Here is a 57,671-nt window from a genome sequence, read left to right as displayed (position 1 = left end):
CATCATCAATTTTTCCTCCACGGAACAAATGAATCTTTTTTTCTAAATCGATAATCTCTTTCTGAACTACCGGATTTTCTATTTCTGTTCTAAAACTTTCCATTTTCTTTCTCTTGCTTTAGGCTTTAAGCTGTATGCTTTAGGCTTTTTTAACTTTGTGTTTTTAGCTTACAGCATATGGCTTAAAGCTTATAGCAGGTTTACCTTATGAATCCTACTCCTGCCGTTGTATTGGTTGCTGTATCAATTAAGATAAATGCCCCGTTTGATTTATTGTCGTTGTAGGCATCAAAATATAAAGGCTTGCTTAATTTGATGCTTACTTCTCCAATTTCGTTGATTGCTAATTGTGAAGCTTCTTTTGTTCCGGAATAATCCGTTGAGATGGTATTTTTGATACTTTCAACTTTTGCCAAAACCGAATTGGTGTTGTGCTGAACGATATATTTTGTACCCGGAACCAGTTTTTTACTGTCCATCCAGCATACTGTTGTGTTTATTTCTTTTTCAATTTTCGGAAGCTCTAACGATTTTACAATCATATCACCTCTTGTCACATTGATATCATTTTCTAGTTCGATGGTAATCGAAGAACCTGCGACAGCCTCATCAAATTGCTTATCGAAAAAATGAATTTTAGTTACTTTTGATTCTGTTAAAGAAGGCAATACGGTAACCGCATCTCCTACTTTTAAAGAGTTTCCGTACAGCTTTCCTGCATAACCTCTAAAGTCGTGGTATTCTTCTGTTTTAGGACGAATCACAGTCTGAACCGGGAAACGTGCTTTTCCTGCTTCAAAAACATCTGAAGAATGCAGTCCTTCCAAATGCTCCAGAACCGTTTGCCCATCGTACCATTTCATGTTCTCCGATTTATCCACTACGTTTCCTCCGTTGATCGCACTTAGCGGAATGTAGCTTACATTTTGTTCTTTGAAAGTACTCTTAGCATTTAAGGCCTGGAAATCGGCTTTGATTTTATTGAAAACTTCCTCCGAATAATCCACTAAGTCCATTTTATTGATCGCAACGATTACCTCTTTTACTCTCAATAAATTATTAATAAAAAAGTGACGGTACGTTTGCTCAATTACTCCTTTTCTCGCATCAATTAAGATGATCGATACTTGTGAAGTTGAAGCTCCCGTTACCATGTTTCTGGTATATTCTACGTGACCCGGGGTATCGGCAATGATGTAACTTTTCTTTGCAGTCGAAAAATAAATATGCGCTACATCAATCGTAATTCCCTGCTCTCTTTCAGCTACTAATCCATCCGTTGCCAATGAAAAATCAAGGTAATCGTATCCTTTTTGCTTGCTGCTTTTCTCAATCGCTTCAATCTTATCTGTTGTCAATGATTTTGTATCGTACAATAATCTTCCGATCAAAGTACTTTTTCCGTCATCTACACTTCCTGCTGTTGCTATTTTTAAAACTTCCATTCTGTATTTTTTGTTTCAGGTTTCAAGTTTCAGGTTTCCTCAAAACTTATAAATCTGTATGTTTTTTTGATCTTTACTTTTTAATTAATAATTTATAATTCACAATTAATAATTATTAAAAATACCCTTGTTGTTTTCTCTTTTCCATTGCAGCTTCAGAACGTTTATCATCAATTCTGGCTCCTCTTTCTGAGATAGTTGAAGTTCTGATTTCTCCAACTACTTCCTCAATGGTTGCTGCATAAGATTCAACAGCTGCCGTACAGCTCATATCTCCAACGGTTCTGAAGCGAACAATTCTTTCTTCGATTTGTTCGTCTTCTTCCTGGTACACAAAAGGAGAATGTGACCAGATCAAACCGTCTCTCAAAAAAACTTTTCTTTTATGCGAAAAATAAATAGACGGAATCTCGATGTGCTCTTTCTCGATATAACTCCATACATCTAATTCTGTCCAGTTTGAAATTGGGAAAACACGAACGTTTTGACCGTTCTCTATTTTTCCATTCAGAATATCAAATAATTCCGGACGCTGATTTTTCTCATCCCACTGACCAAAATCGTCACGAACGGAGAAAATACGCTCTTTTGCTCTTGCCTTTTCCTCATCACGACGTGCTCCACCAATACAGGCATCAAACTTAAATTCTTCAATGGCATCTAAAAGTGTTGTAGTCTGCAGGCTGTTTCTACTGGAATATTTACCCGTTTCTTCAACCACTTTTCCTTCATCAATAGCATCCTGAACATTACGTACGATTAATTCCAATCCTAATTCTTCCACCAATTTATCTCTGAAAGCGATAGTCTCAGGGAAATTATGTCCCGTATCAACGTGCAAAAGAGGAAACGGAATTTTTGCCGGGAAAAATGCTTTTTGTGCCAAACGCACTAATGTTATCGAATCTTTTCCTCCAGAAAAAAGCAAAACCGGTTTATCGAACTGTGAAATTACTTCTCTGAAAATGTATATTGCTTCGCTCTCTAAAGCGTTTGTTTTTAATACTGAACTCATTTTGTTTTTTTGTTTGATATTTTTTAGCCTCAGGTTTTAGATCTTAAATTTTGTGAGTTGCCCTAAAACCTTCCTCTATTTATTCTGTTATTATCCTCTCTTCAACGGGTTAAAATCCGTTGCTACATTATAAATCCTTTTCCCATTCCCATCGGGTTAAAACCCGACGCTATAATATGGATCGTTCCTTCGTCATCATCGGGTTGAAACCCGAAGCTACAATATGGGGCGTTCCTTCGGAACTCAAAATCTATATTCTCTAGCTTCTTTCTTCTACTTACTCTTTTTTAGCGCTATGCAAACCACATTCTTTATGACTTGATTCCCACCACCATCTTCCGGCTCTGATATCTTCACCCGGGAAAATTGCTCTGGTACAAGGCGCACAACCAATGCTTACAAAACCTTGCTTGTGTAAAGCATTTTGAGGAACATTGTTTTCTGATAAATAAACCTCAACCTCTTCTAAAGTCCATTTTAGTAATGGGTTGAACTTTATAATTTCAAAACCTCCGTCGTATTCAAACAATTGCAAATCATTTCTATTCTCCGACTGCTCTGCTCTTAAACCTGTGATCCAAATGGAATTTCCTGCCAACGCTTTTCGTAACGGAACTACTTTTCGAATGAAACAGCATTCTTTTCTGTTCTCAACTGAATCATAAAAACTGTTTGGGCCTTTATGTTTTAGTAAATTTTCTACTGCTGTTGCTTCCGGAAAATAAACCTCAATCGGTTTTTTGTATTTTTTTAATGTCTTGTGAAAAACGTCATACGTTTCCTGAAATAATCTTCCGGTATCTAGTGTGAAAATGGAAATGTCCTGATTGCTTTTTGCAATAAAATCAGTGATAACCTGATCTTCCTGTCCAAAAGATGTTGAAAAAATTACTTTCCCCGGATATTCAGCTGCTAAAAAAGCTAAGGTTTCATCAAGTGAAAAGTCTTTCGTTTTATCTAATAATGATTGTATAATAGTCGCACTCATATTCTCTTTCTTTCCTTCTAAAAAATATTACAATAATTTAGATAATGTTTTTAAACTCAATAGTATAATTAAAACTCCAACTGCAATCATCATTGGTTTTCTTTTGATTTTATTTAAAAGATAAGCTCCTAATGGTGCTGCAATTACACCTCCTAAAATCAAACCTATAATAACCTGCCAACCGTGGATTCCTCCAAAAAGCATGAAAGTTAAACCGCTTGCAAACGAAATTGCAAACTCAGCAGCATTTACAGAACCTATGGTATATCTTGGGTTTCTTCCTCTTCCTAATAAGGTTGAAGTCACTATCGGCCCCCAGCCTCCGCCTCCAACTGAATCCATAAAACCTCCAAAGACAGCCAGAAATCCTAATTTTTTAGTTTTCTTTTTGACGATCTTTTTAACTAAGGCTTTTCGAATAATTATAAGCGCCAAAACAATCATATAAACTGCAATAAAAGGCTTTATAATATCACCGTTAATAACATCCGACAATAAATAAGCTCCAATTATTGAACCTAAAACACCCGGAATCAATAAATGCTTGACCAGCTTTTTATTGATATTTCCAAATCGGTGATGAGAAAGTGCCGATGCTCCCGTAGTAAACATTTCCGACACGTGAACCGCAGTACTGCTAATCACTGGCGGAACTCCGTAGGCCAATAAAAAGGATGTGGAAGTTGCTCCATAACCCATTCCTAAAGTCCCGTCGACCAATTGTGCAAAAACTCCAATGGCAAAAAACACTAAAAACTCCTGATTGAAACCATCAATAAACGCATCCCACGAAAATTCAGCATGGTGATTGTAGATCAACGTTGTCAACAAACCGATTAGTAAAACAGCCGGTACTAAAACCCACAATCTTTCTTTTATTGCTGTATCAGACTTAACTGCTACGGTATTTATTTTTAGCTCTTTTTCCATTTTAATGGTTCGTTTTATTTTAAAAATCCATTACCCTATCGGGTTAGTAGATTGAATGGCAAAATTACTACTTATTTCTAAATATCAAAACAATATTTGATATTTTTACGTGGCTATTTGATATAAGGCTAATGGAGTGCCCCACACAAAGGTATCAACAAATCATTCTCACAAGTAAAAAAACTCATTATATTGTATTTCAACACTATAGCTCTTAAACTTTTCGTATTCTTAGAATACCTTTTTTAAAGTCTACCACATCTATAGGATAATTATAAAATTGTTGCTATTTTTACCTCAAATTTTTATTCATGGATTTTCAAATAGGTCTTGTAATTGCGGGTTTAGTTGTAGGTTTTGTCGTAGGTCTGACGGGTGTTGGAGGCGGCTCTTTGATGACTCCCATTTTATTATGGTTTGGCATCCCTCCAACGACAGCAGTTGGTACCGATTTATTGTATGCTGCTTTTACCAAAATGGGAGGCGTTTTTGTACATCATAAAAAAGGCAACATCAATTGGTCTATTACAGGCTGGCTCACTCTGGGCAGCGTTCCTGCCGCTTTGCTGACTTTATGGATCCTAAACAGTATCAAAACAGATATTACTACTATAAATGCGGTCATCAAATACAGTTTGGGATGGGCGCTACTGTTTACTTCGATTGCCATACTATTCAAGAAAAGACTATTGGTGTTTTCGCAGAAACATGCGGGTGACAAATTTCACAGTGAAAGTCACACACAAAATATGCTGACGGTTGGAATTGGAGTTTTACTGGGCGCAACCGTAACCCTTACTTCGATTGGAGCCGGAGCACTTGGCACCGTTACTTTGTTTTTCTTATATCCGCTCTTGCCTACTCCGCGTTTGGTAGGAACCGAAATCGCACACGCCGTACCTTTGACACTGGTCGCCGGAATCGGACATGCCTCAATGGGAAATTTAGACCTTATTTTATTGGGACAATTGTTACTAGGATCACTCCCTGGAATTTTTATAGGAAGTATGTTAAGTGGAAAAGTACCCGATTTATTTCTTAGAAATGCGATTGCCGTAATGCTTTTTCTGGCCGGTTATAAATTGATTTTTTAAATTAATTACAGGCTTTCAAAATAAAATCTGAACTCAAAAAGAAAAGACCATTTCATTAAGAATATTGAAATGGTCTTTTTTTATAGAAATTCTGAAGGGGAAATCGAATTAAAATGCGATATCCGCCAACGAGTTACTTTCAAGAATTTTGAGGGTATTATCCCTAACCTCCGTCATTAATCGTCGTGCAGCACAGCTTGCCTCATCATCGCAGTCGTCGCATCTTTCATAAAAATTATGACTTGCACAGGGAAGCAATGCAATAGGTCCCTCGAGAATACGATACACCTTAGCCATACTAATATCTTTGGGGTCTTTTATCAGATAATAACCGCCGCCTTTTCCTTTTTTAGCTCCCAGAAAACCTGAGTTCCTAAGCAGCAGCAAAATACTTTCTAAAAACTTAATCGAAATATGTTCACTTTTCGCAATTTCAGCAATTTGTACAGGCTCATTGTTTTCACGTCTGGCCAGATAAGTTAAAGCTTTAATTCCGTATTTTGTTTTCTTTGAGAGCACGTTCTATCTATTTTAATTGCGGATTGCCAATTTTAGGCTTTTGACCTAAAACAACAATCGTCTAGTTTTTCTGCCACAAAAATAAACTTTTTAAATGAGAATAGTAATAGAACGAAAATTTAAATTCTACTAAATTAGTATAGTTTAAATAAAGCCCAATAAAAAACGGCCTTTAACTGTTTTTTTTCAGTTAAAGGCCGTCATCTTAATAACGTTTTCAAAATATCATTGCAAACCAAGAACGCATTATTTTCCGTTCTGTATAGCTGATGATTCTCTTTTTTTATCATTTTATGGACCACATTCAAGTCCAAAAACCATTGTGAGTCTGGTCTGTTTGAATCTTCTTCTCCAAAATATAATTTTATACTGCAATTTGGGGCTTCCGTTTCGTATCTCAATCTTGTTGAAGAAACAGCAAATAGACCAACAATGTTCAATCCTTTTAAAGAAGCTTTCCAGCCGATTGTTCCTCCAATGCTAAATCCTAAAACCGTTACTTTATCATTTTCTAATTTCAATAAAGTCTCAACTGCCCTATCCATTCCTTCGCTAAGAAACTGATTATGAATATCGCTTTCCACAAGGTTATCAGCATTAATGCCGGCTAATTCAAGCACATCATAATACTGAATCTCAAATTCAGATTTTAATAAATCAGCATAGATTTTTACCCAGTCCGGGGCTTTACCTCCAAATAAATCTGATAAAATGATTAGTCTTGGTTTAGTCATATATAAAAGATACGATTTTAGATATCAGTTTTCAGAAATCTAATATCTAAAATCATCAATCTAAAATTTAACTTAGCGCCTGTTTTAAATCGGCAATTACATCTTCTACCGTTTCCAAACCTACTGAAACACGTACTAATCCCTGAGTTATTCCAACCGCCAGCTGATCTTCTTCAGACAATTTACTATGCGTGGTTGAAGCAGGATGCGTCACAATCGATCTCGTATCGCCAATATTTGCCGACAGGGAGCACAATTTTATTTTATCTAAAAATTTTCTTCCGGCTTCAATTCCGCCTTTAATTTCAAAGGCAATAATATTACCCCCCAATTTCATTTGCTTTTTGGCAATTTCGTATTGAGGATGTGATTTCAGGAATGGGTATTTGATGCTTTGTACATTTGGGTGCGCTTCTAAAAACTCCGCTACTTTTAAAGCGTTTTCACAGTGTTTTTCAACACGAATTGCCAAAGTTTCTAAGCTTTTTGACAAAACCCACGCATTAAACGGAGACAAAGCAGGACCTGTGTTTCTGGAGAACAGGTAAATTTGTCTGATCAAATCTTCACTTCCAACCGTAACTCCTCCTAAAACTCTACCCTGACCATCAATCAGTTTAGTTGCTGAATGTACGACCAAATGCGCTCCAAATTTTATAGGCTGCTGCAGATAAGGCGTCGCAAAACAGTTGTCAATAATTAAAATCAGATTGTGTTTTTTAGCAAGATCTCCCAGCAACTGCAAATCGATCACGTCAACACCCGGATTTGTAGGCGACTCTGCGTATAAAATTTTTGTATTCGGTTTAATGAATCCTTCGATTGTTTCCGGCTTCGTTATATCAAAATAAGAGGTTTCGATGTTCCATTTTGGAAAATAAGTCATAAATAGAGCGTGTGTCGAACCAAAAACACTGCTCGCCGACACGATATGATCACCTGAATTTAATAAGGCTGCAAAAGTAGAATATACGGCTGCCATTCCGGTTGCAAAAGCATAACCCGCTTCTGCTCCTTCCATTTTACAAATTTTATCAACAAATTCTGTTGTATTCGGATTGCTGAAACGGCTGTAAATATTCCTTTCTTTTTCTTCTGTGAAAGAAGCTCTCATGTCTTCAGCATCCTCAAATACAAAGCTTGACGATAAGTATAATGGCACCGAATGCTCTAAATACTGGCTTCTTTCTAATTGTGTTCTGATGGCTTGGGTTTCAAAACCAAATTCTTCTGTGTTCATTTTTTTGTTTTTGTTTAACACGAATTGCACTAATTAGCACAAATTCGCTTTTTTATAAAATTTCACAAAGATTCACAAAGCAAAACGCAATGCATCAACTAAAGTTTAATGTGAATTTTCATTGTGTGATTAAAAATCAAAAAATTATCTAATTATCAAATTGACTAATTACCTAATTACTTTAATTCTTCGTTGTTCAGGACCACTTTATATTTTACTGTAGCGGTAGGCTCAATTGTTTTAGAAACCGAGCAATATTTCTCAAAAGAAAGCTGGGCAGCCCGCTGTGCTTTTTCAGGATTAACATCTCCCTCTAAATAAAAAACCACATTGATTTCTTTAAAAGGTTTTGCTTCACCAACCTGCACACGCTCTCCCTCTACCTCAGCATTAAAAGAAGTGATCTCCTGACGTTGCTTTTTTAAGATCGAAATCATATCAATAGCACTGCATCCCGCAACTCCCATTAATACTAATTCCATTGGACTTGCACCTAAATCGCTTCCGCCAAATTCGGCTCTGCTGTCAACATCCACTACATGACCACGTTCATTTTTAAGTTTAAAATGAAACGCGTCGTTTACTCTGTTCAAAGTTACTTTCATTGTGTTGTTATTTTTTTTTATTTTTTATTCTTTGCAATCTTTGTCATTTCGACCGAAGGGAGAAATCACATTAGATTGTCGACAAAGATTAGATTTTTTCGTTGCGGAGTTCCTTGTGTGATTTCTCCCTTCGGTCGAAATGACAAACGGAGCTTACAAATCAGAAATCTAAACTCTAAAATCTGCAATCTAAAATCCTTACCCTTTATCTGATAATCTCAAAATGTCACCAAATACTCCTCTCGCCGTTACAGCAGAGCCTGCACCAGCTCCCTGAATTACGATTGGACGGTCTCCGTAAGATTCTGTATAAATTTCGAAGAAAGAATCAGATCCTTTTAATCCGCCCAAGGCAGTATCAGAAGGCACTGAAACTAATTTTACTTCCAAAATTCCTTTATCATTTTGCAAATCTCCTGACAATTCACCAATGTATCTTAATACGTGATTTGGCTTTTGATCGGCTTTTATTTTTTCATAAATTGGGTCGAACTCTTTCAATTTCGTTAAGAAGTCTCCAACGTTTCCTTCACGCAAATGCTCCGGGATTAAGTTCTGAATGGAAATTTCTTCAAACTCATTCTGCAAATCCAGCTCTCTCGCTAAAATCAATAATTTTCTTCCTACATCATTTCCGCATAAATCCTCACGAGGGTCCGGTTCTGTATATCCGTTATCAATGGCCTCCTGCAAAATTTCACTAAACGGAACATCTTTTGCCGAGAAATTATTGAACAAATAACTCAATGTTCCGGAGAATACTCCTTTTATCTTTGTGATATTTTCTCCCGAAAGATGCAATAGTTTAATGGTGTCAATCAATGGCAATCCTGCACCAACATTGGTTTCATATAAATAATTCTTCTGATTTTCGGCTAAAGCTTTTCTCAGTTCTTTATAAAATCCATAACTCAGCGTATTGGCCACTTTATTAGAAGAGATCAAATCGAAACTGCTCTCAACCAGTGGAATATAATTCTCAACAAAAGAAGCACTCGCTGTATTATCGATAGCGATTAAGTTTTCTAAATGATGTTGGTTGGCATAAGCAATAATGTCCTGAATGGTATAGGTAAGCCCTTCTTTATCAATATCTGTTTTCCAGTTTGAGCTTACTCCGTTTTTATTTAAAAGTACCTTTTTAGAATTGGCAATTGCAAAAACATTCAATCTCACGTCTTTTCGTTTTTCGATAGCGGCAGTCGATTCTAAAATCTGATTGATTAAGGTTCCTCCCACTAATCCATGACCGATAATGGCAATGTTGATTTTTTTGGAAACTCCGAAAATCTCACCGTGAATTACATTTAAAGCTTTATGCAGTTCTGTTTTTTTAACCACCAAACTCACGTTTTTACCCGTAACGGTGTTGTTAAATAAAATCGGAACAATTTTATTTTTGATTAATGCCGTGTAAGGTTTATGGAAAGTACTCAAATCCTGTCCGATAATCGAAATTACCGAAACATTATCGGTTACTGTAATCTGATTTACATCTTTGGAATAAAAATCATTTTCGAATTCTTTTTCCAGTTCGACCATGGCCAGGGTAGCTTTCTCAGTGGCCACAACAAGGCCAATGCCTCGCTCTGAAGAACCTTGTGAAATGATACTCACACTGATGTTATGATCGCCCATTACTTTAAAAATTCGGGCATCTACACCCGATTTCCCCAATAATCCACGGCCTTCAAGATTGACCAAAGAAACGTTCTCTAAAACAGAAAGTGTTTTAATTCCTTCTTTAGCAGAATCAGAAGTAATTAAAGTCCCGCGATTTTCATGATTAAAGGTATTTAAAATACGAAGCGGAATATTTTTTTCCAACAAAGGAATGATGGTTTTAGCATGTAAAATGGTAGCGCCAAAATTGGCTAATTCGTTGGCTTCATTAAACGACAGGTATTCGATCTTTTTAGCATCAGCAACCAAATCAGGATTTGCCGTGTAAATTCCGTCAACATGGGTAAAGTTTTGTAATTCTTCGGCATTTAGATAATTCGCAATTAGCGATGCGGTATAGTTACTGCCGTTTCTACCTAAAGTGGTCGTATCGTTGTTATTGTTAGATCCGATAAAACCGGTTACGATGTTAACTGTTGTACCGTTGTGTTCTTTGAAATAATTGATAACATTTTTCTTAGAAAGCTGCTCCAAAGGCTGTGCATCTCCAAATTTAGAATCGGTTTTCAACAATTCTCTTGAATCTACAAAGTTCGCAGGAACACCTTTTCCAATTAAAATGGCTGTCAGTAATTTAGCCGAAAGCAGCTCGCCTTTTGATAAAATCTGATCTTTGATTTTGTTGCTGTAATCTCCTATCAGGCTTACTCCTTCAAAAAGTTTCTCCAGTACATTAAATTCTTCCGACAAATCTACCTCAGGGTAATCTGAAACCTGATACGTTTTAAAATTCTCAAATAAGGGTTTATAGTTGCCGTTTTTAGCCGCAATTTTTAAAATGTATTCCAGCTCATCTGTAGCATCTCCACGAGCCGAAACTACTACTGCAATTTTTTCGTTTTGCTGTACTTTATCTGTAATAATTGAAACTACTTTATTAAGTCCTTCTCCGTTTGATAACGATTTACCGCCAAATTTTAATATTTTCATTTTATTTTTCTATTGTTTCTGCCTTAAAAATATCGGCAAGTAAATGATCTAATTGTTTGTACTCGATTAAAAAAGCATCATGTCCGTGAACAGAATCTATTTCACTGTAAAAAACATTGTCTTTGAACTTTTTTAATTCCTGATAAGTCTCCCGATTTTCTTTGGGTATAAAAAACAAATCCGAATTGATTCCGACAATGTGAATCGCGGCGTCTGTTTTAGATAACAAAGTCTCGAAATCTTCTCTGTTTCTGGTGATGTCTATGGTTTTTAGCAATTGGTTCATAAGTTTGTACGAAGCCAATTGGTATCTTTTTTGTAGTTTTTCGCCGTGATGTGCCAGCCAGCTTTCAATATTAAAAACCGGGCGATTGGCATTGATGGTACGTTGAAATTTCTCTTTGAATGATTCAGGAGACCTGTAACACAACATTGCATGAATTCTGGCATCCTCAATAGGTTTTGAGGAATTGTTCAAAATTTGCTCTTGTAAATAGCAATTGGCGATCATCCAGTCGGTCGACTTCCAATCTGTTGCAATGGGAATTAGGTTTTGAGTAATGTTAGGTTCTAATGCAAGTATTTCCCAGGCGATGCCTCCGCCAACCGAACCTCCAATGATGGTGTGCAATTGGTGAATATTTAAAAGTTCTAAACCTTTAATAAAAATGCGGGCAATATCTCTGGTAGTGAAATCCTGATAGTTTTCGATGATAAACGAATCATTTCCGTTTCCGGGTACATTAAAAGCCAGTACGGTAAATTTATGGGTATCGATTGTTTTGTCTTCACCAATGAGGTCATTCCACCAGCCATTTGCACCGGTGACCTCAGCATTTCCTGTCAAAGCATGATTGACCAGAACTATAGGCGCGCTAAATAATGGTAAACCGGAAAGTGTAAAACTTAAGGGTAATGATGAGTAGGACACACCACTTTCGGTGATGAATTCCTGAATTATAATGGGACTTGGTATATTTTCCAATTTCAAATCTTTTTATTTTTGATTTGTATGTGGAAATATTAGAAAGAAAGTCTAGAGTGAAACCAGAAAATTTCTTGTTGTTATCTTTCCACGTTTGGGCGTGGTAGAATGCAGCACCTTCTTCGAATTAACGAAGGGTTGCTAAGGATTCATCGGGTCTAATCCCTCGTCCTTTCTTTATAACATTTCAATACGTTTTTGAACTTAAAGGTGCAAATTAACTACTAATTTCTCAAACAAACAAATTTTATCGAAACTGATTCCTCAATTTCTTAAACATAATTCAAACAAAAACTAGTGTACGCAAAAAATTACCGAACAATTTGCCCAGTAAAATTAAGCAGGTTTCCCCCTATTTTATGATGCTTCCCGATTTAGATAAAAAGCGTTTCATTCTCTTTTGAATACATCAAAAACAATAATGAGTCCGGATTTTTTTTCTCCACTTTTTTATCTGTCTCAGTCATCCCGAATCTCGGATGTACCAATTCATTTGTTGGTGGTGGCGGGTTGTTTCTTTTAGCTCTCATGTTTTTCAATGTTGAAAAAGTCTTTGTTAAGTAGTTTAGTGTGCTCATGATATTTAAGTTTATGTTAGTTTGCGTATTATTATCTTTATTTTATGTTTATCTCTTTGTTATCGTAACCAGATGGAATAAAAAAACCCTTTTGGGTTTGAATACCAAAAGGGTTTAAGTTTTTATAACTTATATATACTTTTAGTATCAACAGACGCGTACACAAATACGTGCGACGTTAAACATCTTATTCATCTGTAGGGACTTATTCATCTGGGACGTGATTGCTATTTTAAAAAATTCTTGCATTTTTTCTATTTTAATAAACTTCCTTAAACTCTCAAAATATTTTTAATTTACTCTCTTTTTAGATCAGCCAAAAACAAAATCTATTCCACTTTTGTTTCAATCGGCATCACTTTTACTCAGTATACTAAATTTATTCTTTCTTTAGTTTTGAAGTCTTACAAATTTGCGAATATTTTCTCAATTATACAAGTGGGGATCAACAATTTAATCCCAAAAAACGTTAAAAAACGGCTTTTTTCCGTTAAAAAACATCTTGCAAAATTAACATTGCTAAAATTAAAAGATAAATCTTACAAAAAATAACACAAAAAACTTTCCTGTTTCATTATATCAAAGAACAACTTACTATTATTTTGGAACCACTTACAGCCAGACTGCTTCTTTGTTTTTGATTTTTTCAGCTACTTTCAAAATGTCTGTAATTACTCCTCTAGAAATAGCCTGTTTACATGCCGAAGCACTTTGAATTACGATTGGAACAGCTGCGTACGATTGCGTATAAATTTCAAAAATGGTGTCTGATCCTTTCAGCTGACCTATTGCTGACGAAACGGGCTCTGAAACCAGTTTAACTTCTAAGGTGTTTTTTACCACATCAAATTCACCTACATAGCGCAGAACATTATTATCAGCCTGGCTAATTTTAGCAATCTTAAACGATCTGTCGACCGCTTCTTTATTCAAAATACCGTTTTGCTCCAGATGTTCTTCTTGTATAAGCGAATTGATTTTTATATCCGAGAGCTCAAAATCTTTTCCAATTTCCCTCGTGAGAATCAGTAATTTTCTGGCGGTATCATTTCCGGACAGGTCTTCTTTAAACGTTGAACGCATCAATCCAAGCAAACTCGCATCTTTCAACAGAGAAGAAAAAGAGGTGTCTTCGTTGGCAAACCGATTGAATACATAACTCAGGTTATCTGAAAAAACACCCCGGATCTTAGTGATTTTTTCACCCGAATAATACAAATCTCTTAAGGTTTGTAAAACCGGGAAACCGGTATCCACTGATGTTTCATACAAAAACTCTTTGTCGTACTTTTTAAGGTTTGCTCTGATCTCTTTGTACAAATCAATCGGCAATGTATTGGCTTTTTTATTTACCGCTACTATATTAAATCCGTTTTCGATCAATGTATTGTAATGATGTATTAATTCATCACTAGCAGTAGCATCTACGGCGATTAAGTTCTCAAATTCATTTTCTTTGGCAAATTCAATAATATCCTGCACTTTAAAAGGCACCGCCAGTTCCAGAAAATTGGTTTCCCAGGCATATCCTACGCCTTCTTTCTCGAAAAAAGCTACTGTTGAATTTGTGATAATCGGAAAATGAAAATCGATGTTTTTACTTTCGAGAAAAAACTCCTGACTTTCGATAATTTGATTGATCAAAGTACTTCCGATATTTCCAATTCCAAAAAGGATGATATTTATTTTAAGCTTTGACATAATTTTTAATTTTTAATTTTTTAAATCCTATAAGTAATGGATGTTCCTGTAAAGCTTTGCGTTACGCACCGGTTTTCCTCAAGTTGATCTGTATTACTTACAGGATTTAAAAATTTTTATACTGATTTACTTTTTATAAAAAATCACCTCTAGCAGAACTCACGCTGCTAAAGGCAATTTTTCAAACAAAAAACAAAAAAACCTAGTTTTTATTAATGCTGTATTGTGACTGGGTCACGCTTGCAAAAACAGTTTGCAGATCAGCTATTAAATCCTTGATATCTTCCAGTCCGACAGAAAGTCGCACCAGATCTTTTGAAACTCCCGTTTCTAATTGTTCCGCATCCGACAATTGCTGGTGCGTTGTACTTGCGGGGTGAATGATTAATGATTTTGTATCACCAATGTTGGCCAAAAGCGAGAAGAGTTTTGTTTCGTCTACTACTTTTTTGGCCGCTTCAAAACCGCCTTTTAATCCAAAAGTAACTACTCCACTTTGTCCTTTTGGCAAGTACTGTTGTGACAAGTCGTAATACTTATTGGTTTTTAATCCCGGATAATTTACCCAGGCTACTTCTTCCTGTTCTTCTAACCACGAGGCCAATGCCAGCGCATTTTCACTGTGTTTCTGAATTCGGATTGGCAAGGTTTCTAAGCCCTGTATGATTTGAAAAGCATTAAACGGACTCAGAGCCGCGCCAAAATCACGTAAACCTTCAATTCTGGCTTTTGCTATGAAAGCTGCATTTCCTAAAGCTTCGTGATACACCAGACCATGGTATCCTGGGGAAGGTTCTGTAAATTCAGGAAATTTACCGTTGGCCCAGTCAAAAGTTCCGGCATCGATAATGGCGCCTCCTAATGAAGTTCCGTTTCCTGAAATATATTTGGTTAGGGAGTGAATGACAATATTAGCTCCGTATTCAATTGGATTTAACAAATAAGGTGTTGCCACTGTATTGTCAACAATAAAAGGAACTTTAAAGTTTTTAGCTTCTACCGAAATCCCTTTCAGGTCCAGTACATCTAATTTTGGGTTTCCTAAAGATTCTACAAAAAAAGCGCGTGTATTTTCTTTGGCTGCTTTGGTAAAGTTCTCAGGTTTTGAAGGGTCTACAAAGGTAGTTGTGATCCCTAAACGAGGTAAAGTTACGCTCAGTAAATTATAAGTTCCTCCATATAAACTGTTCGAAGCCACAATATGATCTCCTGCTTTTAGCAAAGTCAGTAAAGCAGTCGAAATTGCCGAGGCTCCTGAGGCTGTAACTACTGCCCCAATTCCGCCTTCAAGCGCTGCAAGACGTTGTTCCAAAACATCGTTTGTCGGATTGTTCAATCGGGTGTAAATGAATCCGGCTTCGGCAAGACCAAATAAATTGGCTGCGTGATCTGAATTGTTAAAAACATACGAGGATGTCTGATAAATTGGAACTGCTCTGGTTCCTGCATTTTTAGTAACATCGTGTCCTGCGTGTAGTGCGTTTGTGGCAATTTTTTGTGTGCTCATGATTTCTTAGTTTTAGATATTGTGAATAGCTTTTGGTTTATTATTGATTTCTTAGGTCGTTTTTTATCTCATATAAAAAGATCTTCTTCTTCGTGTAAATACATTTGAAAGAGCAGGGAGTTTGATTCACTCGAATACAACTCTCCTTTTATTTTAACTGCATTTGCTTTTTTGTTTTTAAGTATGCCTGCAAATCGTTTAAAATCTGTTTTCAATCGGTATACAATCTCTCTTAATATAATATGTAGTGTTTTCATGATCTTCGTTTTAGTTTCAGCATTAAAAAAAGCCCTTTCGGATGGCGACCAAAAGGGCTTATAGTTCTAACTATAACAAAGATTCACTCTTTCACTTTTGGCAATAGCAATTTGGGATGCACATTTGCATCATCTCACAACACATCATCATACTATTTGCTATTGTTTTCATTTTTATTTGATTTAAAATTAATGCTTTTTTTAATTCGACTAATTCTATAGAGTAAATGTAATAAGTATTTTCTGAACTACCAAATTAAATAGTAATATTTAATGTAAAATTTTTATTACCCCTTGTGAATGCTGGTCTTACGCTGAAAAAAAAGCCACAACTTATATTGATTAAGCAGATTTGTATTGATCCTATAATCATTTTAACCCTTATAAGCTGTGGCCAATATTATGTTCTTTAGAATTTAAAACTCAATCTGGCAAAACCAAATCTTCCGTTCAATCCAAATTGTGATACTGCTCTGGAATAAGCAAACTGATTGGCATTGCTTAAATCTGTACTTGGAGCCGGTGACAAGGTTGGTGTTGTATTAGTAAAAGCCGGTGTTGCAGGATTATTTCGGTCCGGATAAACATCACCTATATTATTAAACCCAACTGTGAATCTGAATTTCTCGTTAATCTGATATCCAAAAGACAAATCGGTCACCAGTTTAGCGCTGTATTCCGGATGTTCGTAAACAGAAGACGATCCGTCTAAATTTACATCTGTTGCTCCCGGATCTGTAACGGCTCCGAAATAACTGTTTCTTAAATAAATGTCCAGTTTTTTAATGCTGAAAGTCGTCATTAAATTGGCTTTTAGTTTTGGAATAGCTTCTTCTAAATAAATTCGGCTTGACTCTGGAAAAAATGAATATTTAAAAGGCTCTCCACCTGCATTGATGATCGATTGCGGAACATTTAATTCTCCTACTCTTTTGGTGGTATTGTAGCTCAATGCAAAATCGTTTCTGATGGTGAAATCCGGAATAACATTGTATTTATGTGAAATTACAACATCAATACCTTTAGTCTCCGAGTTGATTCCGTTGGTCCAGAACGAAGCTCTTTCAACACCTTTTAAGTCAAATGCCTGTTGAAATAAGGTCAAAGCATCTTTTTGTTCCGGTGATGTTGCTCCATTTATCTGTGCATCTGTTGGTCTGGCATACTGTCCTGTAAGCACCACTCTGTCATCGATTCTGGTAAAATAAGCATCTGTTGCAATGGTAATGTTTGCTTCAGGAATTTTGAATGTAAATCCGGTACTGATACTTTTTGATTTCTCCGCTTTTAAGTTTTCAACTCCAATACTTTTGGCCGCTTGCGAATCGTTTGTGAAATAACCCACCTGATAAGGCGAACCGTTTATGAACTGAGTTGAACTGCTTTCAAAATACTTTTGCTGTAAAGAAGGAGCTCTAAAACCTGTTTGTCCCGAAACTCTCCAGTTGATATTGTCTGTCAATTTTAAAAGAGAGGCCAGTTTAAAGGTAACCGTGCTTCCAAAATCAGAATAGTTCTCGTAACGCGCTGCTCCGTTTAGAAGCCAGTTTTCGGTTGCATTTAGCTCTAAATCAACATAAGCTGCACCACTTTTTCTATCTTTAACTTTAGCATCTGAAGGCTGAAATCCTGAAAATCCTTGTGCTCCTGCTCCTCGTTTGTTTCCAAAAAAGTCAGTTACTATTAAAGGTGAATTGCTTGGTAAAATTCCGGGAACCAAATTTCCGTTGCTGTCATACAGTCCGTAAGAAGCTTCTTCTCCTTGTTGAATCTTATAATTTTCATATCTGAATTCTCCACCAAAGGCAACGTTCAGTCCATTTAAAACATCGTACTTTTTACTTAAATCTAAGTTGGTTGTACTTTGCAAAAACGAAACTTTACCAGCATAAAAATTGGAAGCCGAATTGGTTCCCAAAGTAGCATTAATAGTATTGTTTACATCATATTTAAAAGAGTTTGTTCCAAGGTTTGTACTGATATCTGTATCAAAACCAAATAATTCTGTCGTAGCTCCAACCGCTGCAGAAGCGTCTAAAATCGAAGATTCTATTTCCGGTAAAAATCCATTCTGGTACACCTGCGTGAAGGTTCCCGAACCGTTTGGAAGCCTGTTAAAAGCATACGATTTACCATTTCTATAAGAAAGCCCTCCAAAAGAGTACAATGAAGTTGTTTCGGTCAATGGGTATTTGGTATTGTAATACAATTGTCCCGATGCCAATTCAGACTGCCCCACACTCATGTTATAGTCGCTTCTTTCCTGACCTCTGTACGCCAATTCATTGTTGGTTGTATCAAAATTCAAAGCAGTTTGCATTTGCGCAATAGTTCCCGCCGAAGCAATGGCACTTTGCTGTGCCGGTGTAAAATAACCAACCTTTGGCGCATACTGTTTCAATGAATTCAGAATTTGTGCCGAATTGGTTGTGTTGTTGATATTACTAAAGAAGGAATTAATATACACCCCGTCCTGAGCCGCTCTGTTCTCAACAGCATTGTAAGCATTAAAAATTGCGTTGCTTCTAATTCCCGCACGGCTTGTTGCCTGTCTGGTCACAGCACTACCGGTAACATTTAAATAACTACCTGCTTTACCCAGGGAAGTTCCGTAATTTAAATCAACTTGCAGATTTTGCCCGTCGGCTCCTCCTTTAAAGTTATTCGATCCCGAAGATAAGTTAGTACCATACTGTATATCTCCTGAAAGATAGTTGGCATTCTTTTTCAACACTATATTAATAACTCCCGCAATAGCATCTGAACCGTACTGAGCCGCTGCACCATCGCGCAAAACTTCGATTCTCTCGATAGCAAAGGAAGGTATCGCATTTAAATCCGTTCCTACCGATCCTCTTCCCGGCGAACCGTTAATGTTTACCAATGCACTGGTGTGTCTGCGTTTTCCGTTTACCAGAATTAAAACCTGATCCGGACCTAAACCTCTTAACTGTGCAGGGTCAACGTGGTCTGTAGCATCAGCCGTAGAAGTTGCATTACTGGTAAAAGAAGGTGCAACATAATTTAAAATTTGGGTCACGCTGGTTTGCGGTGCTCCTTTAGTTATTTCGGAAATATTAAAAACATCAACCGGAACCGGTACATCTGTTTTTACTCTGTTTTTACTACGTGATCCTACAATGGTCACCTCGGTCAGTTCATTATTCTTTAAACTGTCCTGCTCTTTTTTATTTTCCTGTGCATAAATACCCGAGAATGTCAAAAGACCTAAAGCTAATACTACATTTTTTTTCATTACTTTCTTCTGGTTTATATTGTTTTCTGACTTAAAAAGTGATTTACAATTTGGTTTCTTTTTGAAACAAAAAAACCCCTGCGAGCGGCAGAGGTTCTATATGTATATTTTAAAAAAAAACTACAACAGCGTCTCTGCGGAAGGCTCCGGCATCATACATGACATATTGCAAATTGTTAATTTCATTTCTTGTTTTGTTTTGATGGGGCAAATTTGCGAACTATTTTTCAATCAGCCAAACAAAAACAGAAATAATTTCTATTACCCTATCAAAATAGTATGTTATGTTAAATTTCTGCTTATAAAATCAAAAAAATCAAAAGTTTAATTTGCAAATCAAAATGGTTTTATACCTTTGCACGCGAATACAGAGGAAAAATTTGAACTGATTGCAACCTCTTCATAATGAAACGGTTCGTTATGGGTACTGAAACATTGATTTCGGTAGTAAAAAATGCTAAAGCAGAAATTCTCCTTTAGCCCTTTTTAGCAATTATTTTTTCTCGCTTAATTTTAATTTAATAAATTATTATGGCTTATTTATTTACGTCAGAATCTGTTAGTGAAGGGCATCCAGACAAAGTTGCAGATCAAATTTCGGATGCATTAATTGATAACTTTTTGGCATTTGATGCTGACTCAAAAGTAGCTTGTGAAACTCTGGTTACTACAGGTCAGGTAATTTTAGCTGGTGAAGTAAAATCGAATACTTATCTTGATGTGCAGCAAATTGCTCGCGAAGTAATCCGTAAAATTGGATATACTAAAAGCGAATATATGTTTGAGGCTAATTCTTGTGGAATTCTTTCGGCAATTCATGAGCAATCAGCAGATATTAATCAAGGAGTTGACAGAGCTAAGCCGGAAGAGCAAGGTGCTGGAGACCAGGGAATGATGTTTGGTTACGCTACAAACGAAACCGAAAACTTCATGCCATTGGCACTTGATTTGTCTCACAAATTATTACAGGAGTTAGCTATCCTGAGACGTGAAAATAAGGAAATCACTTATTTACGCCCTGATGCTAAATCACAGGTAACTTTAGAATATAGCGACGACAATAAACCAACTCGTATTGATGCGATTGTAATCTCAACGCAACACGATGATTTTGACGAAGAAGCTACCATGCTTGCTAAAATCAAAAAAGATATTATCGAAATTTTGATTCCAAGAATCATTGCTAAAAATCCAGCTCACGCGCATTTATTCAATGATAAAATCAACTACCATATCAACCCAACAGGAAAATTCGTTATTGGAGGACCTCACGGAGATACTGGTTTAACAGGAAGAAAAATTATTGTGGATACTTACGGTGGAAAAGGTGCTCACGGTGGTGGTGCATTCTCTGGAAAAGATCCAAGTAAAGTAGACAGAAGTGCTGCTTATGCAACACGTCACATCGCTAAAAACTTAGTAGCAGCAGGTGTTGCTGACGAGATTTTAGTACAGGTTTCTTACGCAATTGGTGTTGCTGAGCCAATGGGTATCTTTATTGATACTTACGGAACTTCTAAAGTAAACTTAACCAATGGTGAAATCGCTAAAAAAGTAGAAGCTATTTTTGATATGCGTCCTTACTTTATCGAGCAACGTTTGAAATTGAGAAACCCTATTTACAGCGAAACTGCGGCTTACGGACACATGGGACGTAAACCAGAAACTGTAACTAAAACTTTCTCTGCTCCGGGTGGAAACGAAAAAACAGTTACTGTTGAATTGTTTACCTGGGAAAAACTTGATTTCGTTGATCAGGTAAAAGCTGCTTTCGGATTATAAATCCTAGCTTATCAGACTAACTTAGATTTTTAGATTGTCAGACAACTATTTATCTTAAGCATAAAAAAAACCGGTTTCTATTTTTAGAAATCGGTTTTTTATTTTAACCTATATTACTCGACAAAAGCAACTTTATATTTTAACGCAGATGACGCGGATTTACTTCGTAAAAACGCTGATAAAAACTGATTTACTATTTAAAAACTATTGAATTAGCTAAAAATACGAAAGGCTTTCTTAAATTTTAGAAAGCCTTTTTTGAGTTCTTTTCTAGTTAAAAAATCAAGAAAAAATCCGTTTTTATCCGCGTTTTCGCGATAGCGAATCTGCGTCATCCGCGTCTAAAACTCAACGCAAACCACTATTTGCTATCGCTCTAATTGCACATTAGGCAAGGTCTTAGGACGACCTGCATCATTCGATAGAATCCAGCCTGTACGGTAGATCCATTCGGTCATTTTATGCAATTTCACGAAGTCAATGTTTTCAGACTCGTCCATAGGTGTATGATACTGACTGTGTAAAACACTGGTATAAAAAACAGATGGAATTCCTTTTCTGGCGTAAGGCAAATGATCGGAACGGAAATAAAAATACTCCGGATGTTCTGGTCTGTCCCAAAGTTTGTCTAAGTCAAATTTAGGTCCTTCATCGTTTGCTTTTTTGGCAATAGCCACTAAATCAGAAGAGTTTTCATGAGGAGAACTGGACCCTAAAAGAGCCGCCTGATTGACGTTGTTTCTTCCAATCATATCTCCGTTTAATACCGCTACAATGTCTTTTTCAGGAACTGTTGGATGCGAGGCATACCATCTTGACCCTAATAAACCGCGCTCTTCTGAACCGTGAAAAACAAACAGAGAGGTTCTTTTTCCAGGCTGTTTTTTATAGGCTCTTGCAATGGCCAGCATGGCAACACAGGTACTTGCATTATCATCGGCTCCATTGTAAATAGAATCCTGTCCGTACTTTTGTCTTACCCCATCGTGATCCTGATGCCCGCTAAAAAGAACATATTCATTTTTTAATTTTGGATCAGTTCCTTCAATTTTACCCACAACATTCACCGAAGGGTATTTATAGGTTTCTGAAATTACTTCTGTCGATAAAAGATCTTTGGTACTTTTCAGATATTCCAATTGATCGTTGTGCACCCAAAAAACAGGCATAGTCGCACCAATTTTATCACGAAAACCTTCAATTCCGTAGATTCCTCTTGTCATTTGCGGTTCCACTTGAGACCAGCTTTGTTCTGCCAGCTCATCAGCAACCATAATCAGAGCTGTTGCTCCTTTTTTGACTACAAGATCGTAATATTTGTTTCGAACCAGACCCGGATAACGTCTGTCAAAAAGTGAAATATCGTCGGCAATACCTTCTTTGGAAGCCAGTAATACAACTGCTTTTCCTTTGATATCGGCTTTTTCAATTTCTCCTTTAGTGGCTGCGCCTAAATAAAGCAATGGCGCTTCTACTTTAATGTTCGTGGTTTCGGCTACTAAAACATCTTTCCACAATTTGTATTCTTTTTGTCCAATTTTAAATTTTGTATTGGGCGTCACCTGATGCCTGTACAAATCAAAAAACTGAAAATAGGTTCCGTCATCACCTGCCGGAGCCATTCCTGCTTCTTTGGCTTTATTGGCCAGCCACATGGATACTTTTAATTCATCTAAAGTTCCTGCTTCACGACCGTTAAAGTGATCACCGGCCATTTGGTACATATCGGTTTTTAGGTCTTTATCTGTAATTGCTGAAACTAAAGGTTTTTTAATCGCCTGCGAAAAAACTACTCCTCCGTAAGCAATCAAAACGAGGATCATTTTATTTTTCATACGTTTTAAATTTAGTATTCCAAACTTAGTGATTTAAAGAGAATAAAAAGCGGCCTAGCCTCTTAAACATTACTGAAATGCAAAATCGGTAAAATGTCCTCCTCATTTTTTCAGCATTGCAATTTTTATTTGTTTATCTCTTACAATTTACTTTCCTTAGTACAAAATAACTGATAAAAAAATGAGTAAACTCCCATCGTTACAAAACGTTTTGAACGCAACGCTGAAAACAATTCTTCGATTTCCTTTAGAAATTTTAACCGCCATTTTAGGAACTGTCTTTGCCATAATTCTTAGCGAAGGAAATTACAACAATCCCAACAAAGAACTTTATGAAAAAATTTTAATGAGCTGTTCTTTAGGTCTGGTTTTGTTTCTTTCTGTCAGTCTGTTTTTTCTGGCGGCTAAAAAAAATAATCTCCTGCGTTTTGCCCTTAGTATTGCTCTTGGAAGCCTTGTTTTTCTATTCGTCAATACTTTTCACAAGTACACCACAGATGTCGAAATACAGCAGTTTATGGTACTGAATATTGTATTTCATTTGTTGGTTTCGTTCGCCGGTTTCCTGCCAAGAGCTTACAATCAGGATGAGTTTTGGGAATTCAACAAACAGCTTTTTCTTAGAATTCTAACCGCCGGTTTGTATAGCGTAGTACTCTATTCGGGTTTGGCATTGGCGATTTTAGCGGTTGACAAGCTCTTCAATATTGATTTTTACGATCGTATTTATATGCATGTCTTTTTTGTGATCGCCGGTATTTTTAATACCACGTTCTTTTTAAGCGGAGTTCCGGAAACCAACAACAGCGCGGCTCCTCTGGTTTTGAATTACCCTAAAGGACTTAAAAACTTCACTCAATTTGTATTGTTGCCCCTGATTAGTCTGTATCTGGTGATTTTAATTTGTTATGAAGCAAAAATTCTGCTCACCTTTTCCTTGCCTGTAGGCTGGGTTTCCTATCTTGTTTTGGTGTTTGCTATTTTCGGGATTTTATCTTTTTTATTGGTTCATCCCATTGCAACCGAAACAGCTAATCTCTGGATGCGAACTTTTAACCGATGGTTTTATTTTTTATTAATTCCGTTATTGGTATTGCTTTTTTGGGCTATTTTGTACCGAATCAATCTATATGGTTTTACACATGAACGCTATTATGTACTGTTAATGTCGGTATGGTTATCCGTTGTTGTGGGGTATTTTCTAATTCAAAAGCATCCTAAAATAAAGTTCATCCCGATAAGTTTATGCCTCGCAGGCTTGTTTTCTATAGCCGGACCACAAAGCGCCAATTCGATTTCGAAATACAGTCAGCTGGCCCGCTTTGAAAGTTATATGCAAAACAAAACCGCTAAAAAACTAAATTTCGAACAACAACAGGATCTAAGCAGTATTGTTTCTTTTTTAGAGCGCAATTATGGTGTTGAAATTATGGTTCCCTATGCCAAAACCAAGCTGGATGCCCTCCTTAAAAAAGAGAAAGACCCAAGCGATTATGAAATCATGGAAGCTTTAGGTTATGAATATCAGTCAGAATATGCCAGAGAAGAACAAATCAATGATTCGTTTTACTTTTATTACCAGCAAGATAAAGTGATCAATATTCATGAATATGACTTTTCTGTTGACCTCTCCAGTGACAACCCTTATGAATGTAATGATTGCGTAAAAATTGAGAATAAAAGCTACTCTCTTAAATCTACGGTAGAAGATTACGGATTAAACTTAGAGATTAACAAAGAAAGCATTCCGTTAAAAATTGTTGATTTTATTAATGCAACTCCTGACTTCAAACGAAATCAGGTGTATGACAAAAAAATAACGCAGGAGGTGCAAACTTCAAAATACAAAATTCTGATTACGTACCTCAGCGCCAATGGCAAAATTGAAGACAATAAGAAAACCGTAAATCGTTATATGATAAACGTACTGGTACAAATTAAAAAATAAAAAATACCCCCGACAGTTCCTGGAAACTGTCGGGGGTATTACTTTTCGAAAGACTTCGTTTTTAATACGTCCCGTTTTGCATTTTTGTTAAGGTCTCTCTAATTTCGCTTGCTGTTTCTTCTGCGACATCACTATTTAAATATTTAGTAGCTAAAAGCTGAGTCTGAACTGCTTTTTCTTTTTGCCCGTCTTTGTAATACAACTGCGCCAAAGTATCCAAATAGTACGGATTGTTTTTAGTCACTGCCAGACTGTATTCAGACCAGCCGATTGCTGATTTCATAAAACCGTTATTTCCTGGCTTTGAAACCACTGTCCATGCCGCCGAATTGCATAAGTTCGAATGGTATTCTTTAAATGAATTCCATCCGTTATAAGAATATTGAGAATTAGGATCAATCGAAGCAAACATTTCGTCTAATTTTTCAATCGCACTTCCTTTGTCTGTTGCTAAATTTGTCTTGAAATAGGTAGTAAATTCTTTCAAATAATTGGTATTGGAACCATCTGTATCTACTACCTCAGCTAAATAGGTAAAGTAATTTTGATAACACTCAAAGTTTCCTTTCCCTGCATTTATTAGCTTTTTATAGACCGCAATCGTTTTGTCATTCTTTTTTTCTGCCAATGCATCATTTTCATAAACATATTGATTTTGCTGCAATGCAAGCGCAATTTCAGTATTCAAACTGCCAATTGAATGTGTTTCTCCTTCTTTAACATTGAAAGTCAGACGTTCGGTATCAATAGCATCATAATGTTTGATTAAATAGTCTATCGAAAGAAAATCTGTATCATTTAAAACCCTATCCTCGCTAAAAAATTGCTTAGAGAATCCCTGATTTTTGATTTCTTTCAAAATAGTTTCTACCAGATACATGTTCGGTTTTGTATCTTTTTGATGGGTTTCAATTAGTTTTTTCCAGATTTGAGCCACTTCTTTTTTATCTAAAACAGTACTCACGAACTTAAATTCAGCAGGATTTTCATCAGCTGCGGATTCCACATCATAATCGTATGGTGTTTCCAGAACTGCCAATTTATTAAAAGCCTGAATAAAATCAGTATCATTTGACTTTTTATTTTTCACGGTTTTATTAAAGGCCAATAACCCTGAGGTTCTTTGCAGTTTTTTATAAAAATCATCATAATAGTTAAAGTGATATTGTTTTTCCTTTAAACTAGCTTTTGCAGAGGCTAAAATTTCACCGTTGGAATCCAAAATAACAATAACGGGTGTATCTGTAATTTTGTTTGTTTTCAGCCATTTTTTATCTTCGGCTGTAGTCAAATAATAGTTGTACAAATCATATTCCGGATGATAGGAATCATACATCGTATAGGCAAGCTGCGTTTCCTGATCTTTTACAGCCGCTTCAAAATCAGTTTTTGCTGAAGCATTTTTGCTGTCAATTACAACGACCTGAAATTTAGTTTTACTTTCTTTAGTTGCCGAAAGAGCGCTTTTAAGATTGTTCTCGACTTTAAGTTTAAAATCATATTTTTCAAGAACAAAAGAAGAATCAGCCGCTGTAGCAGCAGAATCGACTACGGCATACACTTCACTCTCTGCAATCTCTTTCCCCGGATAAGTCCAATTTACAATACTCTTAATTTCCAGCGGAACTACTTTTGACATTCTTTCAGGCAGGGCATCTTTTTCGTTAACAAAAACTAACGGATCCTTTCCGGGCCTCTCCGAAACCATAAGTTCATTGGTATTTTTATTAAAGAAACCGACAATATTCAAATCCCCAAAAAGATCGGGTTGGTAGTTGATAGTCACTTCTGAAACTTCTTTTGGCAAAGCAAATTTCGAAATTTTACTTTCTCCCTTATAATCTTCGCAAACCAGATACAGGTAATCTGCACGGTCAATTTCAAATTCAGCGTCAGGGCTGGCATTGTCTGTATTTTCCTGGCTCCAAATATCTGATAATCGTTGGTACTTAACCTCATTCGATCCGTTTTGTGAACCAATAAAAAAGGAATAAAAGGAAGGATTAATAAATTTAATTTTAACTTTTTTGGCCTTTTTATCATTTTTAAAAGCAAGATCAAAACCACTTTCGAACTTGTCAATTGGAGTAAATAATACTGAATCTCCCTTTATCTTATAATCGCCGGAGTAAAAAACCAATTCGTATTTGTTATTCTCTAATAAATTCAGTTTGATGTTCTGACCTTTATTGGCGGAAAGATAAGTTCCTTTTTCAACCGTTTTTGTTTGAGAAAAAGAAGTAAAAACGAAACAAAAAAACATTAAAAAACTCCATGTAAAATTGCGCATGTTCAAAATTTTGGTTGTTAATATCGCGCGCAAAGATACCGTATTCTAATTAAAATGAATACTGAAAGTCCATACTTTGTACTTAAAATACTATAAATTATATTTCATCGAAAAGATGATGTAACGGGGCTGTACCGTATATTGAGAAACCCTTGTAGAAAACTGTGAGAAGCTGTCGTCATTGAGATACTTTGTATTTAAAAGATTAGTCGCCGCGATTTTATACTCCCATTTGCTGTCCTTTTTTTGATAAATTAAACTGGCACTTAAAAAATCATATTCGTTATCCACCGTTTTGTTGCCATTGTAGTAGTGGTAAAACTCATATTCTGAAACAAACGAAAAGCTGTCCAGAAAGTAATAATCCAATCTTGCAAAAGGCTTATCTGTATAAAAGGTTGAGCCACTGTATTTGTTAATTAGTGCATTATATCCAAATTCGATGTTCGGAAAGTTTTTATAGTTTGTTGAAGCTCTTAAGGTATAACTTTGACTAAAACTTTCGGTAGTGGCCAGTACATTATTCTGAATGTTATTGAATTTTGACCAATTGAAGCTGGCATTAACCGAAGCTTTATAGTTTTTCAGGAAAGAGCGCCCGTAATTCCCCATTCCGGTAAAAGTTTCATCGGCCAGATTGGAATTATACGGCGACGAGGACTGATTAATTCCTTCAAAATTTGCTTTCGTTTTAATAGCATCGACTTTTTTAGTATAGGTTGCGTTGGCAAAAATGTTCTCAAAATTGAACATATTGTATTTGAAATAACGCAGCGAATGTACCTGTGATGTTGCATTCTCCAGATAACGATTCCCTCGGAACAAACTGCTGTAATCAGACAAAACATAACCTGAAGCCAATTGATTGATATCGGTAAAATCGTTCGACAAAGCAAAATTATAAGTCAGCGTTTCCGATTTTTTGATTTGATACAGGGCAAAAAAATCAGGCAATACTTTGATGAAGTTTTGCGAATAATCTGTACCGGATTGGGTGTTTTTCATGTTGTAAGTATGCACACTCACCCCCGGTGTCAGGGTAAATTTCCCAGCCAGTATCTTGTAATGAAACCCCAGAAAGGCATCATTAAAATTGTACTTTACCAGGTTATTATTCCCCGGATCGTTCAGGTCATTTTTAGTACCATTGTCTAAAATCTGAAAAATGTGAGAGTTAAAATCCTGAAACGAAAATGTATTTCCAAGGGTAATATTGATGTTGCTTTTTGGCGTTACCATATAGTAATAATCCAGTTTGGCATCTACTTTATTGGTTTTCACAAATCGATTCTGGTTCAGATCGTTTCTGGCCTGTCCTGAAGTATAACCCGCCAGGTCAAAAGGCTGCGTGCGCAGATTGGCATTGTAAAACGGGTTTTCATCCTGATACAAATGCTGCATTTCAAAAGCAAAAATATTCTTGTCGCTCTGCGTATAATACAAACTCAAATCCTGATTGATCGAGGTTGGATCCTGCTTTTTATTAGTTAATATAGTCTCCAGGGCCGAAACATTGTTTACAACCGATTCCCGCAGCAGATTGGTGTCTTCATTTTGCTTGGATAATTTTGTCAGGATATCATAGTCAAACTGAAATTTGTCGTTGGGTTTATAAGTCGAACTGAGTTTAAACAATCCCAAATTATTTTTCTGATGAGTTAGCTCATCTCTTTTTTGCTCGTTTCCTGAATCTAAAATAGTGGTTTGCGATTTGGTTTCCAGATCTGTTTTTGAAGCCGATAGTATTCCGAAACCGCTAATATTCCATTTTTTTGTAATGGAGTAGGCAAAATTTGTGGCTCCGAATTTTGTTTCAATTTCTTTAGCCCGATTGTTTCTCAGAATCGAAATTCCCAAGTCGTTGGACGATACATTAAAATTACTCCCGCCCTTTTTCATCATGTTTTTAAAGCCTCCGGTGAACTTAAAATAATCCTGTGCGGTAAGAGGCAATTCGCCAATATTGTTAAAATTGGTAATTAAGTTAATGCTGTATTGCGGGCTGTAATAAAACAATTTAGGGTTGATGATGTAGCGACTATCGACTTCCCCAACCCCTGTTCCGGCTGTTACATCGCCAAACCAAAAGTTCTTTTTCCCTTCCTTCAGTTTAATATTCATTGCTACATTGTCCTGATCGTTCTCTAAGCCTTTTAGTGCCGAAACTTCATTGTAGTTTCTAAGAACCTGAATTTTGTCAATAGCATCGGCCGGAATGTTTTTAACGCCAAGTTTGGTATCTCCGTCAAAAAAATCTTTTCCTTCGACCATTAGTTTGCTGACTTTTTTACCTTCAACTTCAATTTCTCCATCGGCATTTACCTCAACACCCGGTAGTTTTTTCAATACATCTTCCAGTTTTTTTTCGGTTCCGGATTTAAACGAATCAGCATTGTAAACGATGGTATCTCCTTTGATCGAAACGGGCATTTCACGAACGATCTCAACCCCTTCCAGCTCAATACCGGCATCATCCATCACTATATTCTGAACGATATTGGTGCTTTGCGTTGTAATCGCAATTTCTTTCGATTTCATACCGAGGTAACTGATTTTAATCGAATAAGAAGTGTTTGGCTTCAAGGTCAATTGAAACTTTCCTTTGTCGTTGGTAATTCCATAAGAGTCCATCGCTTTTGTAGCGGTGTTAACAGCCATAATATTGGCCATCTCCAACGGATTCTTTTTTTCATCCTGAATAAAACCATCAAAACGAACCGTTTGGGCAACACAAAGAGAGGTCATTAAAAAAATGACTAAGAGAAGTATATTTTTCATCGGAAAAAACTAAAGGTGATGCACTACAAATTAACGTCTTATCAATACAGGGCCACCGCCAGGACCGCCTTCACGGCCACGGTTCATTTCTCTAAATTCCTCCATTTTTTTAATGACTGTTTCGTCATAGTCCTTTTGAGAAATTACTTTCCCTTTTTTAGAAGGTTTGATTTCTGCTTTATCTTTGGCGTTCAATACTATTTTTGAACATAAAATGGTAGTTCTTCCGTCGTTTACTTCCAGAATTAATCCCGGTAGTCCCCAATAATTCTCAGGTCCTTGATTTACCGGAATCTCCGGCGAATACCAGGCAGTTATAATAATCTCTTTGGGCATTTCAAAATTGTCAGCGAAGTTCGTTTTGGTTTCTCCCGAAGTTTTTCCGGCATCGTCTTTTTTCGCCTCCGGTTTTTTATCGTCCTTATCTTTAGGTCTCAAATTCCTAAAATCGGTTTTGCTAGGCTCTTTAATTGCCGTTGCTTTGTAGCAGGTATATCCTCCTATCTGTTTCGTTTCAGCTTCCATTTTCCAGTTTAGCTTCGGCAGAGAATCTATTACGAGGAATTCTTTTCCCATAAACTCCTTATCTACAGTGTAGGTTTTGCTTTTTACATCTTTATAAAAGGTTCCGCCACCACCCATAAACGAATTTACCATCACACGCATTCCTCCTGCCTGCTGTCCCGGAGCATCAAGCTTCTCTTCTTCTTTATAAATAGAAGCCGACTTGTCAAAATTCAGAATGAATGTCTTTTCAAGCATTTTCTTCATTCGCTCTTCAATATTCTTTTGCATTTCGGGCGTAATATCACGATTGCCTCGCATTTCCCCCATTTTTGGAGCCTGTGTTTTTGATTCGTAAACTGCCATTCCCTGAAATTCTTTCTGAGCCTGCAGCTGTGTAACTACAAGCAGCATTGACATATAATAGATTACTTTTTTCATTGTGTTTTCTTTAAAAGGTGAGAGGGTCTAACAAACTTATATTCAAATGTATTGTTTATTTTAAAATACCGAAAGTTAAATATATCAACTCCCCTATGCTATAGACAAAATCGCCTATTGGCTAGACTATTACGTTTTCTGAAGTGCCAAAGTCTAAATCTCGGTGTTTTACGCAATTTCTACTATACTTTTGCGCAATTTCTACCGTAGTTTTTTGTAATTTGGCTCTTAGAAACGTAAACATCATGAACAGAGCGGCACATCCATTTCTTTTATCCTTTCTTTTTGTGATCTGTTCGTTCTCCGCGGTTTTTTCGCAAAGTCAAAAAATAAAGACGGTACCTCTTTCTCATTTAACCAATACTGCCGATCAGTTTCTGGGTTATGATTCTTTTGGATACTACTATCAGATTAAAAATAATGTATTCAGCAAAATCAAAGAAAAAGAGGTCTTTGAATATAAAAATGTCTCACTCGGAACAATCACGAAAGTCGATTTACAAAATCCGCTTAAAATAGTTTTGTTTTATGAAGACTTCAATACTGTTATTTTACTGGACAATCAGCTCAATAAAATTACAGAGATTAATTTCTCCCTGAACAATACCCCTATTATTGCTTCTGCCATTGGAATGTCAACGCAAAATCGGTTGTGGATTTACAATAGTTTAAATCAGCAAATCGGTCTTTTTGATTATCTGAATAACGAATACAAAACCGTTTCGACACCCTTAACAGAATCGATAAAATATTACCTGACCGATTTCAATACTTTTTATTGGATCGACAAAAAAAACAATTGGTTTTCGTGTACTATTTTTGGAAAAACCACCGCTTTGGGAAAAGTACCCGATTTTGATGCTATCGAAATTGTGAACCATCACCAGTATATTTTCAGCAAAGCTAATTTGCTGTATTTTAAAGACATTACTACTGCAGATCCAAATGCATTTTCTGAAATTGAAGTTTTAGAAAAATCGTTTGACAAATTCTGCTACAAAGACCAAATTTTATCTATTTTTACAACTAAAGAAATCACAAATTATAAAATCGTAACACCGTAATGCACATAGCAATAGCAGGAAATATAGGAGCTGGAAAAACTACTTTAACTAAATTATTGGCTAAACATTTCAAATGGGAACCCCATTACGAAGATGTAGTTGATAATCCATATTTAGATGATTTTTACCATCAGATGGAGCGTTGGTCGTTTAATCTTCAGATTTATTTCTTAAACAGTCGTTTCCGTCAGGTATTGCAAATTCGCGAAAGCGGGAAGAAAATCATTCAGGACAGAACCATTTATGAAGATGCTTATATTTTTGCTCCCAACCTGTATTCGATGGGATTGATGACAAGCCGTGACTTTGAAAATTACACCTCTCTGTTTGAATTAATGGAATCCTTAGTAAAAGCTCCTGATTTATTAATTTATTTAAGAAGTTCAATTCCAAACTTAGTGGGTCAGATTCACAAACGCGGACGCGATTACGAAAATTCTATTTCAATTGACTATTTAAGCCGTTTGAATGAAAGATACGAAGCATGGGTGCAAACCTATACCAAAGGAAAATTATTAATTATTGACGTTGACAATATTAATTTCGTAGACAATCCTGAAGACTTAGGAAACATCATTAATAGAATTGATGCCGAGCTAAACGGACTGTTCTAGAAACACGAATTTCACAAATTTATACCAATAAAAATGCCTCTAAATATTTAGAGGCATTTTTTGTTGTTTGTATCTTTCGAAACCGGATTAAAATCCGGTTCTACAAAATAGGTCGAGCCGATGGGGCTTTTTTTCAGAAATAATAAAAGGGGGGCTTTTTTAATTTCTTTTTTGTAAATAATTACTTACTTTTATTTTGCCTTTTAATCATTTCCCAAATTGGGAAAAAATTTCTATCTTTGCCAAATCAATTATGAGAATAATAGCCAAAAGAACCTTGCAAAATTTTTGGGAACGTTTCCCAAATGCAAAACAACAGTTATTATCATGGTATCAAATCTTTGATAAAAATAATTTTGATAATTCGAATGCAATAAAATCAATATTTGGTTCTGCAGATTTTATCGGTCATAATAAAGTCGTTTTTAATATTTGTGGCAATCATTATCGGTTAATTGTAAAAATTAATTATGAAACTCAAATTGTCTATATTTTATTTGTGGGTACCCACCGTGATTATGACAAACTTGACGACATTAAAAACTTATAAGTAATATGGAAATACGACCTATTAAAACGGAACACGATTATGATCTTGCTTTAGAGCGTGTAAATGCTATTTTTGATGCGAAACCTAATACAGATGAAGGTGATGAATTAGATATTTTGGTTACACTCATTGAAAAATATGAGCAAATAAATTATCCCATTCCTGAACCTGACCCAATTGAAGCCATTAAATTTATGATGGAACAAAATGGACTTACTGACGCCGATTTGGGGGTTATTTTAAACAGCCGCTCAAGAGTATCCGAAATTTTCAAACGAAAAAGAGCCTTAACTTTAAACCAAATCAGGATTTTGACAGAAGCGCTTCATATTCCTGCTTCAACCTTAATTAAAGAATATGCTTTAAATCCATAAAAAATGCCTCTAAATATTCAGAGGCATTTTTTGTTTTTTATATGTTTCGAACCTACGGTTCTTTGTTTTGTGTTTTTTCTCTAAACCGGATTAAAACCGGTTCGACAAAATAGATCGAGCCGATGGCTCTTTTTGGGGAATACTCATCGAAAAATACGAAGAAATATATTATCCGATTTCAAAACCCAATTATCCTAACCGATTTTAAAAACCTGTTAGGATAGGTATATTTATTTTACTGCTTCAATTTTTGCTTTTACTTCGGCTTCTGTTCCTTCAAAAACTTCTGTGGTGGTTTTACCGTTTTCGGTTTTGGTTACCGTTCCTACTGTGACACCGTTGGCAGTTGATAAGTTAACTTCTACTCTTTTTTTACTGTATTTTGTAGTATCAAAACAATCTGTTTTTTGGTGAATGTATTTTCCGTTGGCATCATAATGTGACAGACATTTTGCGGTTTCTTCTGCAGAACAGCCTTTTTCTTTGCACATTTTAATACATTCTTCTTTGCTCATTGCAGAGAAATTGCCACATTTCGAAACACCAGCTGCATGCATTTCCATTTTGCAACAAGTCCCTTTTTCGGTCGTTCCTGAAGACGAATGTCCTTCTCCTAAAATAGGTGCAATTACCAAACCGATCAAACAAGTCAGTTTGATTAAAATGTTCATAGAAGGCCCTGATGTATCTTTAAACGGATCTCCAACTGTATCTCCTGTTACTGCTGCTTTGTGTGCATCAGAACCTTTATAAGTCATTTCACCATTGATTAAAACTCCTGCTTCAAATGATTTTTTAGCATTGTCCCAGGCACCACCGGCATTGTTTTGAAAAACAGCCCAAAGTACTCCGGATACCGTTACTCCGGCCATATATCCTCCTAACATTTCAGCTATTAACTGATTGTTGTCTGCATAAACTAATTTACCTAATAATACAATTGCAATTGGAAAACCAATGGTTAGAATTCCCGGAAGCATCATTTCGCGCAAAGCTGCTTTTGTGGAAATTTCGACACATTTACCGTACTCCGGTTTTCCGGTTCCTTCCATAATACCCGGAATTTCCTTAAACTGTCGACGTACTTCATATACCATATCCATCGCTGCTTTTCCAACAGAATTCATCGCCAATGCCGAGAAAACCACAGGAATCATTCCACCCACAAACAACATGGCCAAAACCGGTGCTTTAAAAATATTGATTCCGTCAATTCCGGTAAAAGTCACATAAGCTGCAAATAATGCCAAAGACGTTAAAGCCGCTGAGGCAATGGCAAATCCTTTTCCGGTTGCAGCGGTCGTATTACCAACTGAGTCCAAAATATCAGTTCTGGTACGCACTTCTTTTGGTAATTCGCTCATTTCGGCAATTCCTCCGGCATTGTCTGAAATTGGTCCGAAAGCATCAATTGCCAATTGCATGGCTGTAGTAGCCATCATTGCAGAAGCCGCTAAAGCCACTCCGTAAAATCCTGCTAAGGCATAAGAAATCCAGATGGCAGCAGCAAATAATAAAACAGTTGGAAAGGTCGAAATCATTCCGGTTGCCAAACCTGCAATTACATTTGTTCCTGCTCCAGTTGACGATTTTTGTACAATCGCCATCACCGGTTTTGTTCCCAATCCAGTATAATATTCGGTTACTGATGAAATAGCTCCACCCACCACTAATCCAACCAATGTGGCATAAAAAACACGCATGGATGAGATGTCTTTGGATCCTTCTCCGAAGAAACTCATTTGCATGGTTTCCGGCAGCATATGCTGTACTAAAAAGAAACAGGCAATTGCGGTTAAAACAATTGAAACCCAGTTTCCTATATTTAAAGCTTTTTGTACCTGTGCTTCTTTGGCATTATCATCGGATATTTTTACCAGTGTCGTTCCGATAATCGAAAATAGAATTCCGAAACCGGCTATTGCCATTGGAAGTAAAATGGGTCCGATTCCTCCAAAAGCATCCTGAATGTTGCCTCCCATATCTTTAATCACATAGTTTCCTAAAACCATTGCAGCCAGAACTGTCGCTACATACGAACCAAATAAATCGGCTCCCATACCGGCAACGTCTCCTACGTTATCTCCTACGTTATCCGCAATTGTAGCCGGATTACGAGGATCGTCTTCCGGAATTCCTGCTTCCACTTTACCTACTAAATCGGCACCAACATCGGCAGCTTTAGTATAAATTCCACCTCCTACTCTTGCAAACAAAGCAATGGATTCAGCGCCAAGCGAGAACCCGGCCAATGTTTCGAGAACAACCGTCATTGTTTCTGTGTCTTTCCACACTCCTCCTGATAAAAGGTTAAAGAAAATGATAAAAAAACCTGTAAGTCCAAGAACAGCTAAACCCGCAACACCAAGTCCCATTACGGTACCTCCGCCAAACGAAACTTTTAAAGCCTGCGGTAAACTTGTTCGGGCTGCCTGTGTAGTTCTAACATTAGTTTTAGTGGCTATTTTCATCCCGATATTACCGGCATAAGCTGAAAATAAAGCTCCAAATATAAAAGCTACTACTATTAATAAATGCGTTTTAACTCCCGGGATAAAAGTAATTCCGGCTAAAGCAATACTGGCAATAATTACAAAAATGGTCAATAATTTATATTCTGCTTTTAAAAAGGCGAGGGCTCCCTCGTAAATGTGTTCTGAAATCTCTTTCATTTTTCCGTCGCCCGCATCTTGTTTTAAAACCCAAGCCCTTTTTATTCCCATGAAAAGTAATCCTAAAATTGCCATAACGATTGGCAAATAAATCATAAATGCATTCATAATATAGTAATGGTTTTTTGGTTAATAGTTAAAAGTCAATAAACTAACTCGAACGAATTTAAACAAAAAAGCAATACTCCTGACGGTAGTATTGCTTTTTTTATAATGGTGCGGGCTAAAAATTATTTAATGCTAAATAATCCCTCCGGTTTGTTTTCAATATCATCAAAACGTTTGGTACACTCAGCGATAATTGCAAATGCTTCGTTTACATCTCCCCATCCTTCTACATCTACTTGTTTGTTTTCAAGATCTTTGTATACCTGGAAAAAGTGCTCGATTTCTTTTAATAAGTGTCCGTTGATATCAGAAAGATCATTTAATGAATTCCAGATTGGATCAGAAACTGGTACACAAATAATTTTTTCGTCTGGTCCTTTATCATCTGCCATGTGGAAAACCCCAATTGGCTTCACTTCCATAACACATCCTGGGAAAGTTGGTTCGTTTACTAAAACCAATACATCAAGAGGGTCACCATCAAGAGCTAAAGTTTCCGGAATAAATCCGTAATCAGCCGGGTACATCATTGAAGAGAATAACATTCTGTCGAAACGCATTCTTTTAATTTCAAAATCGTATTCGTATTTGTTTCTGCTTCCTCTTGGTATTTCGATTAACACATCGAAAGTTGTTAGTTTGTCTGCGGTCATTTTCGTTTTTTATTGTTTCTATAATTTCGACTGCAAAAGTAACTAAAGAATCCCTTTTTACAATAAAAAACTGCATTTATCTATGTACTTTTCTTTTAAAAAACAGGGAGTTAATAGGTAATCTTTCGATTTCTTTTGTTTAGATAATAATGCCAAAGCAAATAGGTCGCATAGGACCTATACGGACTCCATTGTTCGGCATGAATTTCCATTTCCCGTCTGTCGTGAATATTCAGTAATTCTTTGATGGTGTTGACAACTGCAATATCTCCTAATGGAATCAAATCGGGTTCCTGAAGGCAAAACATCAGATAAATATCGATTGTCCAGTTTCCGATTCCTTTCAACTGTATAAGCTCGTCCCGAACTTCTTTTGCCGATTTTACGGCCAGACTTTCAATGTCCAGTTCTTTACTCAGGACGGCTTCTGCCAGTATTTTAATGTATTTTGTTTTTTGACGGCTTACACCCAATGCGCGGAATTCTTCATCTGATAAAACCGCCATGGCTTCAGGATTACAGACGGTATAGGCTTTTATTTTTAAGAATGTAGCTTTCGCCGAATCGATCGAAACTTGTTGCTCCAGAATCAACAATACCAGGGTTTCGAAACCTTGTGGACGTTTTGGAATTGGCGGCAGTCCATATTTTTCGATAATTTCCAGAAAAACCGGATTTTTGGCAGATAGAAAATCGATGGCTTCTTGCATAACCTTATTTTAAGTGGATTCAAAATTAAATAAAATTACGGCAATTATTATCCTGAAATATATTCCCCATAAGGAAGTTTATTGACAGCGTAGATAATAACAGCAGACAACAGCAAACACAATAGCGTCGTAATAGGAATGGCCAAAACCGGATTTATAAAATCATAATCGATTCCTGAAGACACCAGAAACCGCAAAACCAGAATATGAACCAGATAAATACCATAGCTGTATTTGTTGATAAAACCAATCACCCGAACGAGAGTTGGATTTGAAATTTTCGAATTTTTGAAGAAAATAAACAATCCAATAGAAACCAGCATGACATTAAAAGTCAGGTAGCCATAGAAATATTCATTAAAACAGTCTTCTGCTGTCGACAGGAAATAAGTTCCGAGAATGGTAATAAGAGCGCCTAAAAAAAGCAACAACACCGAAATCTGTTTCAGCCTTCGGGCATCGTATTGAAAGGACTTAACCGACAAATAGTATCCCAAAACCAGATACCCTAAAAAACCTGTAAAGTAGGTCAGATCAACATTGATTCGAAAGGCAGCAAAAATGGGCTGATTAAGCATTAAAGCAAAAATCCAAATGCCTAAAAAGTACAAGATCTCTTTTTCAGTAGCATTCTGAATCCACTTGCTTATAATCGGAATAAAAAGATAGATCCCGATGATCATATAAATGTACCATAAATGAAAGGAACTCCCTCCTATAAGAAGCGTGAAGGCCCGATTAAAAATATCGACAGCTTTTTCAGATTGCACCAAAAATTCACTTCTGACGGTTAACAGTATGTAGAAGAAACTCCAGAACAGGAAGGGCAGAATTATTCTTGAAAATTTTCTTTTCAAAAAATCACTCAGTTCGTATTTTTTATTGAGCATTAATGCTCCGGTAAGCATCAGGAAAATCGGAACGCAAAAACGTACCAGACCGTCATAAACATTACCAGTCCACCAGGTAAAATTGGATATCGTACCATACTGATACAGAATATCACAGGCTACGTGTACAACAATTACACTGACAGTGGCTAAAACTCTAAGATTATTTGTCCAATTTAAATTCTTACTTTCGATAGCTATACTCATAGCAACTAAATTAAGAAAAAATCTGACAATTTATCTAAAAATAAAAACCAAACGATCCTTTTATTGCAAACTTAGTAGCGTCCGGCATGTTCATATAATTTCCTCTCCAGGAGAAATCAAGACGGAATACTTTGAAGATATTTCCAATCCCGGCATTGTATTCCCAATACACATTTTCCGGCGCATTATAAGGCAATCCTGAAGCATTAATGGCACGGTTAGCATTAGAAATAGTTCCGTGTACCGCTCTTACTCCTACAAATTCTCTCCAGTTTAATTTTCTCATGAACGGAATTCTTGCAAACAGCCTTCCTCCAAAGTCATGATTCCATTGTAAAGTGGTATACTGGTCCGTTATAAACTCGTAGAAATTTAAGTTACTAAAGGTATTTTCGATGGTAAAATAAGTCTGATTTCCGGGAATTACACTCATCAATCCTAATGGAATGGTACCAAAGGTTTTTCCGGTTTCAAGGATAATATTCGATCTTCCTAATGGCCCGATAATAATAGGCTGCTTGTAAAACAGCTGTACTTTTTGGTAAGCAAAATCGCTGTTTAAAACTCCTTTCAAACCATAACTAAAGTTTACAAAGAAATGACTGAACGGACTGTCAACAATATTTCGTTCTACTCCAAAACCGATTGTCTTACGATTAGGCATAAACTCAAACTGAATATTCGCTTCCGACTGCGTTACCTTGTTTGCTATTACCCCAGCCGGATTTGCTGCTGTTGGCAAAGTAGTATAATAGTCTAAACTAAAGATCGGAGAAGCCGATTCTAAAGTTCTGTATGAAACTCCAGCCTGAACAACAAAATTCTTCATAGGCTCCATTTCAAGCGAAATATTACTCAGATTAATGTTGGTCAATTTTCCATTACTTCCCGTGGTAAATAATGCAGAAGAAGCAAAACTTCGTCCTAAAATATCATTTGTAGTCGTTAAGCTGGCACCAATTTGCTCGATGTCACGCCTGTTTCCTCCGGAGATAATGATTCGGTTTTTCTTATCCACCATCCATTTTCCGGAAACTCCGTATTTGAATTTATTATCGTCAAAACCATATGCGGTGTAAGCCTGTATACGCCATGGATCATTAGGGCCAAAATAAGTCCTTCCTCCTGCTCGCAATCTCAACCCTTCAACTTCATTATACCCGAAAGTAGAGAAGATAGGTCCAAAATCAAAATTCTTAAACTCAACGTAACCACTACCCAAAATAGAAACTAAACTATAGAGCTGTTTGAATCTTTTGACTGTTTGCAGCGTATCAAGCATTTTGTAAATACCCTGCTCGTCCTTGTTGAGTTTTTCAAAACGGTTTTCATCCCAAAATTCATTCGATTTGTTGTAAACAGCATTATCAATAAAATTGACTTCCTGCTTGTAAAAACTCTCCGGTTTTTGAAGATTAAATTTATGGCCTTTATACAAAGTTGTACGTTTCCCGTAAACTCCTTTTGATTTTTCTTTTTTATTCAAAGCAAAATCAGACATCATATAATCACGGGTTAAGAGAAATACAGAATCATTCTCCACCTCAAATTCCTGTTCGATATAAATATCTTTTACCCAGTTAATATTGGCGCTTTTAGTAACGGCCATATTAATTTTTTTGATCGCAAAAGTGGTATCGTTTACCCAAAAATCTCCTTTAAAAGTCAGCTCATTTTTACGTCTTGGGTAAAAAACGATATTGTAACACCATTTTTTATCGACATAAGCACTGTCTTTTAAAACATAATTATACACATCAATTCCTGTTCGGGAAAGCGGACTTGTAAAGCTCTTATCGAAAAATTTCAGGTGATTGTCGTAAATATTATAATCGGAGTACAGATCCTTCACGAAAGATAAAATCTGCTGATTGCCATTGAACCCGGAAGTTTTATTTCCGGTCAGGTTCTCTTTTGTTTTCTTTAATTTATTATCTCCATACACATCATACAGCGACTCACTAATAAAAATCGGCAGATATGTTTTCCCAGTAACTTCAGATGTATCAACATGTTTGAATACAAATTCCATTCCCTTGAAGAGTTTATTTTTCATAAAAGCACTGTCGATCGTGTTCATATCAAACTCGACTTTCTCGTACTTTTGCATCTGATACTGATTGAATTGGTACAGTCCGTTTTTACGTTTGCGCTCCCATATTTTTCTCAGAATATCCAATGCCGGATTATTTTTCTTAGAGGTCTTTCCGGTAAAAATCACGACTTCATTCAGTGCTTCAGCTTCGCTTAAAACGATCTTAAAGTCATAGTTTACGGCTTTTTCCAGCGTAACCTCCCGATCTGAAAATCCAGCCGAACTTACTAATAAGGTGGTGTAAGTATTAGGCGATTCGAGATAGAAACGTCCATCTTCATTAGAAACGATCCCCGTATTGGATCCTTTAAAAACAACATTAGCAAACGGAATTGGCTGATTAGATTTATCCAAAACAATTCCACTCACTTTGGTTTGTGCAATAACGCTACCCGCCATTGCGAGTACAAAAAACAAGCTGAGTAAAATTATTTTTTTCATAATCTGGCAAAAAAAAACTTCATCAATAATAGGTATGACTGATGAAGTTTTATAAGTATCGTTTAATTTACTATTTGTACATTACTTTCTTTACTGCTTTTACTACATCAGCTGCATTTGGCAACCAGTCTTTTAGTAAAACAGGAGAGTAAGGCGCAGGTGTATCTGCAGTTGTTATACGTTGAATTGGCGCATCAAGAAAATCGAAAGCCTGTTCCTGAACGATATAAGTGATTTCAGATGAAACACTTGCAAACGGCCATGCTTCTTCTAAAATTACCAAACGGTTTGTTTTTTTAACAGAAGTAAGAATAGTCTCTTTATCCATTGGACGAACTGTTCTTAAATCGATAATTTCACAAGAGATTCCTTCTTTAGCCAATTCATCAGCAGCAATAAAAGCTTCTTTGATAATTTTACCAAAAGAAACAATTGTAACATCTTTTCCTTCGCGTTTAATATCGGCAACTCCTAATGGAATTGTATATTCTCCGTCCGGCACCTCTCCTTTGTCACCATACATTTGCTCAGATTCCATAAAAATTACAGGATCATTATCACGAATAGCAGATTTTAAAAGTCCTTTTGCATCATAAGGAGTTGAAGGTACCACAACTTTAAGTCCCGGAGTATTAGCAAACCAGTTTTCTAAAGCTTGTGAGTGAGTCGCTCCTAATTGACCTGCAGAAGCAGTTGGTCCACGAAAAACGATAGGCACATTAAATTGTCCACCTGTCATTTGACGCATTTTAGCAGCGTTATTTATAATTTGATCAATACCTACTAAACAGAAGTTGAAAGTCATATACTCTACAATAGGACGACATCCGTTCATAGCTGATCCTACTGCAATCCCTGTAAAACCAAGCTCAGCAATTGGAGTATCGATTACTCTTTTTTCGCCAAACTCAGCAAGCATTCCTTTTGAAGCCTTGTAAGCTCCGTTGTATTCTGCAACTTCTTCGCCCATTAAATATATGGATTCATCGTGACGCATTTCTTCGCTCATCGCTTCACAAATGGCCTCTCTAAATTGTATTGTTCTCATATTTATATTGTATGTTGAATTTTCTGAAGAGCAAAAATAAATATTTTAAATAACTTAAAAGCATAAATTAAATTTAAAATCACACGAACTTCCTTCTGTCATCCGCTTTTAACTTTTTAAATTTTATTGTGACATTTACGAAATCGATGTAATAACTACTTTATCACCCAAAAAACTTTTTTCAGACAAACTCAACTTTTTTTGTTGGATTCTGATTCAGCAAAATTCTTCCTCTCTAACGCAGCATCTCAAATTATAGTATAAATTGAGGCAAATTTTAACAGTTCTCCAGCTCCCCCATTTTGAAAAATCCCTAAGAATCAGCAAACATCACTACATTATCACTATTTGATGCCCCTAAAAGGCTTTCATAATTTCAGAATCTGCGAAAACGTAATAGTTTTAAAAAAATATTATGCATGCATAGTATATTATTTCAATTTTAATTTCTAAATTTGTAGAAGCATTTTATAATTTATCAAAATATATACTTATGAAAATATTAGTTTGCATCAGCCATGTGCCTGATACTACTTCAAAAATTAACTTCTCCAATGGTGACTCAGAATTCGATACCAATGGTGTTCAATATGTAATTAATCCTAATGACGAGTTTGGTCTTACCCGTGCAATCTGGTTTCAGGAGCAACAAGGTGCAACTGTAACCGTTGTAAATGTTGGAGGACCTGATACTGAGCCTACTCTACGTAAAGCTTTGGCAATTGGTGCAAACGAGGCGATTCGTGTAAACGCTAACCCAACTGATGGTTTTTTTGTTGCAAAACAATTGGCAGAAGTAATTAAAAACGGCGGTTATGATTTAGTAATTGCCGGAAAAGAATCTTTAGATTATAACGGAGGAATGGTTCCTGGAATGATCGCCGGAATCTTAGGCTCTAACTTTTTAAACTCTTGTACTGCTATCACTGTTGAAGGCAACAATGTAAAAGCAGTTCGTGAAATCGATGGTGGAAAAGAAACGGTAAGCACTACTTTACCTTTGATCATTGGTGGTCAAAAAGGTCTTGTTGAAGAAAAAGACCTGCGTATTCCAAACATGAGAGGAATTATGACAGCAAGAACAAAAGCTTTAACTATTCTTGAACCAGTTGATGCTCCTGTAAATACAAAAGCGGTTAAATTTGAAAAACCAGCTCCTAAATCAGCAGTAAAATTAGTTTCTCCTGATAATTTAGATGAGTTAATCAATTTATTACACAACGAAGCGAAAGTAATCTAGTAATCAGTATTCAGTCTCAGTTTTCAGTTTGCATAAACTTGAAACCTGAAACTTTAAACTTCTAAACAAAAAATTATGTCAATATTAATATATGCAGAATCTGCAGAAGGAAAATTTAAAAAAGTTGCTTTCGAATTGGCTTCTTACGCTAAAAAAGTAGCCGAAACTTTAGGAACAACAGTTACCGCTTTAACTGTAAACATTAGCGATGTAAGCGAATTATCAAAATACGGAGTTGATAAAGTATTAAAAGTAAATAACGACAAATTAGCTGGTTTTACTGCCAAAGCTTATGCGGATGTTATCAAACAAGCCGCTGAAAAAGAAGCTACAAAAGTAGTTTTACTTTCTTCTACAACAGACAGTATTTACCTTTCTTCATTAGTTGCAGTAGCTTTAAACGCTGGTTTCGCTTCAAATGTAGTTGGATTACCATTAAGCACTTCCCCTTTTCAGGTAAAAAGAAATGCTTTTTCTAATAAAGCTTTCAACATTACTGAAATCGCTACAGACGTAAAAGTTCTTGGTCTGGCTAAAAACTCTTACGGAATTTTTGAAAATGCAGGATCTGCTACTGAAGAAGATTTTAACCCAACCATTGGTGACAATGATTTTGGAGTAAAAGTAGAATCTGTAGAAAAAGTAACCGGAAAAGTATCTATCGCTGATGCTGACGTTGTAGTTTCTGGAGGACGTGGATTAAAAGGTCCGGAAAACTGGGGATTAGTTGAAGATCTTGCTGCAGTATTAGGCGCTGCAACAGCATGTTCTAAACCGGTTTCTGACTTAGGATGGAGACCTCACAGTGAGCACGTTGGACAAACGGGAAAACCGGTTGCCACTAACTTATACATTGCAATAGGAATTTCCGGTGCAATTCAGCACATTGCAGGTATCAACTCTTCAAAAGTAAAAGTTGTAATCAACAATGATCCTGAAGCTCCTTTCTTTAAAGTAGCTGATTACGGAGTAGTTGGTGATGCTTTCGAAATTGTTCCGCAATTAATTGAGAAACTAAAAGCTTTTAAAGCACAACATTCTTAGTTTAAAAATTCTCTATAAAAATATAGCTACCTAAAAACAAGATAAATCGTATCTTTGTTTTAGGTAGCTTTTTTGTTCCATATTTTTTGATTAAAATTGCACCTTTATTTTTCAATCAAAAAAAGTATTAAAATGAGGCAATAATTGCCCTTTTTTTCCCACATATATGAGTCTAGTAAAATTATCTATAAAAGGAATTTCATACAGTCAAACTCAAAATGGCGCTTATGCCTTAATTTTGAATGAAGTTGATGGCGAAAGAAAATTGCCAATAGTTATTGGTGCTTTTGAAGCACAATCTATTGCTATCGCCCTGGAAAAAGAAATTAAACCTCCTCGTCCGTTAACACACGACCTGTTCAAAAACTTCGCTGAAAGATTTGACATTGTGGTGAAACAAGTGATTATTCACAAACTTGTTGATGGTGTTTTTTATTCGAGTTTAATCTGCGAAAGAGATAAAATCGAGGAAATTATCGATGCCCGAACTTCTGATGCTATTGCATTGGCTTTGCGTTTTAATGCACCGATTTTCACTTACAAAAATATTCTGGACAAAGCCGGAATTTATTTAAAATCAAATACTGCAGAAACCGATCAGGGTTCTCAGGAAATTGATGATGTGCTTTCGAATCCTGAAACCTTTGGCCGTGAAGAAGAAAGCAACCAATCCGGAGATGTTTACGCCAAACATAGCCTGCAGGAACTTAACGAGCTTTTAGATCAGGCCGTTTCTCAGGAAGATTATGAAAAAGCAGCTAAAATTCGGGACGAAATTTCGAAAAGATAATTTAAGGCGATAAGCCACAGGCATTAGGCCGTAAGCTTAAAGCGCGAAACATAAAAAACAAGCTATAAGTATTTAGGATAAAGCCTAAAGCTTAAAGCCCAAAGCTTAAAGCACCATGAAGCAATACTTAGATTTAGTACAGCATGTTTTAGATAACGGCTGTCAAAAAGGAGATAGAACAGGAACAGGAACCAAAAGTGTTTTTGGTTACCAAATGCGATTTGATTTAAGTGAAGGTTTCCCAATGGTTACTACCAAAAAACTGCATTTAAAATCGATCATTTACGAACTGCTTTGGTTCTTAAAAGGAGATACGAATGTAAAATACCTTCAGGAAAACGGAGTAAAAATCTGGGATGCCTGGGCAGATTCTAATGGCGATTTAGGTCCTGTTTACGGACATCAATGGCGCAATTGGAACAGCGAAGAAATTGATCAGATCTCTGAATTGATTACAGAGCTAAAAACGAACCCGAATAGCCGAAGAATGCTGGTTTCAGCATGGAATCCTTCGGTATTGCCGGACACCAAAAAATCATTTGAAGAAAACGTTGCCAACAACAAAGCAGCCTTACCTCCCTGTCATGCCTTTTTTCAATTTTATGTTACAAGTCCTGACACTGAAAAAGGAGAAACAAAAGGAAAACTTTCTTGTCAATTGTACCAACGAAGTGCTGATATATTTTTAGGAGTTCCGTTTAACATCGCTTCTTATGCTTTGCTTACCTTAATGATTGCACAGGTTTGCGATCTGGATCCGGGGGAGTTTATTCACACTTTTGGAGACGCACACATTTACAACAATCATTTTGAACAATTGGAGCTGCAACTAACACGCGAGCCAAAACCTTTACCAAAAATGGTTTTAAATCCGCAGATTAAAAACATTTTCGATTTTGATTATAACGACTTCACGCTTTTAGATTACGAGCCGCATGCCGGCATAAAAGGAAGTGTTGCTGTATAAAACATAAAAAAATCCGCTTAAGATTTAAGCGGATTTTTTTATACTACCAGAACGCTATTTTCGCTTCCGGCATAATCATTCCACTTATACGAATCTGCTTCAGGATCGTTCGCATAAACGCCGTCAATTACATATTTGAATTCGTAAATAGCATCTTTCACCAAGTCATAAGTTGCTTTAAAAGTTCCGTTTTTCAACTTACTCAAAGTTCCTTCTTCGGGATTCCAATTGTTAAAATCGCCAACAACCGCTGCCGAATTTGCCTCTTTTGCTTCTATTGTAAAGGTGACTTTACATACCGGTTTTGTTTTCACAAATTGTTTCTTTAAAGACATAACTGTTTAATTTTTAGATTCATAGACTAAATTACACAAATTCGGCTGAACTCCGGACACCCCTGTAATCGATTTGTGATAATATCAAAAACACATTATTTTTTTAACCATATCAATAAATAAATCCACATAAAATTTTGGAATTCAAAGTGCTAAGTCGCTTTAAAAGAAATATTCCCGAAACTAAATAGGGTCATTACAAAATAAATTTTAACTTTATGACCTCATTTATATCTTATGGAAAAGGAAGCACACGAACAATACGAATATGCCAGAAGAAGAATCAGACAAAAGAAGATCCTTTATTTTCATTTTGTACTTTTTCTTTTAGGAAGTTTATTTTTGTTTATCGCCAATAGATTTTTCGGTTTAGGAGCCACCACCGGCCAAAACTGGTGTATTTGGGTCATCACAATCTGGTTCTTTATCTTTATTTTACATTTCATCAAAGTGTACATTACAGACCGTTTTATGAACAAAAAATGGGAAAGAGAACAAATTGACCGCCTTGTTGCTTTGCAACAGAAAAGAATTACTCAGTTAGAGTCGAAAGTAAATGAAGATTCTGAAAATAAAATTTAGTTTAGAATGCCATGATTATAATGATAGCGGCTGTTGCCGAAAATAACGCACTTGGAAAAAACAATGAATTAGTTTGGCATTTACCAAATGATTTTAAAAGATTTAAAACTCTTACGACCAATCATCACATCATTATGGGGAGAAAAACTTTCGAAAGTTTCCCTAAACCTTTACCCAACAGGGTTCATGTTGTCATAACACGCCAGAATGATTATCAACCGGAAGGCTGTATTGTGGTAGATTCTATTGAAAAAGCAATCGCAATCTGTCCTGAAAATGAAGACTCCTATATTATTGGAGGCGGTGAAATTTACAACCTCGGCCTGCCTTACACGGATATCATTGAAATTACCAAAGTACACCACACTTTTGACGCAGATGCTTTTTTTCCTAAAATTAACGAAAATGAGTGGCAGCTTGTAGAAGCAGAAGAAAACTTTAAAGACGAGAAACATCTTTACGATTATACTTACGAGACTTATATCAAGAAATAAAAAAAACATCCTCTTTTGGGAGGATGTTTTTAAATGTAATTAACCTTGATAATGGACTCACTCAGGAAATAAGTTTAAATAGAATAACAAATGCCAGAATAGCATCTGAAATAATTGAATAACACTGTTTGTTGAGATTTTATCTCACGGGCCGTCTTTAATAACAAATACCACTAAGATATTAAAGACAAATTTCCAAAAACAAATTTAATCCTAAGAACGTATTTCACACTTTAAAAAAAAGAATAGAGTATTGACCCCCAAGAACAATACTTTTTTTCAACCTCTTTCCTGAACAAATTAAGTACAAGTGTAAAGTAATACTCAATTGTTTGAGCCATTTTTTAAAGATCAATCTTTAAAACTTCATTATTATTACTAAGACAAAAGTGCACATAAATGCATCGTCCCACAATACCCACTTTTGGTGATTTTTTCAAAATAACCATTTTTGGTGATGCCAGAAAATGAAATCTCCCACACCAATTAAAAGGCTACTTTTAAAACAATTAAAGCACAAAATAAAAAACCCAATTACAGTTAAGACAGATTGTATTATATTTGCGTAAATAAAAAAAATGTCTGAAAAAATAACCCCATATAAAGACTCTTCTTTAGGTAAAAAAGAGCAGGTTGCCCAAATGTTTGACAACATCTCCGGTAACTATGACAATCTAAATCGTGTGATCTCATTTGGAATTGACACCAAATGGCGAAAAAAAGTACTTAAAATTGTTTCGGATACCCAACCAAAAATTATTCTTGACATCGCAACCGGAACAGGTGATTTGGCGATATTAATGTCACAAACCAACGCTGAAAAAATCATCGGTTTAGACATTTCAGCCGGAATGCTGGAAGTAGGAAAGAAAAAAGTTCAGGCAAAAGGATTATCCAACACTATCGATTTGGTTTTAGGAGATTCTGAAAAGATTCCGTTTGACGACAATTATTTTGATGCTATAACGGTTGGATTTGGAGTTCGAAATTTCGAAAACCTGGAGAAAGGTTTTGCAGAAATCCTACGAGTTTTAAAGCCAAATGGTGTTTTTGTAATTCTGGAAACTTCCGTTCCGGACAAAACACCTTACAAACAAGGCTATAAATTTTACAGCAAAAACATCCTTCCAATTATTGGAAAACTGTTTTCTAAAGACAATTCAGCCTATGGCTATTTGTCTGAGTCTGCTGCAGTTTTTCCTTACGGAGAAGCTTTGAACAATATTTTAAGAAAAATTGGGTTTATAGATGTTGTGGCAATGCCTCAAACTTTTGGCGTTGCAACCATTTATTCTGCATCTAAAAAATAGTATGAAAAAAACTGTAGTCTTACTTCTATTAGTCTTATCGACACAAGGATATTCGCAATTTGCTAAGAGTATGTTTAGCAAAGATCCTATTATCAATCTCGAAAACTGGCAAAAACAACGCCTGTATTTTGGTTATTATCTTGGATTTAACAGTTTCGATTTTAAGTTTGACTACAAAGCTCCCGGTCCGGATATTCAGGTAAAAAAAACAACCGGATTTAATGTTGGTGTCGTAGCCGATTTAAGACTGCAGGAATACATCAATCTTCGTTTTGAACCGGGATTGTACTATACAAAACGTGACTTGCACTATCCAAATTTACCTTTACAGAAAGACTATCTTAGAGAAGTAAACAGTACGTACATTCATTTTCCTTTGCTTCTGAAATTCTCTGCTTTGCGTACCGGAAACATCCGTCCTTATTTAGTTGGCGGAATGTCTTCGACACTGAATTTATCGAGCAATGCCAAATCAAAAGACGACAACTTTGAAGGGAAATTCAGGGTAAAACAATGGACTGCTGCTTACGAACTGGGTTTTGGAATTGACATTTTCTCTGAATATTTCATCTTCTCTCCTTCTATACGAGGAATGTTTGGGATCAGCGATGAACTAATTCGTGATAATCCAGCAAACGGACCTAGCCCATGGACGGACAATATCGATTCGATGAAATCAAGAGCTATTTTAATAAATTTTACTTTCCATTAAAACAAATACTTAACTATTTCGTTTAAATTCACTAAGAATAATTGCTGTTGCGGTAGCTACATTTAAACTTTCGGTTTTTTGAAGCTCTCCAAATCTTGGAATTGTGATTCGGCTTGTGACCCTTTTTTCAATTTCTGCCGAAATACCATTGGCTTCATTACCCATGATAATGATTCCATCCTGAGGCAAATTGGATTTGTAGATGTTTTCACCATCCATAAAGGTTCCAAACACAGCTAATTTGGTTTGAGCTATAAAAGTTTCGAGATCGACATAACTAACATTTACTCTGGTAATAGATCCCATTGTGGCCTGCACCACTTTTGGATTGTAAATATCAACGGTTTCTTTAGAACAAACAATTTGTTTGATACCAAACCAGTCACAAAGACGCAAAATGGTGCCTAAATTTCCGGGATCGCGAATATCGTCTAATGCTAAAATCAAACCCGAATCGATTATTTCCTTTTCGGCAGGAATTTTGAAAACCGCCAAACAGGAATTTGGAGTAGACAAAGCACTTATTTTTTTAAGTTCCTGCTCATAAATCAGCGTTCGCTTTGAAGAATGAACTTCTTCAAAATCATTTAGAGTCGTGTATAAATGCTCTAATTCAAAATTGGATTGCAACAATTCTTGAATTACTTTTACTCCTTCGGCGAAAAACAATTGATTTGCAAAACGTTGCTTTTTTTGATGTAAACCTGAGATAAGTTTTATTTGGTTTTTACTAACCATAAAATAATGTACTTTTGAATTAAATATTTAAGAACACTTGAAAAAGAATTCCACAAAAATAATAGCATTTATCCTAATAGCAATATTTATTTGCGCTTGTGATGCTGTAAAAAGAGTTCCTGATGGAAAAAATCTTCTTGTTAAAAATACTATTCTTGTAAATGGCAAGTCAACTAACGACGAAACGGCCTTCAATCAAATGTATCAGAAACCAAACGGTACCCTATTAGGATATCGTCTTCGTTTGAACTTATACAACTTAGCCAATTTAAATCCGGATTCTACCTATAAGGCTAAATTCAAAAACAATCCGGGGTTGTACGAACGCCAGTCCAAACTTTTATCGGCCAAACAAGTCGATCGTCTTGGACAATCTTTCCTGTACAAAGGTATTCATGAGTTCTTAAAAAGCACCGGTGAAGCACCTGTAATTATTGACACTGCCAAAACAAAGAAAACACTTCTGCGTCTAAAATACTATTATTTTAACAATGGTTATTTTAAGGTAGCAACAGATTATAGCATTGACAGTGTTGGAAGAAAGAAAGCCAAAATAAATTACAATATTACAACTGGTCCTGCCTATACCTTAGACACGATTAAAACCAAAATAATGACTCCTGCGTTAGACTCATTGTATCGGATTAACAATGACCCTTCGGCTATAAAATCAGGAAAACAATACAAAACCAGTGATTTTGAAGAAGAAAAAAACCGTCTTACAACCTATTTCAGAAACCACGGAGCCTATTATTTTCAGCCTACATATGTGACTTTTGACATCGATACTATTGGCAAAAAGGACAAAGCCAATGTAATGCTGATTGTAAACAACAACAATATTCAGGAAAGAGATTCCAGCAGAACAGAGCCTTTTAAACTGTACAAAATTAGCGATGTAAACATCTACACCGATTATTCTGCTGCAAATGCCAAAAACAAAATTACAGACAGTACTACTTACAACAACTTCAACCTGTACAGTTATAAAAAACTAAAATACAAACCACGCGCCATTACCGATGCGGTTTTTATCAATAAGGGAAATACTTTTTCGGATACCAGAACGACCCTTTCTTCAAGAGCATTGAACAACTTGAAAATTTTCAATTATCCGTCGATTCAATATGAAGTGGACAAACGCGACTCGACCGCACAGTCCTTAATTGCAAATGTTTACCTTACGCCAAGAAAGAAATACAGCTTTGGAGCTACTTTTGACGTTACACACTCTAATATTCAGGATTTTGGTATCGGAGCCAGTATTTCCGAAACAATCCGAAACGTCTTTAACAGAGCTGAAACTTTAGAAATTTCAACCCGTTTGAATTTAGGTTCGTCGCGCGATATGGCGAATCCGAACAACAATTTCTTCAACGTTTCGGAGTATGGTGTTGATTTAAAACTAAATTTCCCAAGAATCTTATTGCCTTTTGGAACGGAAAAAATTATTCCGAAAAGAATGATTCCTTCCACCAGCATTGCGGGAGGTTTTTCCAAACAAAGAAACATTGGTCTGGACAAAGAAAATTTCACCGGAGGAATTGCTTACAACTGGTCTCCTAAACGAGGGAATACTGCAAAATTTGAATTGCTTAATGCACAATTCGTACGCAATTTAAATCCGAATAACTATTTTAACGTATACACTTCTTCCTATAGAGAGCTTAACAATATCGGTAAAAACTACAATATAAACGACTCCTATTTTGACAACACTACCGACAAAAATCTTACTATTCCTGAAGGAACTGCCGGATTTACTAGTGATGTATTATCCCGAAAAACAACCCTGACTCCTTCAGATCCGAACTATAGAGATGTAGAAAGCATCGAAGAAAGAAGGATTCGTCTGACTGAAAATGACTTTATTTTAGCCACCAGCTATAGTTTTACCAAAACCACTAAAAAAGATCTTGCCGATAATACTTTTTATCAGTTTAAAACTAAAATAGAATCGGCTGGTAGTTTGTTATCTGCTATTTCGCGTGTTGGGAACTTTCAGAAAAACGGAAACGGTAATTATGAAATTTTCAATCTGGAATATTCCGAATACATCAAAACCGAATTTGACTATATCAAACACTGGGATTTTGGAAAAGAAAAAGTACTTGCCGTACGAAGTTTTTTCGGAATTGCGATTCCATTTGGGAACTCAAACTACATTCCGTTCTCCCGAAGTTATTATGCCGGAGGTTCAAATGACAACCGCGCATGGCAGCCCTACGCTTTAGGTCCGGGAAGTACCGATGCCGTAAACGATTTTAATGAGGCCAATATGAAAATTGCAATGAGTGCCGAACTTCGTTTTAAAATTTTTGGTGCTGTTAAAGGAGCCATCTTTGCAGACGCCGGAAATATCTGGAATGTGCTCGATAATGTGGTTGACGAGAAGGCAAAATTCTCTGGCGTAAACGATTTAGCTGAAATTGCGTTGGGTACAGGATTTGGTTTACGCTACGATTTGAGCTTTTTTGTTATTCGTTTGGATATGGGCTTTAAGACCTATAACCCAGCACATGAGAAGGGAGATCGCTGGTTTAAAGAATACAATTTTGGTCACTCGGTTTTAAATTTTGGAATAAATTATCCATTCTAATGCTAATTAATTCTTATTTTTGCAACCTAAAAACTAAAAACAACTAAAAAAAATTACAATGGCACACAATATTAAACCAGGGGTAGCTACAGGAGATCAGGTTCAGGAGATTTTTAACTATGCGAAAGAAAAAGGATTTGCTTTACCTGCAGTAAACGTTACTGGTTCAAGTACAATCAATGGAGTTCTTGAAACTGCTGCAAAATTAAACGCACCGGTTATTATTCAATTCTCAAACGGAGGAGCACAATTTAACGCTGGAAAAGGATTATCTAATGCAGGAGAGAAAGCAGCAATCGCTGGTGGAATCGCCGGAGCAAAACACATTCATACTTTGGCAGAAGCTTACGGAGCAACTGTAATTCTTCATACTGACCACTGTGCAAAAAAATTATTACCTTGGATTGATGGTTTATTAGATGCTTCTGAAAAACATTTTGCAGAAACAGGAAAACCATTATACAGTTCACATATGATCGATTTGTCTGAAGAGCCAATCGAAGAAAACATCGAAATCTGTAAAGAGTACCTGGCAAGAATGAGCAAAATGGGAATGACATTAGAAATCGAACTTGGTATTACAGGTGGTGAAGAAGATGGTGTTGACAACTCTGATGTTGACAGTTCAAAATTATACACTCAGCCAGAAGAAGTAGCTTATGCTTATGAAGAATTATCTAAAATAAGCCCTAAGTTTACAATTGCTGCTGCTTTTGGAAACGTTCACGGTGTTTACAAACCAGGAAACGTAAAATTGACTCCGAAAATCTTAAAAAATTCTCAGGATTTCGTTCAAAACAAATTCAACACTGGTCATAACCCGGTAGATTTTGTTTTCCACGGAGGTTCAGGTTCTACACTTGAAGAAATCAGAGAAGCAATTGGATACGGAGTAATCAAAATGAATATCGATACCGATTTACAATTTGCATACACAGAAGGAATTCGTGATTATATGGTTAAAAACATTGACTATTTAAAAACTCAAATTGGTAACCCGGAAGGTGCTGATGTTCCGAACAAAAAATATTATGACCCAAGAAAATGGGTACGTGAAAGCGAAGTAACGTTCAACACGAGACTTGAGCAAGCTTTTGCAGACTTGAATAACGTAAATACATTATAATAAAAAAGTTGAAAGTTTCAGGTTTCAAGTTTCAGGTTTCGCAACTTGAAACTTGAAGCCTGAAACAAAAAAAACATTCAATATGGCTTGGTTTAAAAGACAGGAAAAAGGGATTACAACTGCTACTGAAGATAAGATGGACGTTCCGAAAGGATTGTGGTACAAATCTCCTACAGGAAAAATTATTGACGCTGACGAATTAGCCCGAAACTTATTTGTAAGCCCGGAAGATGATTTTCATGTTCGAATTGGAAGCGCAACCTATTTTGAAATTTTATTCGACAATAATGAGTTTGTTGAATTAGATAAAAACATGACTTCTAAAGATCCTCTGCATTTTGTGGATACAAAAAAATACGCAGAACGATTGAAAGACGTAATGGAGAAAACACACTTAAAGGACGCGGTGCGTACCGGAGTGGGAAAATCTAAAGGAAAAGAACTTGTAATTTGCTGTATGGATTTTGCCTTTATTGGTGGATCTATGGGAGCTGTTGTGGGAGAAAAAATCGCCAGAGGTATTGATCACGCGATCAAAAACAAATTGCCTTTTGTAATGATTTCAAAATCAGGTGGTGCACGTATGATGGAAGCCGCTTATTCGTTAATGCAGCTGGCTAAAACATCTGTAAAATTAGCGCAATTAGCAGAAGCTAAATTACCATACATCTCTCTTTGTACAGATCCAACAACCGGAGGAACAACTGCATCATACGCTATGTTAGGAGACATCAACATCTCTGAGCCTGGTGCTTTGATTGGTTTCGCTGGTCCACGTGTAGTTCGCGACACAACTGGTAAAGATTTACCGGAAGGTTTCCAAACTGCCGAGTTCTTATTAGAGCACGGTTTCCTTGACTTTATCACGCCAAGAAAAGAATTGAAAGACAAAATCAACTTGTATATCGATTTGATTCAGAATAATGATATTAGATAGTTTTTAAACTTCTAAATACACAAAGTCCCATTAGCGAAAGCAAATGGGATTTTTTTATATCTTTATTTTAAATCTTATTCTTTATGGCTAGAATTTTTATTGGTTTTATTATTTGTTTTCTTCTTTTGAATTGTAACAAGAAAAAAAACTCTGTCAAGAACAAACCTTATATTATTTCTTATGAAGACAGAAAACTTCAAAATTATATTGATTCATTAAAAAAAAGCAACAGTAAAACGGTAGCATTCCCAAGAAAAGGTTTTTACGGAGAACATCAATTGATTATTGATAAAAAGGGTGATTTTTATTTTTATCAGAAAGAATATTTTTTAGAATTTTGCAGTTATGGCAATGAAAATGATACTCTTCCACATCTTTTACGCTTAGAACCCAAAGACTTTGTTAGAATCCCTCAAAAAAACTTAACTGATTTTCTTTCTGAAAACATCTTAACTAAAGAAAAAAACAGACAAATTTTAATTATTGCTTCTCAAAAAGACACTATAAAAAACACTTCCTTTTTTGAGTTTTTAAACACTAAAAACATTGGCACTTATATTATCCGAAGAACTACTCAAGAAGAAGATACTGTTTTGCAATATAAAAATAACGACAGAAAACATTTTTACTATTATCCTGATTCAATCAAATGGAATAAAACTAAAATTAAACTTCCCTAATAATTAATGTACCGTTCCTACGGAACTTCTGAATGCGTAATTCATCATATTCAACGGAATAAATTCCGTTGCTACAAAATATTTCGTTCCTACGGAACTTTAAATATGACGTTTCACCTCTCAACGGAATAATTTCCATTACTGCCGACATTTCATTCCTACGGAATTTTTCTTAACTTGTAATTGTAATGACTAAATAATATTTGTCAGAAAAATTGTATTTTTACCAAAACCTATTAATCCCTTAAAACCCAACTTTAAAATCGTAACCTTATGAAAAAAATTGTTTATCTGGCCTTAATTATGCTAGCATCACTCTCCATCCAGGCACAAACGTCAAAAGAACTTATAGGAAAATGGCAACTGGTAAAACTTACTAAAAACGGAAAAGAAAAAGACATCAAAGAGAAATTCAATAGCGATCAGGTTTTTCAGGTCTTCAACGAAGATGGGAAATTTACAGGAGTTGTAGGAGAAAAAAGCATCAACGGCAAATGGAAACTCTCCAAAGACAATGATGTTTTAACCGTTACAGTTGATTTAATGCCTGTGAAATTTCAAATTGAATACTTCGACAGCCAAAAACGTGTGGTTACCCAAGATCAGCTTGGAACTTTAGAATACAAAAAGGTAGATAACTAATACGTCAAAAAACCTCATACTAACTCACACACCTAATAAAAACAAAAAGTCCGCAAAGCGCTAAGACAAGCTTTACGGACTTTTTTTATGTGATTAAGCTTCGAAGGAATATACTATTTATAACAAAAAACTCAAAATCTTAGCACCTCACAACCTTAGCTACTTCAAAGAAGCCATATCAATTACAAAACGATACTTCACATCACTTTTATTCATACGATCGTAAGCTTCATTAATGTAGGCCATATCGATAATTTCAACATCAGAAGTAATATTATGTTCAGCACAGTAATCTAACATTTCCTGCGTTTCTTTTATCCCTCCTATTAAACTTCCAATGATACTTCTTCTTTTCATAATCAAAGTAAAAACAGGAATTTCGGCAGGTGCGGGAGGAGCTCCAACAACAATCATGGTTCCGTTAGTCGTTAACAAATTCAGATAGGCATTATGGTCGTGTTTTGCCGAAACAGTATTGAGGATAAAATCGAAGCTATTCGCTAACGACTCCATTGTTTCAGGATTTGAGGTTAAAGCAAATTTATGCGCTCCTAATTTCTTTGCATCCGCTTCTTTTGAAGGAGAGTGACTCAACATGGTAACTTCGGCACCAAAAGAGACCGCAAATTTCACCGCCATATGTCCTAAACCGCCAAGTCCCAAAACCCCAACTTTATGTCCTTTGCCTACTTTTAAATAGCGCAACGGAGAATAAGTGGTAATCCCGGCACACAGTAACGGAGCAACTCCTTTTATGTCGAGCTTTTCAGAAACGTGAAGGGTGTAGCTTTCATCCACAATAATACTGTTGGAATATCCTCCACGTGTTGGAATATTGGTTCCTCTTTCAACACTGTTATAAGTTCCTGTCATTCCTTCATAGCAAAACTGCTCTTCTCCCGACTGACAGCTCGGACAAACTCGACAAGAATCTACAAAACAGCCTACCCCTGCCAATTCTCCAACTTTAAACTTAGAGACTTCATTTCCAACAGCTACAATTC

49 protein-coding genes and 1 riboswitch (2 of these 50 running past the window's edge) are annotated in these 57,671 nt (G+C 36.0%); of the genes, 20 read left to right on the top strand and 29 right to left on the bottom strand.

The genetic code is table 11. The features are described from left to right. The 5 genes from ACN1CN_RS14425 to ACN1CN_RS14405 all read right to left on the bottom strand — a co-directional run. A protein-coding gene (locus ACN1CN_RS14425) for a nitrite reductase (protein ID WP_419136150.1) crosses the window boundary here: on the bottom strand, nt 1-103 show its start. It extends 1,988 nt beyond the left edge of the window; 103 of the gene's 2,091 nt are visible here — the first part of the coding sequence; it begins with the start codon at nt 101-103; its stop codon lies beyond the left edge, outside the window. 97 nt (nt 104-200) lie between these two features. Further along, entirely contained in the window at nt 201-1,445 is a 1,245-nt protein-coding gene (locus ACN1CN_RS14420; protein WP_419136149.1) for a sulfate adenylyltransferase subunit 1, read from the bottom strand. Between the two features lie 115 nt (nt 1,446-1,560). Beyond that, nucleotides 1,561-2,460: a sulfate adenylyltransferase subunit CysD gene (cysD, locus tag ACN1CN_RS14415; RefSeq protein WP_264526200.1), complete on the bottom strand. Its 900-nt coding sequence runs from the start codon at nt 2,458-2,460 to the stop codon at nt 1,561-1,563. Between the two features lie 277 nt (nt 2,461-2,737). Continuing rightward, nucleotides 2,738-3,448 (bottom strand): phosphoadenylyl-sulfate reductase, encoded by a 711-nt coding sequence (locus ACN1CN_RS14410; protein WP_419136148.1) that lies wholly within the window; start codon nt 3,446-3,448, stop codon nt 2,738-2,740. 27 nt (nt 3,449-3,475) lie between these two features. Further along, nucleotides 3,476-4,378 carry a sulfite exporter TauE/SafE family protein gene (locus ACN1CN_RS14405; protein ID WP_264526199.1) on the bottom strand — a complete coding sequence of 301 codons (903 nt, stop codon included), beginning with the start codon at nt 4,376-4,378 and terminating at the stop codon, nt 3,476-3,478. 311 nt (nt 4,379-4,689) lie between these two features. Here ACN1CN_RS14405 and ACN1CN_RS14400 point away from each other — a divergent pair, with 311 nt between their 5' ends. Continuing rightward, a complete protein-coding gene (locus ACN1CN_RS14400) occupies nt 4,690-5,472 on the top strand; it encodes a sulfite exporter TauE/SafE family protein (protein ID WP_419136147.1) in 783 nt (260 codons plus the stop codon). Between the two features lie 108 nt (nt 5,473-5,580). Here ACN1CN_RS14400 and ACN1CN_RS14395 read toward each other — a convergent pair whose 3' ends face one another. The 11 genes from ACN1CN_RS14395 to ACN1CN_RS14345 all read right to left on the bottom strand — a co-directional run bounded on the left by ACN1CN_RS14395 (nt 5,581) and on the right by ACN1CN_RS14345 (nt 19,467). After that, nucleotides 5,581-5,991: an RrF2 family transcriptional regulator gene (locus tag ACN1CN_RS14395; protein WP_179003218.1), complete on the bottom strand. Its 411-nt coding sequence runs from the start codon at nt 5,989-5,991 to the stop codon at nt 5,581-5,583. A 200-nt stretch (nt 5,992-6,191) separates the two neighbouring features. Next, nucleotides 6,192-6,725, bottom strand: a complete 534-nt coding sequence (locus tag ACN1CN_RS14390) for an alpha/beta hydrolase (protein ID WP_419136146.1) — start codon at nt 6,723-6,725, stop codon at nt 6,192-6,194. Nucleotides 6,726-6,792: 67 nt separating this feature from the next. Beyond that, nucleotides 6,793-7,965: a trans-sulfuration enzyme family protein gene (locus ACN1CN_RS14385; protein WP_264526196.1), complete on the bottom strand. Its 1,173-nt coding sequence runs from the start codon at nt 7,963-7,965 to the stop codon at nt 6,793-6,795. A gap of 176 nt (nt 7,966-8,141) precedes the next feature. Next, on the bottom strand, nt 8,142-8,570 hold the full coding sequence (locus tag ACN1CN_RS14380) for an OsmC family protein (RefSeq protein ID WP_173966530.1): 429 nt from the start codon (nt 8,568-8,570) through the stop codon (nt 8,142-8,144). A 198-nt stretch (nt 8,571-8,768) separates the two neighbouring features. Next, nucleotides 8,769-11,183, bottom strand: coding sequence for a bifunctional aspartate kinase/homoserine dehydrogenase I (gene thrA / locus ACN1CN_RS14375; RefSeq protein WP_419136145.1), 2,415 nt, complete (start codon nt 11,181-11,183; stop codon nt 8,769-8,771). 1 nt (nt 11,184) lies between these two features. Beyond that, on the bottom strand, nt 11,185-12,174 hold the full coding sequence (locus ACN1CN_RS14370; protein ID WP_419136144.1) for an alpha/beta fold hydrolase: 990 nt from the start codon (nt 12,172-12,174) through the stop codon (nt 11,185-11,187). Nucleotides 12,175-12,245: 71 nt separating this feature from the next. Next, a riboswitch (SAM riboswitch) is annotated at nt 12,246-12,354 on the bottom strand. A 188-nt stretch (nt 12,355-12,542) separates the two neighbouring features. Further along, nucleotides 12,543-12,746, bottom strand: coding sequence for a hypothetical protein (locus tag ACN1CN_RS14365; protein ID WP_419136143.1), 204 nt, complete (start codon nt 12,744-12,746; stop codon nt 12,543-12,545). 612 nt (nt 12,747-13,358) lie between these two features. Further along, on the bottom strand, nt 13,359-14,447 hold the full coding sequence (locus ACN1CN_RS14360; RefSeq protein ID WP_264526192.1) for an aspartate kinase: 1,089 nt from the start codon (nt 14,445-14,447) through the stop codon (nt 13,359-13,361). 202 nt (nt 14,448-14,649) lie between these two features. Then, nucleotides 14,650-15,954, bottom strand: coding sequence for an O-acetylhomoserine aminocarboxypropyltransferase/cysteine synthase family protein (locus ACN1CN_RS14355; protein ID WP_419136142.1), 1,305 nt, complete (start codon nt 15,952-15,954; stop codon nt 14,650-14,652). A 68-nt stretch (nt 15,955-16,022) separates the two neighbouring features. Next, on the bottom strand, nt 16,023-16,211 hold the full coding sequence (locus tag ACN1CN_RS14350) for a hypothetical protein (RefSeq protein WP_264526190.1): 189 nt from the start codon (nt 16,209-16,211) through the stop codon (nt 16,023-16,025). A gap of 409 nt (nt 16,212-16,620) precedes the next feature. Beyond that, entirely contained in the window at nt 16,621-19,467 is a 2,847-nt protein-coding gene (locus tag ACN1CN_RS14345) for a TonB-dependent receptor plug domain-containing protein (protein ID WP_419136141.1), read from the bottom strand. 531 nt (nt 19,468-19,998) lie between these two features. Here ACN1CN_RS14345 and metK point away from each other — a divergent pair. Further along, a complete protein-coding gene (gene metK, locus ACN1CN_RS14340) occupies nt 19,999-21,249 on the top strand; it encodes a methionine adenosyltransferase (RefSeq protein WP_173966537.1) in 1,251 nt (416 codons plus the stop codon). 368 nt (nt 21,250-21,617) lie between these two features. Here metK and ACN1CN_RS14335 read toward each other — a convergent pair whose 3' ends face one another. After that, nucleotides 21,618-23,084: a M28 family metallopeptidase gene (locus ACN1CN_RS14335; protein WP_264526187.1), complete on the bottom strand. Its 1,467-nt coding sequence runs from the start codon at nt 23,082-23,084 to the stop codon at nt 21,618-21,620. Nucleotides 23,085-23,265: 181 nt separating this feature from the next. Here ACN1CN_RS14335 and ACN1CN_RS14330 point away from each other — a divergent pair, with 181 nt between their 5' ends. Beyond that, nucleotides 23,266-25,032: a DUF4153 domain-containing protein gene (locus ACN1CN_RS14330; protein ID WP_419136140.1), complete on the top strand. Its 1,767-nt coding sequence runs from the start codon at nt 23,266-23,268 to the stop codon at nt 25,030-25,032. A 61-nt stretch (nt 25,033-25,093) separates the two neighbouring features. On the opposite strand, the gene ACN1CN_RS14325 is transcribed toward ACN1CN_RS14330, so the two are convergent. From ACN1CN_RS14325 to ACN1CN_RS14315, 3 genes are all read right to left on the bottom strand, one after another. Continuing rightward, a complete protein-coding gene (locus tag ACN1CN_RS14325; protein ID WP_419136139.1) occupies nt 25,094-27,322 on the bottom strand; it encodes a hypothetical protein in 2,229 nt (742 codons plus the stop codon). 90 nt (nt 27,323-27,412) lie between these two features. Next, a complete protein-coding gene (locus ACN1CN_RS14320; RefSeq protein ID WP_419136138.1) occupies nt 27,413-30,100 on the bottom strand; it encodes a carboxypeptidase-like regulatory domain-containing protein in 2,688 nt (895 codons plus the stop codon). 30 nt (nt 30,101-30,130) lie between these two features. Then, complete coding sequence (locus tag ACN1CN_RS14315; protein ID WP_419136137.1) at nt 30,131-31,045, bottom strand: GLPGLI family protein; 915 nt, start codon at nt 31,043-31,045, stop codon at nt 30,131-30,133. A 245-nt stretch (nt 31,046-31,290) separates the two neighbouring features. Between ACN1CN_RS14315 and ACN1CN_RS14310 the strand changes: the two genes are divergently transcribed. The 4 genes from ACN1CN_RS14310 to ACN1CN_RS14295 all read left to right on the top strand — a co-directional run bounded on the left by ACN1CN_RS14310 (nt 31,291) and on the right by ACN1CN_RS14295 (nt 33,647). After that, nucleotides 31,291-32,109 (top strand): hypothetical protein, encoded by an 819-nt coding sequence (locus tag ACN1CN_RS14310; RefSeq protein WP_419136136.1) that lies wholly within the window; start codon nt 31,291-31,293, stop codon nt 32,107-32,109. Continuing rightward, nucleotides 32,109-32,723 carry a deoxynucleoside kinase gene (locus ACN1CN_RS14305; protein ID WP_041516522.1) on the top strand — a complete coding sequence of 205 codons (615 nt, stop codon included), beginning with the start codon at nt 32,109-32,111 and terminating at the stop codon, nt 32,721-32,723. Before ACN1CN_RS14310 ends, ACN1CN_RS14305 begins: the two co-directional genes overlap by 1 nt. 253 nt (nt 32,724-32,976) lie before the next feature. Next, complete coding sequence (locus ACN1CN_RS14300) at nt 32,977-33,273, top strand: type II toxin-antitoxin system HigB family toxin (RefSeq protein WP_264526181.1); 297 nt, start codon at nt 32,977-32,979, stop codon at nt 33,271-33,273. Between the two features lie 5 nt (nt 33,274-33,278). Further along, nucleotides 33,279-33,647, top strand: a complete 369-nt coding sequence (locus ACN1CN_RS14295) for a helix-turn-helix domain-containing protein (protein WP_264526180.1) — start codon at nt 33,279-33,281, stop codon at nt 33,645-33,647. Between the two features lie 230 nt (nt 33,648-33,877). Here ACN1CN_RS14295 and ACN1CN_RS14290 read toward each other — a convergent pair whose 3' ends face one another. The 6 genes from ACN1CN_RS14290 to ACN1CN_RS14265 all read right to left on the bottom strand — a co-directional run bounded on the left by ACN1CN_RS14290 (nt 33,878) and on the right by ACN1CN_RS14265 (nt 42,471). After that, nucleotides 33,878-36,427 (bottom strand): sodium-translocating pyrophosphatase, encoded by a 2,550-nt coding sequence (locus tag ACN1CN_RS14290; RefSeq protein WP_419136135.1) that lies wholly within the window; start codon nt 36,425-36,427, stop codon nt 33,878-33,880. 122 nt (nt 36,428-36,549) lie between these two features. Then, entirely contained in the window at nt 36,550-37,080 is a 531-nt protein-coding gene (locus tag ACN1CN_RS14285) for an inorganic diphosphatase (protein ID WP_173966547.1), read from the bottom strand. 110 nt (nt 37,081-37,190) lie between these two features. After that, nucleotides 37,191-37,790 carry a DNA-3-methyladenine glycosylase family protein gene (locus ACN1CN_RS14280; RefSeq protein WP_419136134.1) on the bottom strand — a complete coding sequence of 200 codons (600 nt, stop codon included), beginning with the start codon at nt 37,788-37,790 and terminating at the stop codon, nt 37,191-37,193. A gap of 47 nt (nt 37,791-37,837) precedes the next feature. After that, entirely contained in the window at nt 37,838-38,887 is a 1,050-nt protein-coding gene (locus ACN1CN_RS14275; protein ID WP_419136133.1) for an acyltransferase, read from the bottom strand. A gap of 34 nt (nt 38,888-38,921) precedes the next feature. Next, on the bottom strand, nt 38,922-41,423 hold the full coding sequence (locus tag ACN1CN_RS14270) for a DUF5686 and carboxypeptidase-like regulatory domain-containing protein (protein WP_264526176.1): 2,502 nt from the start codon (nt 41,421-41,423) through the stop codon (nt 38,922-38,924). A 70-nt stretch (nt 41,424-41,493) separates the two neighbouring features. Continuing rightward, nucleotides 41,494-42,471, bottom strand: a complete 978-nt coding sequence (locus ACN1CN_RS14265) for a pyruvate dehydrogenase complex E1 component subunit beta (RefSeq protein WP_264526175.1) — start codon at nt 42,469-42,471, stop codon at nt 41,494-41,496. Between the two features lie 493 nt (nt 42,472-42,964). Here ACN1CN_RS14265 and ACN1CN_RS14260 point away from each other — a divergent pair, with 493 nt between their 5' ends. The 4 genes from ACN1CN_RS14260 (at nt 42,965) to ACN1CN_RS14245 (ending at nt 46,512) form a co-directional block, all read left to right on the top strand. Next, nucleotides 42,965-43,711, top strand: coding sequence for an electron transfer flavoprotein subunit beta/FixA family protein (locus tag ACN1CN_RS14260; protein WP_173966556.1), 747 nt, complete (start codon nt 42,965-42,967; stop codon nt 43,709-43,711). A 75-nt stretch (nt 43,712-43,786) separates the two neighbouring features. Then, nucleotides 43,787-44,755 (top strand): electron transfer flavoprotein subunit alpha/FixB family protein, encoded by a 969-nt coding sequence (locus tag ACN1CN_RS14255; RefSeq protein ID WP_419136132.1) that lies wholly within the window; start codon nt 43,787-43,789, stop codon nt 44,753-44,755. A 166-nt stretch (nt 44,756-44,921) separates the two neighbouring features. Beyond that, entirely contained in the window at nt 44,922-45,545 is a 624-nt protein-coding gene (locus ACN1CN_RS14250; protein ID WP_173966558.1) for a bifunctional nuclease family protein, read from the top strand. 115 nt (nt 45,546-45,660) lie between these two features. Then, entirely contained in the window at nt 45,661-46,512 is an 852-nt protein-coding gene (locus tag ACN1CN_RS14245; protein WP_419136131.1) for a thymidylate synthase, read from the top strand. A 38-nt stretch (nt 46,513-46,550) separates the two neighbouring features. On the opposite strand, the gene ACN1CN_RS14240 is transcribed toward ACN1CN_RS14245, so the two are convergent. Continuing rightward, nucleotides 46,551-46,847 (bottom strand): isoamylase early set domain-containing protein, encoded by a 297-nt coding sequence (locus tag ACN1CN_RS14240; protein WP_264526171.1) that lies wholly within the window; start codon nt 46,845-46,847, stop codon nt 46,551-46,553. A 237-nt stretch (nt 46,848-47,084) separates the two neighbouring features. On the opposite strand from ACN1CN_RS14240, the gene ACN1CN_RS14235 reads away from it, so the two are divergent. From ACN1CN_RS14235 to ACN1CN_RS14220, 4 genes are all read left to right on the top strand, one after another. Then, the gene (locus ACN1CN_RS14235) at nt 47,085-47,429 is read left to right on the top strand and encodes a 2TM domain-containing protein (RefSeq protein ID WP_264526170.1); all 345 of its coding nucleotides are present in this window, start codon (nt 47,085-47,087) and stop codon (nt 47,427-47,429) included. Nucleotides 47,430-47,440: 11 nt separating this feature from the next. Further along, a complete protein-coding gene (locus ACN1CN_RS14230) occupies nt 47,441-47,923 on the top strand; it encodes a dihydrofolate reductase (protein WP_419136130.1) in 483 nt (160 codons plus the stop codon). A gap of 578 nt (nt 47,924-48,501) precedes the next feature. Beyond that, nucleotides 48,502-49,233 (top strand): bifunctional demethylmenaquinone methyltransferase/2-methoxy-6-polyprenyl-1,4-benzoquinol methylase UbiE, encoded by a 732-nt coding sequence (gene ubiE, locus ACN1CN_RS14225; protein WP_264526168.1) that lies wholly within the window; start codon nt 48,502-48,504, stop codon nt 49,231-49,233. Between the two features lies 1 nt (nt 49,234). After that, nucleotides 49,235-49,945 (top strand): porin family protein, encoded by a 711-nt coding sequence (locus ACN1CN_RS14220; protein ID WP_173966564.1) that lies wholly within the window; start codon nt 49,235-49,237, stop codon nt 49,943-49,945. A 9-nt stretch (nt 49,946-49,954) separates the two neighbouring features. On the opposite strand, the gene ACN1CN_RS14215 is transcribed toward ACN1CN_RS14220, so the two are convergent. Further along, the gene (locus ACN1CN_RS14215) at nt 49,955-50,683 is read right to left on the bottom strand and encodes a TrmH family RNA methyltransferase (protein ID WP_291285864.1); all 729 of its coding nucleotides are present in this window, start codon (nt 50,681-50,683) and stop codon (nt 49,955-49,957) included. Nucleotides 50,684-50,720: 37 nt separating this feature from the next. Here ACN1CN_RS14215 and ACN1CN_RS14210 point away from each other — a divergent pair, with 37 nt between their 5' ends. The 5 genes from ACN1CN_RS14210 to ACN1CN_RS14190 all read left to right on the top strand — a co-directional run bounded on the left by ACN1CN_RS14210 (nt 50,721) and on the right by ACN1CN_RS14190 (nt 56,667). Beyond that, on the top strand, nt 50,721-53,282 hold the full coding sequence (locus ACN1CN_RS14210; RefSeq protein WP_419136129.1) for a BamA/TamA family outer membrane protein: 2,562 nt from the start codon (nt 50,721-50,723) through the stop codon (nt 53,280-53,282). A gap of 58 nt (nt 53,283-53,340) precedes the next feature. Further along, entirely contained in the window at nt 53,341-54,408 is a 1,068-nt protein-coding gene (gene fbaA / locus ACN1CN_RS14205; RefSeq protein ID WP_017498372.1) for a class II fructose-bisphosphate aldolase, read from the top strand. 82 nt (nt 54,409-54,490) lie between these two features. Further along, nucleotides 54,491-55,345: an acetyl-CoA carboxylase, carboxyltransferase subunit beta gene (accD, locus tag ACN1CN_RS14200; RefSeq protein WP_017498373.1), complete on the top strand. Its 855-nt coding sequence runs from the start codon at nt 54,491-54,493 to the stop codon at nt 55,343-55,345. A gap of 83 nt (nt 55,346-55,428) precedes the next feature. After that, a complete protein-coding gene (locus ACN1CN_RS14195; protein ID WP_419136128.1) occupies nt 55,429-56,025 on the top strand; it encodes a hypothetical protein in 597 nt (198 codons plus the stop codon). A 273-nt stretch (nt 56,026-56,298) separates the two neighbouring features. After that, nucleotides 56,299-56,667, top strand: a complete 369-nt coding sequence (locus ACN1CN_RS14190) for a lipocalin-like domain-containing protein (RefSeq protein ID WP_419136127.1) — start codon at nt 56,299-56,301, stop codon at nt 56,665-56,667. A gap of 159 nt (nt 56,668-56,826) precedes the next feature. On the opposite strand, the gene ACN1CN_RS14185 is transcribed toward ACN1CN_RS14190, so the two are convergent. Beyond that, nucleotides 56,827-57,671, bottom strand: the 3' portion of a protein-coding gene (locus tag ACN1CN_RS14185) for an NAD(P)-dependent alcohol dehydrogenase (RefSeq protein ID WP_419136126.1). The gene runs 202 nt beyond the window's last position; 845 of the gene's 1,047 nt are visible here — the last part of the coding sequence; its start codon lies off the right edge, out of view; the stop codon is at nt 56,827-56,829.

Origin of the sequence: Flavobacterium sp. T12S277 (genome assembly GCF_048514875.1) — a bacterium.
In the GTDB taxonomy this organism is placed as follows: Bacteria; Bacteroidota; Bacteroidia; order Flavobacteriales; family Flavobacteriaceae; genus Flavobacterium.
This window is presented reverse-complemented; position numbering and strand designations above follow the sequence as displayed.

Coding starts and splice junctions, on each gene's coding strand:
- ACN1CN_RS14270 (WP_264526176.1), bottom strand. CDS start 41,423: ATGAAAAAAATAATTTTACTCAGCTTGTTTTTTGTACTCGCAATGGCG.
- ACN1CN_RS14265 (WP_264526175.1), bottom strand. CDS start 42,471: ATGAGAACAATACAATTTAGAGAGGCCATTTGTGAAGCGATGAGCGAA.
- metK (WP_173966537.1), top strand. CDS start 19,999: ATGGCTTATTTATTTACGTCAGAATCTGTTAGTGAAGGGCATCCAGAC.
- ACN1CN_RS14240 (WP_264526171.1), bottom strand. CDS start 46,847: ATGTCTTTAAAGAAACAATTTGTGAAAACAAAACCGGTATGTAAAGTC.
- ACN1CN_RS14245 (WP_419136131.1), top strand. CDS start 45,661: ATGAAGCAATACTTAGATTTAGTACAGCATGTTTTAGATAACGGCTGT.
- ACN1CN_RS14250 (WP_173966558.1), top strand. CDS start 44,922: ATGAGTCTAGTAAAATTATCTATAAAAGGAATTTCATACAGTCAAACT.
- ACN1CN_RS14190 (WP_419136127.1), top strand. CDS start 56,299: ATGAAAAAAATTGTTTATCTGGCCTTAATTATGCTAGCATCACTCTCC.
- fbaA (WP_017498372.1), top strand. CDS start 53,341: ATGGCACACAATATTAAACCAGGGGTAGCTACAGGAGATCAGGTTCAG.
- thrA (WP_419136145.1), bottom strand. CDS start 11,183: ATGAAAATATTAAAATTTGGCGGTAAATCGTTATCAAACGGAGAAGGA.
- ACN1CN_RS14345 (WP_419136141.1), bottom strand. CDS start 19,467: ATGAAAAAAAATGTAGTATTAGCTTTAGGTCTTTTGACATTCTCGGGT.
- ACN1CN_RS14235 (WP_264526170.1), top strand. CDS start 47,085: ATGGAAAAGGAAGCACACGAACAATACGAATATGCCAGAAGAAGAATC.
- cysD (WP_264526200.1), bottom strand. CDS start 2,460: ATGAGTTCAGTATTAAAAACAAACGCTTTAGAGAGCGAAGCAATATAC.
- ubiE (WP_264526168.1), top strand. CDS start 48,502: ATGTCTGAAAAAATAACCCCATATAAAGACTCTTCTTTAGGTAAAAAA.
- ACN1CN_RS14325 (WP_419136139.1), bottom strand. CDS start 27,322: ATGCGCAATTTTACATGGAGTTTTTTAATGTTTTTTTGTTTCGTTTTT.
- ACN1CN_RS14285 (WP_173966547.1), bottom strand. CDS start 37,080: ATGACCGCAGACAAACTAACAACTTTCGATGTGTTAATCGAAATACCA.
- ACN1CN_RS14400 (WP_419136147.1), top strand. CDS start 4,690: ATGGATTTTCAAATAGGTCTTGTAATTGCGGGTTTAGTTGTAGGTTTT.
- ACN1CN_RS14220 (WP_173966564.1), top strand. CDS start 49,235: ATGAAAAAAACTGTAGTCTTACTTCTATTAGTCTTATCGACACAAGGA.
- ACN1CN_RS14320 (WP_419136138.1), bottom strand. CDS start 30,100: ATGAAAAATATACTTCTCTTAGTCATTTTTTTAATGACCTCTCTTTGT.
- ACN1CN_RS14195 (WP_419136128.1), top strand. CDS start 55,429: ATGGCTAGAATTTTTATTGGTTTTATTATTTGTTTTCTTCTTTTGAAT.
- ACN1CN_RS14365 (WP_419136143.1), bottom strand. CDS start 12,746: ATGAGCACACTAAACTACTTAACAAAGACTTTTTCAACATTGAAAAAC.
- ACN1CN_RS14280 (WP_419136134.1), bottom strand. CDS start 37,790: ATGCAAGAAGCCATCGATTTTCTATCTGCCAAAAATCCGGTTTTTCTG.
- ACN1CN_RS14305 (WP_041516522.1), top strand. CDS start 32,109: ATGCACATAGCAATAGCAGGAAATATAGGAGCTGGAAAAACTACTTTA.
- ACN1CN_RS14350 (WP_264526190.1), bottom strand. CDS start 16,211: ATGAAAACACTACATATTATATTAAGAGAGATTGTATACCGATTGAAA.
- ACN1CN_RS14230 (WP_419136130.1), top strand. CDS start 47,441: ATGATTATAATGATAGCGGCTGTTGCCGAAAATAACGCACTTGGAAAA.
- ACN1CN_RS14255 (WP_419136132.1), top strand. CDS start 43,787: ATGTCAATATTAATATATGCAGAATCTGCAGAAGGAAAATTTAAAAAA.
- ACN1CN_RS14310 (WP_419136136.1), top strand. CDS start 31,291: ATGAACAGAGCGGCACATCCATTTCTTTTATCCTTTCTTTTTGTGATC.
- ACN1CN_RS14380 (WP_173966530.1), bottom strand. CDS start 8,570: ATGAAAGTAACTTTGAACAGAGTAAACGACGCGTTTCATTTTAAACTT.
- ACN1CN_RS14295 (WP_264526180.1), top strand. CDS start 33,279: ATGGAAATACGACCTATTAAAACGGAACACGATTATGATCTTGCTTTA.
- ACN1CN_RS14385 (WP_264526196.1), bottom strand. CDS start 7,965: ATGAACACAGAAGAATTTGGTTTTGAAACCCAAGCCATCAGAACACAA.
- ACN1CN_RS14420 (WP_419136149.1), bottom strand. CDS start 1,445: ATGGAAGTTTTAAAAATAGCAACAGCAGGAAGTGTAGATGACGGAAAA.
- ACN1CN_RS14405 (WP_264526199.1), bottom strand. CDS start 4,378: ATGGAAAAAGAGCTAAAAATAAATACCGTAGCAGTTAAGTCTGATACA.
- ACN1CN_RS14355 (WP_419136142.1), bottom strand. CDS start 15,954: ATGAGCACACAAAAAATTGCCACAAACGCACTACACGCAGGACACGAT.
- accD (WP_017498373.1), top strand. CDS start 54,491: ATGGCTTGGTTTAAAAGACAGGAAAAAGGGATTACAACTGCTACTGAA.
- ACN1CN_RS14215 (WP_291285864.1), bottom strand. CDS start 50,683: ATGGTTAGTAAAAACCAAATAAAACTTATCTCAGGTTTACATCAAAAA.
- ACN1CN_RS14315 (WP_419136137.1), bottom strand. CDS start 31,045: ATGAAAAAAGTAATCTATTATATGTCAATGCTGCTTGTAGTTACACAG.
- ACN1CN_RS14360 (WP_264526192.1), bottom strand. CDS start 14,447: ATGTCAAAGCTTAAAATAAATATCATCCTTTTTGGAATTGGAAATATC.
- ACN1CN_RS14300 (WP_264526181.1), top strand. CDS start 32,977: ATGAGAATAATAGCCAAAAGAACCTTGCAAAATTTTTGGGAACGTTTC.
- ACN1CN_RS14330 (WP_419136140.1), top strand. CDS start 23,266: ATGAGTAAACTCCCATCGTTACAAAACGTTTTGAACGCAACGCTGAAA.
- ACN1CN_RS14275 (WP_419136133.1), bottom strand. CDS start 38,887: ATGAGTATAGCTATCGAAAGTAAGAATTTAAATTGGACAAATAATCTT.
- ACN1CN_RS14290 (WP_419136135.1), bottom strand. CDS start 36,427: ATGAATGCATTTATGATTTATTTGCCAATCGTTATGGCAATTTTAGGA.
- ACN1CN_RS14260 (WP_173966556.1), top strand. CDS start 42,965: ATGAAAATATTAGTTTGCATCAGCCATGTGCCTGATACTACTTCAAAA.
- ACN1CN_RS14335 (WP_264526187.1), bottom strand. CDS start 23,084: ATGAAAAATAAAATGATCCTCGTTTTGATTGCTTACGGAGGAGTAGTT.
- ACN1CN_RS14410 (WP_419136148.1), bottom strand. CDS start 3,448: ATGAGTGCGACTATTATACAATCATTATTAGATAAAACGAAAGACTTT.
- ACN1CN_RS14390 (WP_419136146.1), bottom strand. CDS start 6,725: ATGACTAAACCAAGACTAATCATTTTATCAGATTTATTTGGAGGTAAA.